The 57,671-nt window shown below is 66.7% G+C and carries 37 protein-coding genes, 1 tRNA gene and 4 pseudogenes (2 of these 42 only partly in view); 26 read left to right on the top strand and 16 right to left on the bottom strand.

Annotated elements, in window-relative coordinates; all coding sequences use genetic code 11:
• The 14 genes and pseudogenes from EL337_RS07670 to EL337_RS07600 form a co-directional block, all read left to right on the top strand.
• Positions 1 to 606 carry the 3' portion of a TetR/AcrR family transcriptional regulator gene (locus EL337_RS07670; protein ID WP_157866274.1) on the top strand. Its footprint begins 45 nt before the window's first position, so 606 of the gene's 651 nt are visible here — the last part of the coding sequence; its start codon lies off the left edge, out of view; it ends in the stop codon at positions 604 to 606.
• A 943-nt stretch (positions 607 to 1,549) separates the two neighbouring features.
• Complete coding sequence (locus EL337_RS07665) at positions 1,550 to 2,377, top strand: MlaE family ABC transporter permease (protein WP_048630407.1); 828 nt, start codon at positions 1,550 to 1,552, stop codon at positions 2,375 to 2,377.
• Positions 2,374 to 3,231 carry an ABC transporter permease gene (locus EL337_RS07660; RefSeq protein WP_048630406.1) on the top strand — a complete coding sequence of 286 codons (858 nt, stop codon included), beginning with the start codon at positions 2,374 to 2,376 and terminating at the stop codon, positions 3,229 to 3,231. The genes EL337_RS07665 and EL337_RS07660 overlap by 4 nt, the downstream gene beginning before the upstream one ends.
• Positions 3,228 to 4,619: an MCE family protein gene (locus EL337_RS07655; RefSeq protein WP_232786687.1), complete on the top strand. Its 1,392-nt coding sequence runs from the start codon at positions 3,228 to 3,230 to the stop codon at positions 4,617 to 4,619. The genes EL337_RS07660 and EL337_RS07655 overlap by 4 nt, the downstream gene beginning before the upstream one ends.
• A 56-nt stretch (positions 4,620 to 4,675) precedes the next feature.
• Positions 4,676 to 5,707 (top strand): MCE family protein, encoded by a 1,032-nt coding sequence (locus tag EL337_RS07650; RefSeq protein WP_126316521.1) that lies wholly within the window; start codon positions 4,676 to 4,678, stop codon positions 5,705 to 5,707.
• Positions 5,704 to 7,035 (top strand): MCE family protein, encoded by a 1,332-nt coding sequence (locus tag EL337_RS07645; protein ID WP_048630404.1) that lies wholly within the window; start codon positions 5,704 to 5,706, stop codon positions 7,033 to 7,035. Before EL337_RS07650 ends, EL337_RS07645 begins: the two co-directional genes overlap by 4 nt.
• Positions 7,032 to 8,378, top strand: coding sequence for an MCE family protein (locus EL337_RS07640; protein WP_048630403.1), 1,347 nt, complete (start codon positions 7,032 to 7,034; stop codon positions 8,376 to 8,378). Before EL337_RS07645 ends, EL337_RS07640 begins: the two co-directional genes overlap by 4 nt.
• On the top strand, positions 8,375 to 9,508 hold the full coding sequence (locus tag EL337_RS07635; RefSeq protein ID WP_048630402.1) for an MCE family protein: 1,134 nt from the start codon (positions 8,375 to 8,377) through the stop codon (positions 9,506 to 9,508). The genes EL337_RS07640 and EL337_RS07635 overlap by 4 nt, the downstream gene beginning before the upstream one ends.
• A 260-nt stretch (positions 9,509 to 9,768) precedes the next feature.
• Positions 9,769 to 11,208 carry an MCE family protein gene (locus EL337_RS07630; protein WP_048630401.1) on the top strand — a complete coding sequence of 480 codons (1,440 nt, stop codon included), beginning with the start codon at positions 9,769 to 9,771 and terminating at the stop codon, positions 11,206 to 11,208.
• Positions 11,205 to 11,960: an Rv1363c family protein gene (locus EL337_RS07625; RefSeq protein ID WP_053086804.1), complete on the top strand. Its 756-nt coding sequence runs from the start codon at positions 11,205 to 11,207 to the stop codon at positions 11,958 to 11,960. The genes EL337_RS07630 and EL337_RS07625 overlap by 4 nt, the downstream gene beginning before the upstream one ends.
• Positions 11,957 to 12,613, top strand: a complete 657-nt coding sequence (locus EL337_RS07620; RefSeq protein ID WP_053086803.1) for an Rv1363c family protein — start codon at positions 11,957 to 11,959, stop codon at positions 12,611 to 12,613. Before EL337_RS07625 ends, EL337_RS07620 begins: the two co-directional genes overlap by 4 nt.
• Positions 12,614 to 12,678: 65 nt before the next feature.
• Complete coding sequence (locus EL337_RS07615) at positions 12,679 to 13,074, top strand: DUF732 domain-containing protein (protein ID WP_083442926.1); 396 nt, start codon at positions 12,679 to 12,681, stop codon at positions 13,072 to 13,074.
• An 11-nt stretch (positions 13,075 to 13,085) separates the two neighbouring features.
• Positions 13,086 to 13,728: pseudogene (locus tag EL337_RS07610) on the top strand (CAP domain-containing protein).
• Between the two features lie 73 nt (positions 13,729 to 13,801).
• Positions 13,802 to 14,648 (top strand): annotated as a pseudogene (locus tag EL337_RS07600) (alpha/beta hydrolase-fold protein).
• A gap of 421 nt (positions 14,649 to 15,069) precedes the next feature.
• On the opposite strand, the gene EL337_RS07595 reads toward EL337_RS07600, so the two are convergent.
• Positions 15,070 to 15,984 (bottom strand): LysR family transcriptional regulator, encoded by a 915-nt coding sequence (locus tag EL337_RS07595; protein ID WP_170216911.1) that lies wholly within the window; start codon positions 15,982 to 15,984, stop codon positions 15,070 to 15,072.
• A 101-nt stretch (positions 15,985 to 16,085) separates the two neighbouring features.
• Between EL337_RS07595 and EL337_RS07590 the strand changes: the two genes are divergently transcribed.
• Together EL337_RS07590 and EL337_RS07585 are read left to right on the top strand one after the other, a co-directional pair.
• On the top strand, positions 16,086 to 17,588 hold the full coding sequence (locus EL337_RS07590; protein WP_048630399.1) for an aldehyde dehydrogenase family protein: 1,503 nt from the start codon (positions 16,086 to 16,088) through the stop codon (positions 17,586 to 17,588).
• A gap of 73 nt (positions 17,589 to 17,661) precedes the next feature.
• Complete coding sequence (locus EL337_RS07585) at positions 17,662 to 18,267, top strand: nuclear transport factor 2 family protein (protein WP_048630398.1); 606 nt, start codon at positions 17,662 to 17,664, stop codon at positions 18,265 to 18,267.
• Between the two features lie 101 nt (positions 18,268 to 18,368).
• Here the strand turns inward: EL337_RS07585 and EL337_RS07580 are convergent, their stop codons facing one another.
• Complete coding sequence (locus EL337_RS07580) at positions 18,369 to 19,595, bottom strand: RsbRD N-terminal domain-containing protein (RefSeq protein WP_126316519.1); 1,227 nt, start codon at positions 19,593 to 19,595, stop codon at positions 18,369 to 18,371.
• A 106-nt stretch (positions 19,596 to 19,701) separates the two neighbouring features.
• On the opposite strand from EL337_RS07580, the gene EL337_RS07575 reads away from it, so the two are divergent.
• The 3 genes and pseudogenes from EL337_RS07575 to EL337_RS29275 form a co-directional block, all read left to right on the top strand.
• Complete coding sequence (locus EL337_RS07575; RefSeq protein ID WP_048630396.1) at positions 19,702 to 23,202, top strand: indolepyruvate ferredoxin oxidoreductase family protein; 3,501 nt, start codon at positions 19,702 to 19,704, stop codon at positions 23,200 to 23,202.
• Between the two features lie 132 nt (positions 23,203 to 23,334).
• A complete protein-coding gene (locus EL337_RS07570) occupies positions 23,335 to 24,534 on the top strand; it encodes an acetyl-CoA C-acetyltransferase (RefSeq protein WP_048630395.1) in 1,200 nt (399 codons plus the stop codon).
• Between the two features lie 1,162 nt (positions 24,535 to 25,696).
• Positions 25,697 to 26,169: pseudogene (locus EL337_RS29275) on the top strand (hypothetical protein); the annotation flags it as partial.
• A gap of 288 nt (positions 26,170 to 26,457) precedes the next feature.
• Here the strand turns inward: EL337_RS29275 and EL337_RS29270 are convergent.
• From EL337_RS29270 to EL337_RS07530, 7 genes and pseudogenes are all read right to left on the bottom strand, one after another.
• A pseudogene (locus EL337_RS29270) lies at positions 26,458 to 27,522 on the bottom strand (AAA family ATPase); the annotation flags it as partial.
• A gap of 953 nt (positions 27,523 to 28,475) precedes the next feature.
• Positions 28,476 to 28,549, bottom strand: a tRNA-Met gene (locus tag EL337_RS07555).
• A 133-nt stretch (positions 28,550 to 28,682) separates the two neighbouring features.
• The gene (gene htpG, locus EL337_RS07550) at positions 28,683 to 30,638 is read right to left on the bottom strand and encodes a molecular chaperone HtpG (RefSeq protein WP_048630393.1); all 1,956 of its coding nucleotides are present in this window, start codon (positions 30,636 to 30,638) and stop codon (positions 28,683 to 28,685) included.
• Positions 30,639 to 30,721: 83 nt separating this feature from the next.
• Positions 30,722 to 32,110, bottom strand: a complete 1,389-nt coding sequence (locus EL337_RS07545; RefSeq protein WP_048630392.1) for an FAD-binding oxidoreductase — start codon at positions 32,108 to 32,110, stop codon at positions 30,722 to 30,724.
• A 205-nt stretch (positions 32,111 to 32,315) separates the two neighbouring features.
• On the bottom strand, positions 32,316 to 35,768 hold the full coding sequence (locus tag EL337_RS07540) for an ATP-binding protein (RefSeq protein WP_109519748.1): 3,453 nt from the start codon (positions 35,766 to 35,768) through the stop codon (positions 32,316 to 32,318).
• A gap of 12 nt (positions 35,769 to 35,780) precedes the next feature.
• A complete protein-coding gene (locus tag EL337_RS07535) occupies positions 35,781 to 38,798 on the bottom strand; it encodes a UPF0182 family protein (RefSeq protein WP_048630391.1) in 3,018 nt (1,005 codons plus the stop codon).
• Positions 38,799 to 38,875: 77 nt separating this feature from the next.
• Complete coding sequence (locus EL337_RS07530) at positions 38,876 to 39,898, bottom strand: YlbL family protein (RefSeq protein WP_048630390.1); 1,023 nt, start codon at positions 39,896 to 39,898, stop codon at positions 38,876 to 38,878.
• An 89-nt stretch (positions 39,899 to 39,987) separates the two neighbouring features.
• On the opposite strand from EL337_RS07530, the gene EL337_RS07525 reads away from it, so the two are divergent.
• The 3 genes from EL337_RS07525 to EL337_RS07515 are packed head-to-tail and all read left to right on the top strand — an operon-like array spanning position 39,988 to position 43,638.
• Positions 39,988 to 41,364 carry a zinc-dependent metalloprotease gene (locus EL337_RS07525; RefSeq protein ID WP_048630389.1) on the top strand — a complete coding sequence of 459 codons (1,377 nt, stop codon included), beginning with the start codon at positions 39,988 to 39,990 and terminating at the stop codon, positions 41,362 to 41,364.
• 59 nt (positions 41,365 to 41,423) lie between these two features.
• Positions 41,424 to 42,257: a bacteriocin biosynthesis cyclodehydratase domain-containing protein gene (locus tag EL337_RS07520; protein WP_048630388.1), complete on the top strand. Its 834-nt coding sequence runs from the start codon at positions 41,424 to 41,426 to the stop codon at positions 42,255 to 42,257.
• A gap of 49 nt (positions 42,258 to 42,306) precedes the next feature.
• Entirely contained in the window at positions 42,307 to 43,638 is a 1,332-nt protein-coding gene (locus EL337_RS07515) for a macrolide-binding ATPase MABP-1 (RefSeq protein WP_048630874.1), read from the top strand.
• A gap of 19 nt (positions 43,639 to 43,657) precedes the next feature.
• On the opposite strand, the gene EL337_RS07510 is transcribed toward EL337_RS07515, so the two are convergent.
• A complete protein-coding gene (locus EL337_RS07510; RefSeq protein WP_083442924.1) occupies positions 43,658 to 43,933 on the bottom strand; it encodes a WhiB family transcriptional regulator in 276 nt (91 codons plus the stop codon).
• Positions 43,934 to 44,379: 446 nt separating this feature from the next.
• Entirely contained in the window at positions 44,380 to 46,503 is a 2,124-nt protein-coding gene (locus tag EL337_RS07505; RefSeq protein WP_048630386.1) for an ATP-dependent DNA helicase UvrD2, read from the bottom strand.
• 70 nt (positions 46,504 to 46,573) lie between these two features.
• Between EL337_RS07505 and EL337_RS07500 the strand changes: the two genes are divergently transcribed.
• Positions 46,574 to 46,825, top strand: coding sequence for a mycoredoxin (locus EL337_RS07500; RefSeq protein WP_048630385.1), 252 nt, complete (start codon positions 46,574 to 46,576; stop codon positions 46,823 to 46,825).
• Between the two features lie 5 nt (positions 46,826 to 46,830).
• Here the strand turns inward: EL337_RS07500 and nudC are convergent, their stop codons facing one another.
• Both nudC and EL337_RS07490 read right to left on the bottom strand, forming a co-directional pair.
• Complete coding sequence (gene nudC, locus EL337_RS07495; protein WP_048630384.1) at positions 46,831 to 47,757, bottom strand: NAD(+) diphosphatase; 927 nt, start codon at positions 47,755 to 47,757, stop codon at positions 46,831 to 46,833.
• Complete coding sequence (locus tag EL337_RS07490; protein WP_048630383.1) at positions 47,754 to 48,848, bottom strand: potassium channel family protein; 1,095 nt, start codon at positions 48,846 to 48,848, stop codon at positions 47,754 to 47,756. The genes nudC and EL337_RS07490 overlap by 4 nt, the downstream gene beginning before the upstream one ends.
• A gap of 46 nt (positions 48,849 to 48,894) precedes the next feature.
• Between EL337_RS07490 and EL337_RS07485 the strand changes: the two genes are divergently transcribed.
• Positions 48,895 to 49,299, top strand: coding sequence for a DoxX family protein (locus tag EL337_RS07485; protein ID WP_197724199.1), 405 nt, complete (start codon positions 48,895 to 48,897; stop codon positions 49,297 to 49,299).
• Between the two features lie 12 nt (positions 49,300 to 49,311).
• On the opposite strand, the gene EL337_RS07480 is transcribed toward EL337_RS07485, so the two are convergent.
• Both EL337_RS07480 and EL337_RS07475 read right to left on the bottom strand, forming a co-directional pair.
• Positions 49,312 to 52,581, bottom strand: coding sequence for an ATP-dependent helicase (locus EL337_RS07480; RefSeq protein WP_048630873.1), 3,270 nt, complete (start codon positions 52,579 to 52,581; stop codon positions 49,312 to 49,314).
• The gene (locus EL337_RS07475; RefSeq protein ID WP_048630381.1) at positions 52,578 to 55,694 is read right to left on the bottom strand and encodes an ATP-dependent helicase; all 3,117 of its coding nucleotides are present in this window, start codon (positions 55,692 to 55,694) and stop codon (positions 52,578 to 52,580) included. Before EL337_RS07475 ends, EL337_RS07480 begins: the two co-directional genes overlap by 4 nt.
• Positions 55,695 to 55,772: 78 nt before the next feature.
• On the opposite strand from EL337_RS07475, the gene EL337_RS07470 reads away from it, so the two are divergent.
• A complete protein-coding gene (locus EL337_RS07470; RefSeq protein ID WP_048630380.1) occupies positions 55,773 to 56,555 on the top strand; it encodes an alpha/beta fold hydrolase in 783 nt (260 codons plus the stop codon).
• 2 nt (positions 56,556 to 56,557) lie between these two features.
• Positions 56,558 to 56,854 (top strand): MGMT family protein, encoded by a 297-nt coding sequence (locus EL337_RS07465; RefSeq protein ID WP_048630379.1) that lies wholly within the window; start codon positions 56,558 to 56,560, stop codon positions 56,852 to 56,854.
• 3 nt (positions 56,855 to 56,857) lie between these two features.
• Here the strand turns inward: EL337_RS07465 and EL337_RS07460 are convergent, their stop codons facing one another.
• Positions 56,858 to 57,671 carry the 3' portion of a TIGR02569 family protein gene (locus EL337_RS07460; RefSeq protein ID WP_048630872.1) on the bottom strand. 41 nt of this gene lie beyond the right edge of the window, so only the last 814 of its 855 coding nucleotides appear in the window; its start codon lies off the right edge, out of view — the gene reads right to left on this strand; it ends in the stop codon at positions 56,858 to 56,860.

Below are 57,671 nucleotides of genomic sequence, written 5' to 3'. Positions count from 1 at the left end.
GCTCGGACGCGCCAACGGCTGATCGACGCGGCCGTTCAGTTGTTTTCCGCGAACAACTACGACGACGTCGCTGTCGCCGACATCGCACGCGAGGCCAAAGTGGCCCATGGCTTGCTCTTTCACTACTTCGGAAGTAAGAGCCAGATCTACCTCGCAGCCATCCAGTTTGCCGCCGATGAGATCACCGGGTCGTTCACCGTGCAGGAAGGTCTCTCGCCGGGGCAACAGCTTCGCGAGGCTCTCGTGCGGCACTTCCGATACCTGGCGAGTCACCGCGGTTTAGCGCTTCGGCTGGCGCTTGCCGGACCAGGCGCAGGGCAATCTGCATGGGAAATCTTCGAGTCGACGCGGCTGCACGCAGTGCAGTGGATAGCCCTCATTCTCGACCTGCCGCCCCCGTCACCGGCAATGCAGATGATGTGGCGCGCGTGTATCGGTGCCATCGACGAGGCTGCCCTGTTCTGGCTGCGCCATGATGAGCCATTCGCAGTTGAGGACATTGTCGACAGTGTTGTCGACATCATGGCGACGGCGATGCGAGCCGCCGCGCGACTCGATCCGACACTGGACGTTGAGCCGGCCGTCGAAAAGATGCTGCATCCATAGCACAGCTGACACCGCCGCCGGGTCGCCGGATCGGCTCTGAAGGTGGCGACGATGACGCCGTCGACCGGTCAGCGGCGTAAGCGGACCGCTCCTGGGCGGTTGGTCGTATGGCAGGCGATCACCACGCCGCCGACATGCCGTTTCACCGACCACACACGGTGAATCAACGGTCGCAAGGGCACAAGGTTGAGGCGTTCTGGATACGGCAAGGCCGGTGATGGGGAACCCGAACGCCTGACTGGCAACCGTGCCCGTGCCTCAGAGAGCAGGCCGTGATACCCACCGAGGCGTGAAGTCGGCATATCGACCCTTGCGCGGCGCGCTCAAGTTGTTTGTCATTTGCTGTTGCTTGGGCGCAAGCGGAGGTGCACCTTCCCGCCCCAACGTTGTAGCAGCCCAAAAGTGTGGCCTGCGAACAAATGGGGGCCGGAAGGAATGCCATGAGCATCGCAGTTCAACTAGCCCATGCGCTGAATCAACGGCCATCGCCGCGTGCTCGCCGATTCGTGACCGAGCAACCGTCCCGCATCGATGGAACGCCGTGGCGCGACACGACCCACCCATACCGCCGGGTTCGCCCACGACCGCAACTAGCTAACTATCGCTTTGATTGACTTATAGTCATTGAAATCGAGTCAGCCAGTTGATAGCGTGTGTTCTCGCACACATCGCAGCCCTCGCTGTGGCGTGGATCAGCATTTCGAGGAGGTGGATTCGTGTGAGCACGAGAATCATTCGGTTGTGCGGTCCGCTCAGGCGGGCCGCTGGACGACGGCCACGCCTTCGGCACCCTGTCATCGAGGATCGAACCTGGCCGTGCGCGGTGTGATCACCGCACACACGCGACATGGCACGTCAGTAGAGCGGCGGCACTGCGAACGGCAATCACCAAGCCTTACTTGGCAATTCATCTGAAGACAACGACAGTCTAGGAACCCAGCACATGCCGATCTCCCAACACGCGGCCCGGCCGCCTGCCGATGCCTTGGAGGTCACCGCTCTCGGCCTGATCGGGTCGACCGCAGCCCGCCCGCTACGCGGAATCGGCGGATTTACCGTCCTGGCGCTGCAAACCGCGATCACCTCAGTAACCCGACGATTCGCGTGGCGCGAATTCCTCGAACAGATGTGGTTCCTGGCCAGGGTGTCCGCTGTGCCAGCACTGATGCTGTCGATCCCCTACGTCGTGATGGCGGCCTTCACCTTCAACATCCTGCTCATCGAATTCGGCGGGGCCGACTTTTCGGGAACCGGTGCCGCACTCAGCGCGGTCAACCAGATCGGGCCGTTGGTCACGGTGCTCGTCGTTACGGGCGCAGGAGCATCGGCAATGTGTGCCGACCTGGGTGCACGCACCATTCGCGAGGAAATCGACGCACTCAAGGTGATGGGCATTGACCCCATCCAGGCGTTGATCGTGCCGCGGGTCGCCGCGGCCACGGTCACCGCGCTGCTGTTATCGGCGGTCGTGACCCTGGTCGGCCTCATCGGCGCCTTCTTCTTCTCGGTGTTCTTCCAGCACGTCACGCCGGGGGCGTTCGTGGCGAGCATGACGTTGATCACCGGAACCAGTGACGTGATCGTCTCGACGGTCAAGGCGGCTTTGTTCGGGCTCACCGCCGGGCTCATCGCCTGCTATCAGGGGACCACGGTCAAGGGCGGTCCAGCCGGGGTCGGCAATGCCGTCAACGAGACCGTGGTGGTGTCGTTCGTCCTGCTGTTCGTCATCAACATCATCGTCACCGCAATTGGATTCAAGGTGACCGTGTGACCACGAACATCGCACTGCGACAACGCTATCCGCGCCTGACAGCACGCGCGGTCGAAGTTCGGACCTGGTGGCAGGCGCTGGGTGAACAGACCCGCTTCTACGGCCAGGCGCTGTACTCGGTGCTGTTCGCGCTCGGACGCTACCGAGGCGAGATGCTGCGCCAAATCGCCGCGATGAGTATGGGAACCGGGGCATTGGCCGTCGTCGGCGGGACCGTGACCGTGGTCGCGTTCTTAACCATGTCCACCGGCGGAGTCGTTGCGGCCCAGGGCTACAACCAGTTCAGCCAGATTGGGGTGGAGGCCTTGACCGGATTCGGTTCGGCATTCCTCAACCCACGCCTGATCACCCCTACCACCGCGGCGATCGCCCTCGCCGCCACCGTCGGCGCAGGTGCCACCGCCCAGCTGGGCGCCATGCGCATCAATGAAGAGATCGACGCGCTGGAGGTCATGGGGATCCGCGCGGTGGCCTACCTGGCGTCCACCCGCGTCGCTGCCGGGATCATCGTCGTCATCCCGCTGTACTGCGTGGCGATCGTCCTGGCGTTCCTGGCCGCCCGGTTAGGCACCACCGCTTTCTACGGCCAGTCCACCGGCGTCTACGACCACTACTTCCACACCTTCCTAGTCCCCGGCGACGTGCTGCGCTCCTTCGTCGTGACGATCGTGGTGGCCGCGGTCGTCATGCTGATTCACACCTATTACGGATTCAGCGCCCACGGCGGACCCGCCGGGGTCGGCGAGGCGGTCGGCCGCGCCACCCGCACATCGCTGGTCATCTCAGCCTTCGTCATCCTGCTGGTCACCATGGCCCTCTACGGCCAAACCGGAAACTTCAACTTCGCGGGATGAGGATGCGCAGCACACCCACCGGACACCACCGCGTCGCCTCAGAATGGCTGGCCGCCGGACTAGTCGCGGTCATCGCCATCGCCGTTTTCGTCAGCATCGGTGCGTTCAACCGCAGCTTCACTCCCGCCGTGCGGGTCACCGTCACCGCGGAGCGCGCCGGGTTGGTGATGGAACCCAACGCGAAGGTGAAGATGCGCGGCGTCCAGGTCGGCCGAGTCGCCGCTATACAGGGCGGGTCCGCCCCCGTGTCCTTGACACTGGACATCGATCCCGACCAAATCGTCCACATACCCGCCAACGTGGTGGCCCGCATCGACGCCACGTCGCTGTTCGGCGCCAAGTTTGTCGACCTGGTCTACCCGGCCCAGCCTGAGGCTGCGCGGCTTCGCGCCGGCGCGGTGGTGCCCACTGAAAACGTCACCGCCGAAGTCAACACCGTCTTCGAGAACCTCGTCGCGCTGATTCAACAGATCGACCCGGCGAAACTGAACGCGATCGTCACCGCCATGGCCGAAGCACTGCGCGGGCAGGGCCCCCGGATCGGTGAGGCCACCACCGCCGCCAACCAGGTCGTCACGGCGCTCAACGAGCGCACGGAAACGCTGCGCGAGGACTGGCAGGCAGTCACCAGCGCCGCCGACGTCTACAACGCGGCCGCCCACAACATCATCGACATCCTCGACGACGTCGCCACCACCAGTACCACCGTCACCAGCAACGCCACCCAGCTGGACGCCTTCCTCGTTTCTGCTATCGGACTCGGCGACAGCGGCGTGCAGCTGCTGGCACCCAGCCGCGACAACCTGATCGCAGCGGTGCACAAACTCGAACCCACCACCGAGCTGCTCCTCAAGTACAACCCGTCGCTGACCTGCATGCTCGTCGGTGCCCAGATCGCCCTCGACAGCGGTCTGCGCGACGCGATGGGGGGCGCCGACGGCAAATCAGTGATCATGGACTCCGCCCTACTGCTGGGCGCTGACCCCTACCGCTACCCCAGTAACCTGCCCATCAACGGCGCCAAAGGCGGCCCCGGCGGCAAACCGGGCTGCGGCTCACTTCCCGATGTCGCCAAGAACTGGCCCGTCCGCCAACTCATCGCCAACACCGGGTTCGGCACCGGGCTGGACTGGCGACCCAACCCCGGCATCGGGTTCCCCGGCTACGCCAACTACCTGCCCGTGACCCGTGCCGTGCCGGAACCCCCCAGCATCCGCTACCCGGGCGGCCCCGCACCAGGACCCATCCCCTACCCCGGAGCCCCGCCCTACGGCGCCCCGCAATACGGACCCGACGGCACCCCGCTCTACCCCGGCGTGCCGCCCGCACCGCCCCAATCCCCACCAGCGCCACCGCCACCCGACGGCGCACCGCCGCCAAGCCCCTGACCCACTCCCGCCACATCCTGACCAGTCAAAAACTTTTCGCAGAAGGGCCGCAAACCGTGCGAGGGAAGAAGCTGACACCGCTGCTACTGCGGCTGGCTGCGTTCGTCACCGTGTGCCTGGTCGGCACATTCGCCGTCATCGCCATCTTCTCTCAGCTGCGCTTTGAGAACTACGTCGCCTACCACGCGTTGTTCACCAACGGTTCGGGACTGCGGCCCGGCAACTTCGTGCGGATCGCGGGCGTGGAGGTCGGCAAGGTCAAAGATGTCACCGTCCAGCACGATGCCACCGTCGCGGTGTCATTCACCACCGACAACTCCGTGGTCCTCACCGGCGGCACCCGCGCGGTCATCCGCTACGACGACCTGATCGGCGGCCGATTCCTCGAACTGGTCGACGGCGCAGGCAATCCCCGCAAAGTCGCGCCCGGAGGAACCATCCCCCTCGACCGGACCGCGCCCGCGCTGGACCTCGACGCCCTTATCGGCGGCTTTCGGCCCCTCTTCCGCGCTCTTGATCCCGACCAGGTCAACGCGTTGAGCGGACAATTGATCGCCGCGCTGCAGGGCCAAGGACCCACCATCGGATCGATCTTGACCCAAACCGCGGCACTGACCACCACGCTCGCCGACCGCGACGAGCTCATCGGGCAGGTGATCACCAACCTCAACATCGTGCTGGGGTCACTGGCCGACCACAGCCACGAGTTCGGCCAAGCCGTCGACTCACTAGCCGAACTCACCGGTGCGCTCGCCGACCGCGATCAAGACCTGGTCAACGGCCTGGCCTACAGCAACGCCGCGGCCGAATCCATCACCGACCTGCTCGCGCAGGCCCGCCCGCCACTGCAGCAGGCACTGCCCCAGACTGACCGCGTCGCCACCAACGTGCTGGCCGACCACGACTATTTCGACAATCTGCTGGCCACCTTGCCCGACACCTACCGGATGCTGAACCGGCAGGCCCTCGGTGGCGACTTCTTCAGCTTCTACCTCTGCGATCTGGTCCTCAAAGTCAACGGCAAGGGTGGCCAACCCGTGTACGTCAAGGTCGCCGGCCAATCCTCAGGCAGGTGCACCCCCAAATGAAATCGCTGCAGGAACGCAACGTGGCCGTCATCGGCGGCCTCGGCGTCGTCGTCGTCGTCGCCATCACCGTCGCGGCCTACAACTTCAACAACCTGCCTGGAATCTCCTCGGCCGCCAGCTACTCGGCCATCTTCGACGAAGCCGGTGGGCTGGCCGCCGATGCTCCTGTCGAGGTGTCCGGCGTACGCGCCGGCCGCGTTGAGAGCATCAGCCTGCAACCCGAAGGCGTGCTTGTCACGTTCAGCGTCGATGAGGACATCCACCTCGGAGACCGCAGTGAGGCGGCCATCAAGACAGTCAGCCTCCTGGGCAACAAAATCCTCGAAGTCGCCCCACGCGGGGAGGAAAATCTGGCCGCCACCATCCCCCTGGACCGCACCACCTCGCCCTACCAACTACCCGATGCCGTCGGCGACCTGACCGCCACCATCAGCGGACTGCAGACCGACCAGCTGTCGGAATCACTGCGCACCCTCAGCCAGACGTTGCATGACACCCCACCACAATTGCGCGCCGCCGTCGACGGCGTCACCCGCTTCTCCGAAGCGATCAACCAACGTGACACCGAGCTGCGCTCGCTGCTGCAAAACGCCAGCCGCGCCACCACCGTCCTGGGTCAACGCACCACCGAAATCGTCGACCTGGTGCACGACACCAACACCGTCCTGGCCGCTCTGCAAGCCCAACGTGACGCCGTAGACCAGATCTCGGCCAACCTCACCGCGCTCACCCAGCAGCTACGCGGATTCGTCGCCGACAACCGCAGCGCCCTCAAACCCACCCTCGACAAACTCAACGGTGTCCTAGCCACACTGGACAACCGCAAAACCGAACTGCAGAAGTCGATCAAAGGATTCGGCGACTACGCCATGGGCCTCGGGGAGGCCCTCAGCTCGGGCCCATTCTTCAAGGCCTATCTGTCCAATCTGTTGCCCGGCCAATTCCTGCAACCCTTCGTCGACGCCGCATTCTCCGACCTGGGACTAGATCCCAATGTGTTGCTTCCCTCCCAACGCACCGACCCCCAGGTCGGCCAACCCGGCACCCCGGCGCTGCCGGTGCCCTATCCGCGAACCGGACAGGGCGGCGAACCGCGCCTCACTCTTCCCGAAGCCATCACCGGCAAACCCGGCGACACGGGCTGCGGACCAGCAGGCATCCCGCTGTCCGGCCCCACCGGTTGCTACCCCTACCGGGAGCCGGCGCCCGCCCCGCCCCCAGGTGGACCGCCACCGGGACCACCTGCGAACCCATCACCAAGCCCTCCACCAAGTCCTCCCATCGGGCCCATCGACGACCCGCTGACACCCCCGGGAGCGGGCCAATGAGCACCTTCACCGTGCGGCGCACCGTGCGCGCCGTCATAGCCACCCTTCTGGTCGCCGTCATCGCCGGCGCATCGTGGCAGTTGATGCGACACATGGACACCCAGCAACGAAGCTACGTCACGGCCTACTTCGACAACAGCAAAGGCATCTTCGCCGGCGACGACGTCCGCATCCGCGGCGTCAACGTCGGCAAGATCGACACCATCGAACCCCAAGGCACCCGGGTCAAAATCAGCTTCTGGTTCGACGCCCGCTACCCCGTGCCCGCCGACGCCAAAGCTGTCATCCTCTCGCCCACCCTGGTCACCTCTCGCGCCATTCAACTCACCCCGCCCTATCACGGCGGCGCCACCATGGCCACCGGTGCCGCCATCCCGCAAGCCCGCACCGCGGTGCCCGTGGAGTTCGACGATTTTCGAGTTCAACTTGAAAAGCTCACCGCTGCCCTGCAGCCCACCGAACCCGGAAACGTCAGCACGCTAGGCGCACTAGTCAACACCGCCGCCGACAACCTCCGCGGACAAGGCCCCGCCATCCGCAAGTCCATCATTGAACTCTCCCAAGCCCTTTCGGCACTCGGCGACAACAGCGGCGACGTCTTCGCCAGCGTCAAGAACCTCTCCGCCCTAGTCTCTGCGCTGCAAGGCAGCACCGACATCATCCGCTCACTGAACACCAACTTGGCCTCGGTCAGTTCCGAGCTGTCCAACTCCCCCGACGAAACCGGACAAGCAGTGCAGGCGCTCAGTGAGGCCGCCAACGACGTCCGCTCCTTCGTAGCCGACAACCGCGAATCCCTCGGCATCACCTCCGACAAGCTGACATCGCTGTCCCAAGCGCTCAACGACAGCATCGGCGACATCAAACAGTTACTGCATATCGGACCAACCACCCTGGAAAACTCCAACAACACCTACTTTCCCGCCCAGGGCACCGTCAGCGGCGTGCTGGCGGCCAACAACTTCAGCAACCCGATCACATTCCTGTGCGGCGCCATCCAGGCCGCGTCACGGCTCAACGCCGAACAGTCCTCGAAGCTCTGCGTCCAATACCTGGCCCCCATCATCAAGAACCGCCAATACAACTTCCCGCCACTGGGAATGAACCCGATCGTCGGCGCTACCGCGCGCCCCAACGAAGTCACCTACAGCGAAGACTGGATGCGACCTGACTACATCCCACCCCAGCCCCCCGCCGCAGCGGCATCCCCGCAGACCGGCGACCTGACGCCCGGCACTCTGCCTGCAGAAGCCCCGCTGCTCGCTACCCCACAACCTCAGCCCACCGACCCCAGCGCCGGGCTACCGGGCATGATGCTGCCTCCGCAGGGACCGCCACGATGAACCGTCGACCTCACACCGCGCTCATCGCCATCACCGTCGTGGCCCTCAGCCTGCTCACCGGCTGCGGATGGAAAGGCCTGAACTCACTTCCGCTTCCGGGCACCCAGGGCGACGGACCCGGATCGTTCACCATCGAGGCGCAGTTGCCCAACGTCAACAACCTGCAACCGAATTCGCGGGTGCGTGTCGGCGACGTCAACGTCGGCACCGTCACCAAGATCGAACGCCAGGACTGGCACGCCTTGTTGACCATTCGCCTCAACGGCGACGTGATCCTGCCGACCAACGCGACCGCCACTCTGGGGCAGACCAGCCTGCTGGGCTCGCAGCACATCGAACTGGCAGCACCCGCCGCTGACCCGTCGCAGTCCCGGCTGCACCAGGGTTCACTGATTCCGCTGGATCGCGGCGGTTCCTACCCCACTACCGAACAAACCCTGGCCGCGGTCTCCCTGCTGCTCAATGGTGGCGGACTCGGCCAAGTCCAGGACATCACCACCGCGCTAAGCACCGCGTTCGACGGCCGCGAAAACGACCTTCGCGACCTGCTATCCAACCTCGACGTGTTCATCGGCCGCGTCAATGACCAGACCGGCGACATCATCGCCGCCACCGACGCCGTCAATCGGGTCGCTGAACAGTTCGCCGCCCAGAAACCCATCGTCGACAAGGCGCTGCAGACCCTGCCGGCCGCGCTGGCCGTCCTCAACAACCAGCGCCAACATCTTCTCGACGCAGTCGACCAACTCGGAAAGTTCAGTGCATTGGCCGCCGACTCGGTTAACCAAACCAAGGGATCCCTGGTGCGCCAGCTCAAAGCCCTAGTGCCCGTGCTCACATCGCTGGCCGACGCCGGGCCCGCGCTGACACGTTCGTTGGGGCTGTTCACCACCTTCCCCTTCGCTAAAGACAACCTGGGGAAGGTTTTTCGCGGCGATTACGCCAACATCACCGCGATCATCGACCTGACTCTGAGCCGTCTCGACGCGGGCCTGTTCACCGGCACGCGCTTCGAAGGCAACCTCACCGAACTGGAGATGCAGTGGGGCCGCACCATCGGCACAATGCCCAGCCCCTACACCGCAGGCAACCCCTTGGTTGCGCCGTATCGCTTCGATCAGGGCCCCTAACCGATGCAGCCGACCACGCGTCGAGCCTCCACCTGCAAACGCCGACCGGACAGTGAACGCCCCGGGCCGGCCCATCAAGACATCGAAGACAAGGAGGTGACCGTGACTGCAATCGCCGCGGGCCTGGCGCACCCACGCACGGAAGCCACAGCGTTCTGGAATGACCTGGCGTCCCGAGCTTTATCGCCGTACCGAGGTACGCCGCTGATGCCACAGAGAAGCCGACACGGCAGCCGGGGTCCGTACCGGACGGCGATGCGATGAACTTGTCCAGACGAGTGCGAGTGCAGCTCGCGTTCTTCGTGACGATGTCGGTCATCGCCGCCAGCGCACTGGGGTTCGGCTTCCTCGATGTGCCAGGAACGTACTTCGGCGTCGGGCAGTACCGCGTTCTCATCGACCTGCCGCGCGCGGCGGGCCTGTACCCGAATGCCAACGTCACCTATCGAGGCACCGAAGTCGGTCGCGTCCAGGACATTTCGCTCACCGACGACGGGGTACGGGCAGTGCTGTCACTTCGCTCCGACGTCGCCGTCCCCGCTGACCTGCAGGCCCAGGTGCACAGCCAAACCGCCGTCGGCGAGCAGTTTGTCGAACTGGTTCCACGCACCGACAGCGGACCCCATCTCAGTGACGGCACCGTCATCGCCCGCGACCGCGTCCAAGTCCCCCCCGATGTCAACGCGCTACTGACAGCCACCAACGAAGGGCTGCAGGCCATCCCGCACGACAACCTCAAGACCGCTATCGACGAGGGCTTCACAGCGGTCGGCGGGCTGGGTCCCGAGCTGTCGCGGATCGTCAAAGGATCGACCACCCTGGCCATCGACGCACGCGCCAATCTCGACGCGCTGACCACGCTCATCGAGCAGACAAAACCGGTCCTGGACACCCAGACCGACACCTCCGACGCCATCCAGAACTGGGCAGCCAACATCGACGCGATCACATCCTCACTGCGCCAGCACGATCCCGCGCTGCAACGCGTGCTTCAGGACGGCCCACCCCTGTTCGATGAGCTGCATCAACTCAACGACCGGCTCCGCCCGACACTGCCGATCCTGCTGAGCAACCTGGTCAACCTCGCCGACGTCGGCATCGTCTACCAGCCCAATATTGAACAACTGCTCGTGCTGCTCCCCGAAGCCGTCGCCACTATCCAGGGCGCCACACTGGCCAACCGCGACACCAAACAGGACTACAAGGGTGTGTACCTGTCGTTCGCGCTCAACCTCAACGTGCCCCCGCCCTGTAACACCGGATACCTTCCCCCCCAACAACTACGACCTCCGAGCGAAGTCGATTTCCCGGACCGCCCCGCCGGCGACATGTACTGCCGGGTCCCGCAAGACTCGATGCTCAACGTCCGCGGGGCCCGCAACCTGCCCTGTGCAACCCGTCCCGGTAAACGCGCGCCCACCGTCGCGATGTGCGAGAGCGACGAGCAGTACGTGCCACTCAACGACGGCTACAACTGGAAGGGCGATGCGAACGCAACCACCACCGGCCAATCGGTTCCCCAACCGCGGGTCCAAGCCGCCGCGCCGTCTCCGGTCGCTGTCGCCCCATACAATCCCGCCACCGGCAGCTACCTCGGCCCTGACGGCCAGCGATACACCCAGACCAACATGGCAGACGGCCACACCGATCCGCCGAGCCTGCGCGACCTAATGGTGCCTCCAGGAGGACCGCAACCATGACCACCCACACCACCAATCGGTCTGCGCCGACACGCCACGGCGCGCAACGGGCGACCGACACAACGGAACCGCCCGCCGACATAACCGACAGTGAGGATGGCGCCACCACCAACAACGCCCCTGCTGACTGCGGCGATCATGTCCTCGACCCGGCCGTGGCGACCGCTGACCCACCGGAAGCGGCGACACCGCGCGGCGACGCCGAAACCACTGCTGAGGCCCACGATGTTGACACCACCGCGCGCGGCCGGCTACGGCTGCGATGGTCGATGCCACCGCACCGAGTCGCACTGCTCTTCGGCCTGGTCGCGCTAGCAGTTGTCGCCGCAGTGGGTGGATGGTTGACCAACGCCTATCACCATCAGCACGTCGCTGATCAGCAGTACGCCACTTACCTTCAAACCGCACGCCAGGGTGCGCTGAACCTGACCACCATCGACTGGCAGCACGCCGACACCGACATCGCGCGCATCCTCGACTCGTCCACCGGTCAGTTCCGCGACGACTTCTCCGCCCGCGCAGAAGACTTCACTACAGTGGTCAAACAAACCCAGTCCCGCACCGAAGGCACGATTGTCGATGCCGGCATCGAATCCGAAATGCCGTCCGGTGCAAAGGTTCTCGTCGCAGTCAACGTCAAGAGCACCCAAGGCAATCAGCCAGAACAGCGCAGCCGAGGATGGCGCATGCGGATCCTCGTCGAACGCGACGGTGACAGCGCCAAGGTCGCCAACGTGGAGTTCGTTCCATGAGCAACCCAGCCAGTGACGCGCCCGCACAGACCGCCGCCCTGGCCGACCCGCCCCCTCCCATCGAGACGGCGGTCGCCGAACAAAACTCGAGCGCTTCTGAGGACGCACCCGTAGACGAGCACTGCGCGAGCGCTGGCGACACGGACTCCACCGACAGCCATCCCGGCCCGGGCCGGATAACCCGCGTGGCAGTCTTTCTGGTGCTGCCGCTGCTCGTGTTCGCAGTAACCGGCGCCGCCGGCTGGATGAAGTACCTACAGCTGCGCGATCACGCGCTCGCCGCTGCCCGCACCGAATCGGTCAATGCCGCCAAAGACACCACGGTAGCCATGCTGTCCTACAACTCCGCCAGCGCCGCAGACACCCTCAACGCCGCCCGTGATCGACTCACCGGCGCGCTACGCGACTCCTACACCTCGCTGATCAATGATGTCGTCATCCCCGGGGCGCAACAGAAGCACATCTCGGCAGCCGCGAACGTCGCGGCCGCCGCCTCGGTCGACGCCTCCCCGCAACACGCCGTGGTACTGGTCTTCGTCAACCAGTCGATCACCCAGGGCCAAGACGCACCGAGCGGCACCGCCTCCGCTGTGCGAGTCACCCTTGACAAGGTCGGAACCCAGTGGCTCGTCAGCGGTTTCGACCCCATCTGATGCCACATGGGTCATCAGATCATCGCCGATACCCGTCCCGCGGCACAGGAGGACAAACCCCCACGATGACAGTACGACCCGCCCGAGCCGACACGGACCCGCGCTGCAGCCGACGCTGGCGAATCGCCCCCCTTGCCTGCTTAGCCATCACCGCGCTACCGGTCAGCGCCGTTGCCGCGGGCACCGCGCAGGCTGATGCGGTCGCCTACCTCGTCAACGTCACCGTGCGCCCGGGCTACCACTTCGCCAACGCCGACGCCGCGCTGGCCTACGGGCACAGTCTGTGCGACGCGATGGCCGACGGCGCTGGCTACCCGCAGCTGGTCTCCACCATCGAGCGTGACTTCGCCACCACCGACGAGTACCAGGCAACCTACCTGCTCGGTCAAGCCGCCAACGAACTGTGCCCCGGCCAGATCTGGCAGCTACGCCGATCCGCAGCCGACAGCCACATCTCATGACCGGAGCATCGATGGCCGCCCTGCGTCGCGCCGCCCGGATCCTCATTATATGTTGCATCGCAATACTGTTGGCGCCACCGGCAGCGCATGCGGACAACAGGCGGCTCAACGACAGCGTAGTGGCCAACGTCTACACCATCCAGCAACAGGCCGGCTGTTCCAATGACGTGCACATCAACCCGCAACTGCGGCTGGCCGCCCAATGGCACACCCACGACGTGCTCACCAACCGGGCTCTAGACGCTGATACCGGATCAGATGGCTCCACGGTGCAGGACCGCGCCAACGCCGCGGGGTTCCACGGTGTGGCCGCTGAAACCGTAGCCATCAATCCCGCGTTGGCCATCAACGGCATCGAAATACTCAACCAGTGGTACTACCGCCCCGACTACCTGCCCATCATGGCCGACTGCGCCAACTCTCAGATCGGCGTGTGGTCGGAGAACAGCCTCGACCGCAGCGTCGTCGTCGCCGTATATGGTCGCCCCGCCTAACCGACCCAGCCACGATCACCGTGCCACTTCGACACCAAGGGAGACATCGATGGACCCCAACCCCGATTACGACGTCAGCGATGAACTCGAATACGGCATGAACTGGTTCGCCTGGATCCTGCGCGGCGTCTACCCGCCTCCGGCCTACCCACCCGTGTAATTTACCCGGATCAACACGCTGCGACAGGGCAGCGCCCGGCGCGAGACCACCCGCGCAGATAGCCTCCGCCACAATGAAACTCAGCATCACCGTCCTGCGGGCCGCGCTGGCGGCAGTAGCCGTAGTGAGCTTATGGACTGCATCTCAGGGAAGGCTGATCCCGTCGAATATCTGCTCGTGCCCTCGGCGGCCATGGGCCGCGACATCGCCGTCGCCTTCCAAGGCGGCGGCCCGCACGCCGTTGTTCTGGTCGACGCGTTCAACGCCGCACCAGAGGTGAGCAACTGGGTCACTGCGGGCGACGCCATGGCAACCCTGGCCGGTCGCGGAATCTCGGTCATCGCCCCCGCCGGCGGCGCGTGGAGCCTTTACACCGACTGGGAACAAGACGGCAGCCGCCAATGGGAGACCTTCCTGTCCACTGAACTTCCCGATTGATTGGCCGTAAACAAGGGATTGGCGGCCACCGGACATGCCGTCGTTGGCGCGGCCCAAGGCGGCACCGCCGCGGTCACCCTCGCCGCCTTCCACCCCGACCGGTACCGGTGCGCCGGTTCCCTGTCAGGATCCTCCAACACCACCATCAACGGTGCGATCACCGCCGGGCTCAGTCGCTACAGCGGGGTTGACACCCGCAACATGTGGGCCTGCCCCAACTGGGTCGGTGGAAACGGCACGACCCCGACGTACACGTACAACTGCTCAGCGACAACAACACTCGGCTGTGGATCTACAGCCCCGCTGCCGTGACGTACTGCGACCAAATATAGGGCAGCAACCGCGCCTTCTACGCCGACTACCGGCGGGTCGGCGGCCACAACGCCCACGTCGACATTCCGATCAGCGGCCAACACGACTGGTCAAGCTGGAGAAAACAACTCGCCGCGATGGCCCCCGACATCGCCACGACCATTGCCTAAGGGAAATGTCCGAGAAGGGCGGCTCTTGGGTCCGAGATCCTGAGCCTGCGCCATCGACCCGATGACAGCCTCATGACCAAAGGCGCCAGCACTGCGATCGTCGCGGGTCAGGCACCAGCCCGGCCGCACCGGCGCTGCCGTCGACGGGACTCGTTTCGGCCCACCGACATCAGTCGCACTGCGGTTTGGACCAGCAATTGTCTGCGGCAGAGTCGGCTACGGGAACGTACCGCTCTATTGAGTTGAGTCCTCCGGCTTCCGCACCAGCTCGTCGCCGCTTCTTCAGGAGCACTGCCCCGCGACCCATTCGCGGATGCGCGCCGGCCTGCAGGAGCGACCAGCTTGGGGCGAGACTGCTCGGGGGTGAGGCCTCGGCACGGACGCGCTCCGTCGAGTGATGTCGTGACCATGCGGCGAGCTTTCACCCTCGTTCTGCACCCGGTAACGGACTAGGCGAAACTGACCGAAGCAGGGTCCGCAACCATCGATGCGCAGGGTCATTGGTCAACCGCGGATGCCACAACATGGCGTAGTCCAGCGAGGCGAATACTTCTGGGGGGCGGGCTATTCGGAGGTTCCCGGTGAGGTGTCTTAGGGCGTATCGCCGCGGTATCACCGCGATCAGCGTGGTGGACATCAATGCCGTGATAAGAGTGGAGAAGTAGGGCACTGTCACGGCGTGGCGGGGATGGACACCGAGCTCAGCCAACGTGGTGTCCACTAGCATCTGCTGGCCATGCAGCATCGCTACGCGTGCGTGCGGATACGCCCGTAGATGCTCCACTGTGAGCGCGTCGTCGGTGACAGGATGCCCGTCAGACATCAGACAGACGAGTTCGTCGGCGAACAGTGTCTCAGCGATCATCGGTTCCGGTGGAGCCAGAGGGCCCAGAACCAGATCGACGCGCCCTCGCTGCATGTCTTCGTAAGTCGACGGAACGACCTGGTCGATGGTCAACGACATGTTTGGCGCTTGTCGGAAGAACTCGCGGAACAGCCCGTCGGCGAGCACGTCGGTGGCGTAATCGCTTGCAGCCAAAAACATTGTGTTGCTGGCCAGTGCCGGGTTGAATGTGTCGGCGTCGATCAGCGCCCGCAGCTGCGGCATCACCTCGGCCATCTCGTTGCGCAGGATTCGGGCTCGGGGGGTCAGCTGGTAACCGGCCGGGGTTTGGACCAACAGTTCGTCGTCGAAGGTTCTGCGCAGACGGGCCAGCACGCGGCTCATCGCCGACTGACTCAAATTGCGTCGTTGCGCCGCGCGCGACACCTGCCGTTCTTCCAACAGAGCCTCCAAGGGGGGAAGCAGGTTCAGGTCCACGTTATCGAACTGCATGACATGCATACTACTGCTGATGAACATGCATTTGACGCATTGCCGTCGTCGTCGAAGGATCGGAATTGCACCTCATCCATCCGAACCTAGGAAGGCCTCTGATGACCAGTAGCGCCGCAGTTCTCGATTCCACGACCGACGAGTCGACACCCCCCACCTATCGCTGGTACGCCGCCGGACAATGGCGAGACGCTGCAGCCGGAACCTTCGAAGACCACAACCCCTACACCGGGGAAGTCCACGCCTACGTCGCCCGCTGCGGACGTGCTGAGGCCGCCGACGCGGTCGCCGCGGCCGAGCGCGCCTTCGGTGAGTGGTCCCAGATGTCACCCGGAGCCAAAGCGGAACTCTTCCGCCGAGCGGCCGCAGTCGTGCATCGACGCCGCGACGAACTGGTTGCCCAACTGGCCCGCGAAACCGGTGCGGCGGCCTTCAACGCGGGGTTTCAGGTCGATCTGCTCGGAACCCTTATGGAACAGGTCGCCAGCTGGGGGTACAACCCGACCGGCGAGAGTCTCCCGTCGGACCTGCCGGGCGCCCGGCACTACGTCGAGCGGCGCCCACTCGGCGTCGTGGTCAACTTCGTGCCGTGGAACGGCGCATCCTTGCTGAGCTGGCGTTCTGCGTTGGCCCCGTTGGTGTTCGGCAACACCGTCGTGATCAAACCGTCCGAATTGGCTCCATTGTCGGCAGGGCTTCTCATCGCCGAGGTGGCCCACGAAGCCGGCTTCCCACCCGGTGTGATCAATGTCGTGACCCATGCCCCTGGAGAGGCCGGACCAGTGGCCGACGAGTTCTTCGACAACCCCGCCGTGCGGTGCCTCAATTTCATCGGCAGCGTCGCCACCGGCCGCTACCTCGCCGAACGGGCCGGCAAAACCCTCAAACGCACGGTCATGGAGCTCGGCGGCTACAACCCCCTGCTCGTGATGGACGATGTCGACCTCGACTACGCCGTGCGAGTTGCCACGTTCAGCGCATTCTGGCATCAGGGCCAGGTGTGCATGAACGCCCGGAAGATCCTCGTCCACGAACGGATCTACGAGGAGTTCACCCAGCGACTGGTGACCGCGGCACAGAAGCTGCCGACCGGAGATCCCAGTGACCCAACGACGTTCATCGGACCACTGATCACCCCGGTCGCCGTGGAACAGGTCGACCGCCGCGTCCGCGAAGCGACGGCCCTCGGTGCACGGGCGCTCTGCGGGGCCACCTACGACGGGCAGATCTACTCCCCAACCGTACTTGTCGATGTTCCGGATTCCGCAACGATCAATCACGAGGAGACATTCGGTCCGGTGGTCGTCGTGCAACCAGTCCGCGACGAGGACGAAGCCATCGACATCGCCAACCGCCCGATGTACGGCCTGTGCGCCGGGGTGCTCTCCGACGATGAGTCGCGTGCGGTGAAGATCGCCGCACGCCTGCAGGCCGGAGCGATCCGCGTCAACATGGTCACCATCAGCGATGAGATCCACCTTCCGTTGGGCGGCGTCCGTGACAGCGGCTGGGGCCGCAGCGGCCCGACGGGCTATCGCGATGATTTCACCGACGTCATCGCCATCACCATTCAGTCCGGCCAGCAACAGCTTCCGATCAATTGACCCCTGCGCAGCACCTTCCATCCTCCGGGGTGGAAGGTGCTGCCAACCGCCGACCACACAGGAGTTTCGCCCCATGCTTACTCACGAGCAGCTCTCAGCACTCGATATCGTCACGATCAATCAGGTCCTGGTGCGGGAACGACAGGCGCGCGATCGGGGCTGGTGGTCGCAGATGCTGACCTTCTTTCACGACGACTCGCGCGTCACCATCAGCTGGTTCGATGGCAGCGGCGCCGATTTCGTCGCCCGTTCACGAGCACTGGCTGAACAAGGCGCTGTCGGATGCCACCGGCTGGGACCGCCATCGATTTACGTCCACCAGGATCGCGCCGTAGCGGTGATGCCTGCAGTGGTCGAGACCTACCCCACCATCGATGGCGTCGACTCGGTGCTGATCGGCTATGCGCGTCTGGTCTCCAAGCTGGAACGACGCTCCGGAACGTGGGGAATCGTTCGGATGCAAGCCATTTACGAGCGCGATGAACTGCATTCCGGTCCCACCGCCAAGACACCGGTGGTGCCGGCCGACGAGCTCAAAGCGTTCCGCCCAAGCTATGCCTTGCTGGCGTGGAGCCTGAACCGCCTCGGCGTGCAGGTCCCCTCCGATCTACCCGGCGACGACATGCCGCATCTGGCAGAAGCGGTGTACGACAACGCCTTCGCGTGGATGACCGAGTGACGACCACATCAGCTCAGGTGCTGCCAGCAGTGACCTTACCCCTGGGAGTCCAATCGACTTCCTGACGCCGCTCGCAAGGGAGTTCGGTTGGTCCACGATTCTCAATCGCGGCCGTCGTTGTCGACCTCCCGCTGCGCGCTGTGCGTCGGCCGGGGATGACCGCCGGCCAGGCGACAGGCAATGACGGACTGTGAGAGCCCAACGAACGAACGCGCCTCCAGCCCGGTGAGCCGTGACCAGCGCTCGAGTCGGTAGGTGACACTGTTGGCGTGCACGTGGACCGCCTGCGCCGCCGCCGCGATGGACATGTCAGCCGCCGCGAACGCCAGCACCGTCTCGGCCAGGTGGGGGTTGGCGTGAGCCACCTCGACCATGGGGGCCAACAGCACCTCGACTCGTGCCCGTTCAGCCAGCACCACGGCCTCGTGCCAGTCGCGTTCGAAAGTACGCACCGGATGGTCGATGGAGGTGCAGTTGAAGGCCAGGCGTGCGTCGCCGAGACTCTCGCGTGCGCCGGCCAATCCCGACCGCGCCAAGCCGATTCCCCAACGCCCCGCCAGCGATCCCTCGGCCAGGCCATGGGTCACGACCTCCGGCAATCGCGCGGCCTGAGTGATCATTTCCAGCTGACCGCCGGCCACTGCGCGACTGACCACATCGGTGGCCAGGTGCGGTGGCAACGTCGACACGGTCTGATGCGCCGAAAACTCCGTGACGCCCGGGGCGGGCAGCCAGACCAGTCCCACGAACTCCCCTCGCGGATCGAGCCGCAGCCGCGCGGCGATGACCGCGGCGGCCGACTGTTGCTCGGGGTCCTGCAGGCATTCCAAGAACTGGTGGGCCAGAGTGATCCTGTCCCCGTCGATCGCTCGAGCGACACTGCTGTGCGCTCCCGCCATCACGGTGGTGGTCTCGCGGATCGCCTCGAACATCAGGGTGCCGACGCGGGGTAGGAGATCAGTCATCGCGGGAGTCGACCGCTCGACCAGGATGCGCCAGATCTCGGCATCGGCTACCTGGTAGGCCGCGATCAACGCATCGATGGGAACCCCTCCAGCGGCGCGCTCGGCGGCCAGATCAGTGGCGGCGGTGAGTTCGGATGCGCTCAGACCGCGGTGCTCCGAGAGCGCGTGGAGTCGATTAAGCACCTGCAACGTGACGGCGGCACGGTGTTCGGGCTCCGGGATGACAGCGTAGACGGGTTGGGCGCTGCGGATGGACTTGGTGACGGTCTCACCGATGGCAGACACCTCGTCGACCATGCCGCTGAAGGTGCGCTGCACCGCCAGCCACCCTTCCACCTCTGATTCATGATTTTCACCAATCACTGCGGCTCCTCGACGCCAAAAACCGGGATATACCCGTAGATTCACATGCCCTCAATCACACATAGTAGGGATAAGCCCAATAACAGCCCTGCAAGGACCTCTTTTCATGACGACTTACGCCACCGCGGCCGATCGCCCTGTCACCGGCAGCAACCCCCTCGACGATCGCTACGATCTGCTCGACGGGGAAGTGCACCTGTCCGGGATCCAAGCTCTCGTTCGACTCCCCCTCGATCAGCGACGCCTGGATCAGCGCCACGGCCTCGACGTCGCGGTGTTCATCTCCGGATACGAAGGCTCGCCCCTGGGCGGGCTTGACCTTCAACTGTCGCGGCAGAAGAAGCGCCTTGTCGAGCACCGCGTGGTCTTTCAACCCGGCGTCAACGAGGAATTAGCAGCCAACGCGGTCCAAGGGACACAGATCGCCTGCTCATCGCCGGATCGCATCGGCGACGGGGTGGTCGGCATCTGGTACGGCAAGGCTCCCGGCCTCGATCGCGCCACCGACGCCATCCGGCACAGCAACCTGGGCGGAACGCATCGCCGCGGCGGCGTTCTCGCCCTGGTAGGCGACGACTCGATAGCGAAGTCCTCTACGGTGCCGAGCAGCTCAGAATCTGCCATCGCCGAACTCGGAATGCCGTGTGTGTCCCCTGCCGACCCACAGGACATCCTGGATCTCGGTTTGCACGGGATCGCCATGTCGAGGGCATCGGGACTGTGGGTGGCGATGAAGCTGGCGACCAACGTCGTCGACGGTTCCGGCACGGTCCGTCTCGACCCAGCCCGCGTCGCACCCGTCCTGCCTGACACCTCGTTCGACGGCAAGCAATTCGTGCACGAGCCGACCGGAAAGCTGCTGCAGCCCACCCTCAGCGCGCTGGAGGCGACTCAGGTTCGCCAACGGCTGGAACTCGCACGCCGCTACGCCGCTGCCAACAACCTCAACCACATCACCGGCGATACAGAAGCAACGCTGGGCATCGTCTGCGCCGGAGCCACCTATCTCGACGTCCGGCAGGCACTTTCCGACATCGGCATCACCGACGCCGACCTCACCGACAGCGGCGTGAAGGTTCTGAAGCTGGGAATGATCCATCCCCTCGAACCAGGCATCATCGACACGTTCAGCGCCGGACTGCGCGAGATCGTGGTGGTCGAGGAGAAGAAGGCGTTCATCGAGCTGGCCCTCAAAGACCTGCTCTACGGTCGGGCAGCGGCGCCACGCGTCGTGGGCAAGCGAGACGAGCAGGGCCGCGAACTCTTCCGAGCCGACGGCGATCTGCCCGCCGATTACATCGCGACGCGATTGGCTCCACGCATCCGCGACCACGGTGGACCCGAGTCGGTGACGAAATGGCTTGAGCAACAATCGTCGTCGCGGCGGATACCCACGCTGCTGCCGATCCTGCCGCGGCGCCCCGCCTTCTGTTCCGGCTGCCCGCACAACAGCTCGACCAAGGTGCCCGATGGCTCGCTCGTGGGTGCGGGCATCGGTTGCCACGCCCTGGTCGCCTTCATGCCCGACGAGCGGATAGGCGAGTCGATCGGGCACAGTCAGATGGGCGGCGAAGGCGCCACGTGGATCGGCATGGCTCCGTTCGTCACGCGGGATCACTTGTTCCAAAACCTCGGCGACGGCACTTACCACCACTCAGGCTCGCTGGCCATCCGCGCCGCCGTCGCCAGCGGAGCGCACATCACCTACAAGCTCCTCTACAACGACGCCGTCGCCATGACCGGCGGCCAGCAGGCGATCGGCAAGATGACCGTCCCCCAGATCGTCTCCGAACTGCTCGCCGAGGGTGTCGCTCGAATCGTGATCACCAGTGACCAACCCAAGCAGAGCCGTCGCGCGTTCGGGCGCCGCATGCCTGCACGAGTGTCGATCCGCCACCGGGACGACATGATCACGGTGCAGGAAGAACTGGCTCACACAGACGGTGTGACCGTACTGATCCACCAGCAGGAGTGCGCCACCGAGCTGCGCCGCAAGCGCAAGCGGGGGCTGGTGGAAACACCGAACCGTCGGATCTTCATCAACGAACGGGTCTGCGAGGGCTGCGGTGACTGCGGCGACAAGTCGGGATGTCTGTCGGTGCGCCCGACGGAGACCGAGTTCGGGCGCAAAACCGAAATCCACCAGGCGTCCTGCAATTTGGATTTCTCCTGCCTCAAGGGCGACTGTCCGTCGTTCGTCGAGGTCATTCCTCGTAAAACATCTAAGCGCCGCACCCAACCGCAGCCATCCACTGTGGTGACGCCTCGACCGAAGTCCTCGACGACGGAGCTGCCCGCCCCGAAACCGCTGGTGACCGCCGAGGACTTCTCGATGCGCATCACCGGTGTCGGCGGCACCGGCGTGGTGACCGTGGCGCAGGTCATTGCGGCCGCGGCATCTCATGCAGGTTTGCAGGTCAAGGGGCTCGACCAACTCGGTCTCGCCCAGAAGGGTGGGGCGGTCGTGTCCGATGTCCGCCTGTCCACGTCAAAGATTCACGGGACCAACAAGATTGGGCCCGGAGGATGCGATCTCTATCTTGGCTGCGACATCCTGGTCGCCGCGACCGAGACGAACCTGGGGGTGATGGCTCCTCAGCGCACCTACACCGTGGTCTCGACCTCCGTCACCCCGACCAGCCAGATGGTCACCGATACGACGACACACTTTCCGGAAATCAACGATCTGGTCGCTCGAATCGAGTGGTCCGGCGCGCGGCCCGAGAATGTCTTCGTCGACGCCCACGCTCTGACCGGGGCGGCGGCTCTGGAGGAAGACCAATTCGACAATATCTTCCTGCTGGGCGTCGCCGTGCAGTCAGGAGTCATCCCGCTCTCCCCCGAGAGCGTGGAATGGGCACTGGATCTCAACGGCGTCCAAGTCGAGCGAAACCTCGCCGCCTTCCAGCTCGGTCGTCAGCACGCCGTCGACAGCAGCTCCGCAGCCGACTCCTCCCCTGCCGGAACAACTCTGGATGCGCTCATTGAGCGCAGAGTCGATGAGCTGACGGCTTATCAGGACGACAAATGGGCCGCACGGTACTTACAGCAGGTAGAAGACATCCGCAGGTCGGAGGCAACAGCGATCGGCGAAAGCACAGCGATTACACAAGCTTTCGCACGTCATCTGTTCAAAGTCATGGCCTACAAAGACGAATACGAGGTGGCTCGACTCCACATCGACCCGGACCTCGAAAGTCAGATCCGCGACGAGTTCGGTGACGGCGCGCGCTACTCGATCCTGCTTCATCCGCCGCTCCTTCGCGCCATGGGATTGAAGAGGAAGATCCGCCTACAAGCCTGGTGGGCAAAGCCGATACTGCGGGTCCTGTACCGGTTACGCACGCTGCGCGGTACCCGCCTTGATCTCTTCGGATACGACAACGTCAGGCGCGAGGAGCGTCGACTTATCGAGGACTACATCGCGTCGATGGCCACCGCGATGACAGCGCTCTCGCCCGCGACGCAGGACGCCGTTCTCGAGCTGGCTAGCCTGCCCGATCTCGTCCGAGGCTACGAGAACATCAAACTGGCCTCGCTCGAGAAGTACCGGTCGCGTCGCACAGAGATTTTGCAGCAGTTGACCAATCAGCCTGTTCACACCTAGGGCGATCCACTTGAACCAAGTCGACTGCGCTGTGGCGGCGAGCCAACCACCGTGCCTCGGGACTAAACGATTTGGCTCTCAACACTAAGAGCGGCCACGGCTTCCACCAACACCCAACGACGAAGGACCCCCATGAGCAGACCCCCGGTCATTGCCTCCGGAGCGCGCACCCCCGTCGGCAAGCTGCAGGGCTCGCTGAAATCTCTCAGCGGAGCAGATCTCGGTGCCGTCGCCATCGCCGGTTCCCTGACAAAAGCAGGAATCACACCCGAACTCGTTGATTACGTCATCATGGGTCAGGTTCTCACCGCCGGCGCCGGACAGATCCCCGCCCGCCAAGCCGCAATCAAGGCAGGCATCCCGGCCACGGTGCCGGCCCTCACTGTCAACAAGGTCTGCCTGTCAGGTATCGACGCCATCGCGCTCGCCGGCCAGCTCATCCGGGCAGGAGAAGCCGACATCATCGTCGCCGGCGGACAAGAATCAATGTCGCAAGCCCCCCACCTCCTCCCGCGCAGTCGTGACGGCTTCAAGTACGGCGACGTGACCCTGCTCGACCACCTCGCTTACGACGGCCTCCACGACACCCTCACCGACCAACCCATGGGCAGACTCACCGACCATCAGAACGTCGACGAGTCCTGGCCAGTCACGCGGGCCGAACAAGACATTTTCGCAGCGGCTTCCCACCACCGCGCAGCCGCCGCGTGGAAGAACGGCCTGTTCGCCGACGAAGTGGTCAGCGTCACCGTCCCGCAGCGCCACGGCGACCCGCTGACCGTCGACGTCGACGAAGGGATCCGCGCCGACACCACTGCCGACTCGCTCGGCCGACTCAAACCCGCCTTCACCCGGACCGGAACCATCACTGCAGGAAACGCCTCACAAATTTCTGACGGCGCAGCCGCGGTCCTGGTAATGAGCGCCGACAAGGCCGACCAACTTGGAATCGACTCCTTGGCCCAGATCGGCGCCTTCGCCTCCGTCGCCGGCCCGGACTCAACCTTGCAGCACCAGCCCGCCCGAGCAATCGCCAAAGCCTGTGCACGCGAAGACATCAGCCCCCGCACCCTAGAGCTGGTCGAGATCAACGAAGCGTTCGCCGCCGTCGGCATCACCTCCGCCCGCGAAATCGGCATCGACGACTCCCAGGTCAACGTCAACGGCGGCGCCATCGCTATCGGCCACCCCCTCGGAATGTCCGGTGCACGACTGGCCCTGCACCTCGCCCATGAACTACGGCGCCGCGGCGGCGGTACTGGCGCAGCAGCACTCTGCGGCGGCGGCGGTCAAGGAAGCGCTCTCCTACTGCACGTTCCTGGCAAACGTTGACACCGCCACCACTCGTAAAAGCTGAAACGACCATCAACACATCAAAACCACCGCTCTCTAAGGCCACACCTAGACTGCCCAGCGTGGGGCTCCGCCACCGGTCCGATCGGCCGCTGAAAACGTCGTGTCGTTGCGGAAGTACCGGCACGCGGGACTGATTGAGGCAATGCTGCCGGCTGGTCGATACCGGAGGTAATAACCTGGCACTGGGAACTGGACCAGGGCCCTCAGTCCTGCACTGCCACTGCGTAACTCAGCAACAATAAGCCTGGGCGCTTCACTGAGAACACCTGCGCAGAAAGGTGCGGATCGGTCGCCGGCGGCGAGTTACGGTCGCCGACGGGGCGAAGTCCTCGATAGTGGCCTGCAACTGCTCGAAGGTCAGTGCCTGGCGAAGCGCCAGACGTACGTAATTGAGCCGAATCCCGTGTTCCATCAAGAGTTTTGCAACCTTGGCACGCCATAGCCCGACCTCATCGTAGACTTTGGCTTCGGCGCTGTACTGGACGCTTGCTGCAATTGTTGAAGCCCGCGGTATCAGCGCCGAGACGAGCGGCCTCGCCAGCCCAGATCGGTGGCCACCTGGTGCTCACTGAGCAGCTCCCCAGCACTAGTCGATGCCATGGCATCGACGGTAAACGTATGCAGCCCGGCGGTCCACCACCAGCGCCAAGTTGGGGCCTCACCGCCATCGCCGCCGCGAGGGCGAAACCTGTTGTCCGAGAGCGCCGAGCCGGGCCCCCGGGCGGAGACTTCGGGGTCACGGCGTGGTAGGCTCTCGCCAACGTCCCGTGGCGCGGTGCGGGCCGCCACGGCGAAGTCCGAGACCGCGCCTTGCGACGCGCCGCCTGTAACGCGGCCTGGCGCTTGCGCTGCAACTCAAGATCACGGACGCGCTGCCCATCCCCGACCCTAACCGCGAGACTGCAACTCCGAGTCAACCGAGAGCGAGGGCGTGCTACGCCCGCACCTCCTCGCTCTCGCAATCACAGAGCACCTGCGCCGAACGGCGGGCGCGACGGCCGTGCGCATTGCGCGCCTTTGACATTAACCTCACCCGTCCTGCAGGGGCACCGCCGTCGCCGTCGCCGCGGCACTGAACGCCGACGTCTGCGAGATCTACACCGATGTCCTGAACCACATGCTCCTGGAGACGGAGATGATCCGTCGGCACGCCCCCGCGATCGTGCGCGACGCCCGCAACGACCCGCCACGCAACATCCCGTGTGCGACAGTGCCGGGCAAGCGTGCCCCGACGGCCGCGATGTGCGAAAGCGGAGAAACCTACGTCTCCCGCTCAACGACGGATTCAACTGGAAGGGCGATCCGAACGCGACGACGTCGGGTCAGCCGGTCCCGCAACTGCCACCGGTGGCCACTGCCGAATACGATCCGGCCACCGGGACGTATGTCAGTCCCGACGGGCGTACGTACACACAGTCGGATCTGGTCGCGGGTGCGGCCCCCAGCCGGACGTGGCAGGGGATGCTGATGCCGCCGGGCAGCTGCGGCCATCCGAGTACACAGTTCGTGTCCTTGCGTACAGAGAAGTTCGACTGCCCACGAGCCTACCTTGGTCCCCATTGGGACAATGCTGAGCGCATCGACAAAAGCTCGCTTGTCGAAATCAGTTGATGCCCACACCCACCCGAACTCCCGTACTACTGCGGCATCCGTGACTCCTTCTACAAGAACTAGAGTTTCGGCGAACAACGCCGAGGATCGGCTCGCGTCGAGATGCAGGCGCGCCTTGCGAATGACACTGTCTCGGTTAGCTAAAGGAATGTGGGCGACGGCCGAAGCTCGGCGTTCTCCATCTGCAAGCTGGCGTAGGACGACAATCTCATCAGGATCGCATGAGGTTATTACATCTGTAGCGTGACTAGACAAGATCACTTGCAGCTCGGGTCGGGTGGCCACCGTACGTTTGAGGTGCCGAACGAGGGAATGCTGCAGCTGCGGATGTAGATGTGCCTCGGGCTCCTCGATCACGACGGTGGTGTGGAACGGCCCTGAGCCGAAGAAAGAGTCTTCGAGCGATTCGGCTTCCTCTTGGGCTTGGATTAATGCCTGTCGTGCTGCCTCAACATCGTTAGATCCTTCGCCGTTGTCTTCGCCACTCGGCGGCTCTGCTCCGTCAGCCGCGACTGCGTTTTCGCTCTCGGGAGGATTCGTGTCCGGAATGGCTGCAAGCGTGACCGCGATGTGCAGCAAGTTCACGTATCCAAGAGCCGAGACGTCAAGGGGCCGCGCGAAGTCACGCCCCTCAAGCACCGCAAGCATTAACTCAAGAACGCGGGCCAAATAAGCGTCATCAACCACCTGCCCTCGGACGTAGGGCCACTGGCGGCGAACGCCGGCAGTCAAGTTTGTTAGCGACTCGTGCATACGGGCCTCGACTGCGCTTATAAGACCATCGTTGGTGAGCGCCTCAAGAAAACCCCAAGCACGCTGGCGGAGTCCCATGAGGCTGCGAGATCCCGAAACGCGTTGCTGCTGGGCGCGAAGCAACTCGACCAGCACCCTGACTTCCCGGCGTGCTAGCTCTTCGGTCGGGTTTCGCCAGGCTGACAGGTAGACCAAGCTGACAGCATCACTGAGTTCCGTCTCACCCGTCCCAGCGTTCTGCGCACGCACGACGCCCAAGCTGCGAGATAGTTGGCGCTCCCAGCCCAAAGCCGGAGCATCTGCAACGCTGACACCAGCCTGAGCTTGCATCATTTGGCCAAGCGGTCCCTCTGTCTTGGACTCCTTCTCATACCAATACTCGACGTCGATGGACCGGTCGCCGGAACCGAGGGATGCTGAATTGATGGGTGGCACCCTTGGAAAGGTCTGTCGGTGACCCAGGTAAAGAGCTTCGGCTATGGTCGTCTTACCTGCGCCATTGCCGCCAATGAGGACGCTGAACCGTCCTGGGAATTGAACTTGGATCTCGCCTGCGCCACTTGCGCGAAATCCCTTAACTGTCAGCGTATGTAAGTACACGATCCCCCTCGCGCTTGCCGACGCGCCCCGCCATCCAGCCCTCTGCCGCAATACGTCTACGTCGGTAGCTGGTTGTCTCAGCCGCTTGCACCTTACGGTGACGTCGAGGCAGTAGTAGGCAGCCACTCCGCAACACCGCAAGTCCGTCCGATCCCTGCTCGCCGAGAAGGCCGGTTAAAGCTCGGAGAACCGCAGGTGTTACGTCATCGTGCATGACACCAGCAAGATGTCGGCGGAACGACGGATGCGTTGCGACACATATCAACTAGGAGATCAGATGCCACAGAATCCAGATTCCGTCCAGCGCAAACTTGTGGACTGGTTGTGGCTCTACCACAGCGGCGTATACCAAGGCGCCGGAGAGGCACCGGCCCGAGCTTTCCGAACTAGGACTCGAACAAGTTCGACTAATCTGTGGTCGGATGTAGGTATATAGTCGAGCAGATTCTGATCCGGATTCAGCCGAACGTGCGAGCAGCCAGTGGCGTGAGACCTGCGCACTTGGTGGAGCATCGGTGAAACCCTGATGTTGAGCGCTGCAACCTACCTCGAATGCATCTCGCATAGCAACGCCATAGTTGCCGGGACCGAATCGGCCGGCATGGCCATCGCCCAACGGTATCTCGCCGATGCCGCGGTGGAGGCCTCTATCGGCATCGGACGTCGACTCATCAACTTTGTGGCCAGGGTTGCCCGCGTGATTTGGCGTTCACCAACACTCGGGACCAGGCAAGGACCTCTATGACTACAAAGAAAACACACCGGGGTGGCGTTTAGCGCGCGGTCGCGCCCCCACACTGCGGGTGCGGGTCTAACGGAGCTCATTGCATGACAGGAAGCTCCGGCTGGCTGATCCGCGAAGTCACACACTGAATCGTTGGACGTTCACATATCCGTTCACAAACGCAATGAAAACGGCCCCCGGAGTAGTCTCCGAGGGCCGTTTTACCTAGTAGCGGGGACAGGATTCGAACCTGCGACCTCTGGGTTATGAGCCCAGCGAGCTACCGAGCTGCTCCACCCCGCGACGGGTGAACGTTAGGTTACCGGGGCGGCGGCACAGCCTCCAAATCGCCTGCTCAGATGGCACAACAGCAGGTCGGAGCCCACGGCTGCCTACTACCGATCACCTCTGTGAGGCACGTCACCCAGCGGTCCGTCTACGTCGCCTCCCCCACCGTCCGCGTCAGCCGGTCGGCGAGCAGACCGGCGAACTTGGCCGGATCCTCCAGCGCCCCGCCCTCGGCAAGAAGCGCGGTGCCGTAGAGCAGTTCGGCGGTGCCGGCCAGTTCGGCATCGGCACCGCGACTCCGATGCGCTTCCCGCAGACCCGTGATCAGGGGGTGGTCGGGATTGAGCTCCAGAATCCGCTTCTCGACCGGAACCGGTTGTCCGGACGCCCGGTACATGCGTGCCAGCGCTGGGGTGATGCCGAAGGTGTCGGTGATCAGGCACGCCGGCGAATCAGTCAGTCGGGTGGACAGTCGCACTTCCTTGACGTGATCACCCAGCGTGTCCTTCAGCCAGGCGATCAGGTCGGCGAATTCCTGCTCGCGCTCCTGGCGCTCGGCTTCCTGCTCGGCCTTGTCGGCCTCGGAGTCAAGGTCGACCTCCCCCTTGGCCACCGACTGCAGCGGCTTTCCGTCGAATTCGTGGATCGACTCCACCCACACTTCGTCCACGGGGTCGGTGAGCAACAGCACCTCGTACCCCTTGGCCTTGAACGCTTCCAGGTGTGGCGAGTTCAGCAGCTGTTGCCGCGATTCACCTGCGGCGTAGAAGATCTGGCTCTGCTCCTCCGGCATGCGCTCGACGTACTCGGCCAGCGTGGTCGGCTCGTCCTCGCTGCGCGTCGAGGCGAACGAGCAGACGCGCAGCAGCGTCTCCTGGTTGTCGGTATCGGTCAGCAGTCCCTCTTTGAGGACTCTGCCGAACTGGGTCCAGAGCGTGCGGTACTTCTCCGGCCGCTCGGTCTGCATCTCCGTGATGGTCGAGAGCACCTTCTTGGTGAGCCTGCGCCGGATCGCCCGGATCTGGCGGTCCTGCTGAAGAATCTCGCGGGACACGTTGAGCGACATGTCCTGTGCATCGACGACGCCCTTGATGAAACGCAGATACGGCGGCATCAGCTGGTCGCAGTCGCCCATGATGAAGACCCGCTTGACGTAGAGCTGCACCCCCACCGCGGCGTTCTGGTTGAACAGGTCGAACGGCGCATGTGACGGGATGAACAGCAGCGCCTGGTATTCGAACGTGCCTTCGGCTTTCATCGCGATGATGTCCAGCGGCTCGTCCCACGCGTGAGCGATGTGCTTGTAGAACTCGGTGTACTCCTCGTCGGAGACCTCGTCGCGGGGCCTCGCCCACAGGGCCTTCATCGAGTTCAGGGTCTGGGTCTCGACGGTGACCGACTCCTCGCCGCCGTCCTCCGACGCCGGCGTGCGGCGTTCGATGTCCATCCGGACGGGCCAGGCGATGAAGTCGGAGTACTGCTTGACGAGCTCCCGGATCTTCCACTCCGCGGTGTAGTCGTGTAGCTCGTCTTCGCGGTCCTCGGGTTTGAGGTGCAGCGTCACCGAAGTGCCCTGCGGCACTTCGGTGCCGGCCTGCTCGACTGTCTCGATGGTGTAGCTGCCCTCGCCGGTGGACTCCCACCGGGTCGCCTCGCTCTCGCCGGCCTTGCGGGTGAGAAGCTCGACGCGGTCGGCCACCATGAAGCTCGCGTAGAACCCGATGCCGAACTGGCCGATCAGCTCCTCGGAGTTGTCCTTGTCCTTGGCGTCGCGCAGCTGCTGGCGCAGCTCGGCCGTCCCCGACTTGGCGAGCGTCCCGATCAGGCGCACCACCTCGTCCCGCGACATGCCGATGCCGTTGTCGCGCACGGTCAGCGTGCGCGCCTGCTTGTCGACGTCGATCTCGATGTGCAGATCCGAGGTGTCGACCTTGAGCTCCTTGTTCCGGAACGCTTCGAGCCGCAGCTTGTCCAGCGCATCGGATGCGTTCGAGATGAGCTCGCGCAGGAACGAGTCCTTGTTGCTGTAGACGGAGTGGATCATCAGATCCAGCAGTTGACGTGCTTCCGCCTGGAACTCGAGCTGCTCGACGTGCGGTGCCATGTCCTCTCCCCTTCGACAAAGACGATCTCGGATGTCGGGAGAAAAATAGTAGCGAGCCTGATCGGGGCGCTGTACCGCGGCGGCTACACCACCGTCCTGATCACCTGGCCGGTCGCCAGCACCCGCGCCGGGTCGTACCGATCGGCGAGAGCGGCCAGCCAATGCAGCGTGTCGTCGGTGTAGACCCGCGACGGGCGGGCCGGGTCGTACGACGGGGCGAAGTTCGCCATCTGGCCGCCGGTGGCCCACGGCGCCACGGCCTGCGTCACCGCAGCGGCGTGCTGGATGACCCCGTCCGCGATCTCGGGCACCAGCACGCCGATGACCGCCAGCGAGAAAGCCGCGTCGCGCTGGCAGAACGCGCTGCGGTGCCTCGGCTGACGCGCCAGCGCTCCCCCGAGCAGGCGCAGCTCGACGATCACCTGCGGCGACCCCGCGTCCGGACCGGCGACGGCCAGCAGCGCATCGACGGCCTCGGCCGGGAGTTCCGACAGCAGCGCATGATCTTCGTTGACCGGCATCGGATCCACCGGATCGGCGTGCACCATCCCGATGGCGGCGTACGGCAGCACCCCGACCGTGTCCAGTACCGGCGTCGCGACGGCCCGCATGGGTGCCAGCAGCTGCTCAGCTGCCGCGAAATCGCCGACGGCCGTGTAGCGCACCGCCACGGTCATCCGGCCGGCCAGCGGCTCCGGCACGCCGGGCATCGGCGGCAACTGCTGGATCGCGATCGACGTATTCACCGTCTCCGGCAGACCCGCGCTCCAGCTCCGCCACGCGTGCAGCACTGCGGCGGCCTCGCTGCCATCGAAATACACTGCACCACCGTAGAATTCGGGGTACTCCAGCAGATCGATCTCCACGGCGGTGACGATGCCGAGCGTGGCCTTACCGCCGCGCAGACCCCAGAACAGATCGGCGTTCTCCTCGGGCGTCGCACGCACCAGCACACCCTCGCCGGTCACCACGTCGAACGCACGCACGTGATCGGCCGACACCCCGACGGTACGCACCAGCGGACCGATCCCGCCGCCGGTGAGATACCCCACGACGCCGACCCCCGGCGCCGAACCGCACAGCGGCGCAAGGCCGTGCGGGCAGGCCGCATCCAGCACGTCCTGCCACCGCGCGCCGGCCCCGACCCGGGCGGTGCGGCCCACGGGATCCACCTCGACATGCTTCATCGCCGCGGTCTGCACCAGGATCGTGCCGGCACCGATTCCGACAGCACCGTGGCCGGTGGCCTGGACGGTGACCGTCAAGCCATGGGCTGCAGCAAACCTCACCGTGCCCGCCACGTCCTCGGGCGACGTCGCCAACACCACCGCGGCAGGGGTGACAGTCGCCGCCACGTTCCACGGCACACTGCGTTCGTAACCGGGCTCACCCGGCAGCGCCACATGGGTGGCGACATGGTCGCGCAGGGTGCGCAGCGCCTCGTCGCGCGTCAGGTCGGTCGACATTGTCATGGAAGTCCTCTCTCGCAAGCCTTGAGTCGGGAAGAGCATCACCGAACAGGCTTGGTAGGCGCTTGGGCCCTCGATTTAAGAATTATCCAAGCGGAGGTGATTTCAGCAACCGGTGCCGGCTGCAGACCGGCCCGCGAGGGCGCGCAGAATGCCAGCCGCCGGCGGCGCGTCGGCGGGCAGACACGCGCGCTCGCGGGGCCGGGGCTCAGGTCAGGGCGCGGGCTGACTGGGCCACACCCGCCATGCCCACCGCGGTGGCCTCAGCAGCCAGCGCACGGGCCCCCGCCGTCCGGTCCGGCGACGGTGCCGCCAACTGGTACTCCAGCAGCCGGCACCGCAGCAGGGTGGGCACACCCGCGGCTCGCTCGGCGAGATCGCGGGCAGCAGCGACGTCCGCGAGCGCATTGGCGGCGTCGCCGCGCAGCACATGCAGCCGGGCGGTCGCCAACGCGACCGGGCCGGCCAGCCCGACCTGGCCGAGCACCGCGATGCGGTCGCGGAACGGATTCAGGTCGGCCAGCAGCAGGTCGGCGAACTCCGGCAGCTCGTGGTCGGCCGCCAGGTGCGCGAGCAGCGCATGGTGACCCAGCGTGGTCCAGATGTGGCTGCGGTCGACGTTGCCCGCCCACGTCCGCAACGTGCGCTCCGCCTCTGTACGAGCCTGTGGGCCTGAGGCCAGGGTGAGCAGCGCTGTCCGCACCACATCGACCATCCCCTGTCCCCCGGTCTCCCGGCTGGCATGCATCTCATACCAGCTCGGGTCGACAGGCCCGCCGCGTTCGCGCAGGAGCGTCGCAGTGGCCAGTAACCCGCTGCCTGCCTCGTACAGTTCGGTCTGCTCGTGCACATGCGCGGCGATCGCGTGATGACGTTCGGCTTCGGCGAAGTCGCCCAGCCACATCGCCAGCACGGCCTCCATCCAGCGCAACTGGGCACGCAACACCGGCAGCTGCAGTTCCTCGCTGCCGGCGATCCCCTCCTGGACATGCCTGCGGGTGGCCGCCACGTCGCCGAGGTTCATCGCCGCCATCGACGCCACGGAGTGCGCGATCACCGAGTCTTCACGAGACCTACTGTGCCGCAGCGTGTTCAGACGATCCACCCAGGTCAGCGTCTGATCGCTGAGCGTCGACACCCCGGAGAACGTGATCAGACGGCCCACCAGGACGTCAGCGATCACATCCGGGTTGCCGGTGGTTTCGGCCGCGCGCTCGGCCCGCTCCAACAACGCCGGGGTGATGGAGGGGTCGGGGTGGTAACAGTGACCCACGGCCAGCGCGGGCAGGACCCGCGCCACCGACGCCGGTTCGTCTTCGGCAAGTGTGGCGGCCCGGGCCAGAAGATCCAGCAACGCACCGGGGTCGTGTCCGGGCGCCAGCCAGGGCCATCCGCCGCTGGCCCGCAGCAGTGCGCTGGCCACCCGGCCGGCAGATGCCGCACGGCCGGTACGCAGTGCCTCCCCGAGATAGCGCTGCACGCTGTCCAGGACCAGCTGCCCGCGCCCCGCCCGCGAGTGGGCCTCCAGCAGCTCCACCGTCAGCGCGTCCCGCTCACCGTCGTCCCGCGCCGAGGCAGGCTGCGTGTCGTAGGCGTCCAGGGCAGCCTGCCACCACCGCGCGGCGATGTCCGAACTCCATTGCGCGGTCGCCTCTTCGGCCGCCAGCCGGCAAGCACGCACGACCACGGCCGGCTCGACCAGCGGCTGCGCCGCGACCAGGTGCTGGGCGCGCCGCGTCACCGCATCCTGGGCAGTGCTGTCGGCCAGCACCTCGGCAACCTTGGCGTGCATGCGCTGGCGCCGCAACGCCGGCATGCTCGCCAGCAGCTGGTCCCGCAGCAGCCCGTGCGCGAACGCATACCCGTCGCCGGCATGGGCGGCGACAACGATGCGCTCATCGGCGGCCTCGTCCAGGTAGTCGGCGAGCGTGTCCAGATCCAGCCGCGTGGCCTGAGCCAACACCGGGACTGCGCTCGCGTCGATGACGTCGCCGATCACCGCCGCCGCGCGCAGCATCTGCACCACCGCCGGATCCAAGGCCGCGAGCCGCCGATCGAGCACCGAACGCACCGCGCGCGGAATCTCGTGGCCGGCGCGCTCGGCACGCGGCAGACGGGCGTACTCGGAAACGAAGAACGGGTTTCCGCCTGTGCGATCGGCCAATTCGGCGGCCTCCGCGGCAGACACCGCCTCCTCGGCGACCTCGTTCGCCAGCGTCGCGACATCGGCGGAGGACAGAGCCGGCACCCCGATCAGTCGGTTGTCCTCGCCGCGGGCGACGGTGCTGAGCAACCGGGACACCTCCGGCGAGTGCTCGCCATCGCGCACCGTGACGATCACCAGCACCGGACGGTCACGCAACGCGCCCGCGATATAGGCCAGGCAACTGGCCGACGCGGTGTCGGCCCACTGCACGTCGTCGACGACCACCGCCAACAATCGCGGCGCGGCTTCGAGTAGTCGCTGAACACGTTCATAGACAAGGAATCTCGCGGTATCCGGGTCGGCGTGCGGTGGCACCTCCAGCACCTCGTCGGCGTCGGCGCCCAACGCTCGGACCAGATGGCGCATCGGCCACCACGGCGGGGTGGCGCGTTCGTCGGGGCAGTTCACCCAGACGACCTCACCACCCGCGACGTCGACCAGTCCGGTGATCTCCTCGGCCAACCGGGTCTTGCCGATACCCGCAGGCCCGGACAGCACCAGCCACTGCGCGTCACCAGCCGCGACCCGCGCGAGAACATCAGCAGCCCTTGCCAGTTCGCGAGTGCGACCCACCAGCGGCGCACGGTGCGACGTGGGCTCCACCGGCGCCGGCACGACCGCGGCAGCCTCCGGTGTGGCCACCGCTGCCGCACCCGTCCACTCCGGTGAGCGTGGCCACCCGGCGAGCTCGGGGTCCTGCCGCAGCATGGCGGTCTGCAGGTCGCGCAGGTCCGGTCCCGGGTCGAGCCCCAGTTCGGTGTCGAGCATCCGCGCATGCCGCGTATAGGTCTCCAGCGCCTCGGCAGCGCGGCCGGCGCGGTAGAGGGTGAGCATCTGCAGCCGGCATCCGCGGTCGGCCAGCGGATCCAGCACGCGTAGCCGCGACGCCTCCGTCATCGCCGTGGCGGTCTTACCGAGCGCCAGCAGCGACATCACCTTGTTGGCAAGGCATTCGGTGTGCATCTCGGCCACCTGGGCGGCGTCTTCGCGCGCCCAGTCGGCATCAGGCATGTCCTCCAGCAGATGCCCGCGCACCAGGCTCAACGCCGCGTCGGCCACGGCCAGCGCATCCTCCCACCGTTCGGCCTCGATCGCCGCGCCCGCCCTCGCGCACCCCGCCGCGAAGACCGTCACATCCACGTCGTCGGGACCGACGTCGAGGTAGTAGCCCGGTGGTTGGCGCACGATCGGCTGAGTCACCGAAGACGCCATCTGAGACTCCCCCGCGCCGACGCGCAACGCCCGGCGCAGATTCGAGATGTACACCTGCAGGCTGGCAGTCGCACTCGCCGGCACGTCGTCGCCCCACACGACATCGGTCAGCCGGTCGGTCGAGACGACCCGGCCCCGGGCCAGCAGCAACGCCGCCAACACCGCCCGCTGCTTACGCGGGCCGATGTCGACCGGGGTGTCCCCGTGGACCACCTGCAGCGGCCCGAGCAACCGATAGCGCACCGGCGGAAGTGGTCAGCTGGTGGACTGGTATTTAGACACCGCGTCGTCGAGGCGTTGCAGCGCCTCGCCGTATTGCGCGAAATCGCCACTTTCCTGAGCGCCCCGCAGTGCGTCCAGTGCCGCGTTGACATCCTGCAGCGCAGCGGCTTTCGCTGCCGACAGCTGGGTCGACCCGGTAGGCGGAACCGCCGCCGGAGGCTGCGGCGCCGCGGGAGCGGGCGCCTGTCCCTGCCGGTTCGGCGGCTGCGCCGCCGGTGGCTCGTCGCCGGCCGCCGGTCGCGACTGCGGCTGACCGGCCGGTGTGTCCGTGGGCGCCGGTCCTGTCGCCGTGGCGTCGGCACCGGGACCGAACAGGTCGGTCAGCGCATCGCGCACCGTCGGCCCGTACCCGATCTGGTCGTTGTACATCATCGCGACACGGATCAGGCGGGGATACGACGACGCCGCATCACTGGCACCCGGCGAGGCGTAGACCGGTGCGACGTACAGCAATCCGCCCTCGCCCAGCGGCAACGTCAGCAGGTTGCCCCACCGGATCCGGTTCTGGTTGTCGCGGCCGATCACGCCGAGGTCCTGGCTGACCGCGGTGTCGGTACTGATCGCGTTGAACGCGAGCTTCGGACCGTTGACCTGACCCGGAATCGTCAGCACCGTCAGGCGACCGTAGGTGTCCGGGTCCGAGCTGGCGCTGATATAGGCCGCCAGGAAGTCCCGTCGGAACCGGTTCATCGCACTCGTCAGCTGGAACGACGTCGAATTATTGTTCTCAGCAAGGTCTTTGGCGACGATGTAGTACGGCGGCTGATAGCTGCTGGCCGTCGGGTTCGGATCGAGGGGGACATCCCAGAAGTCGGACGTGGAGAAGAACGTCACCGGGTCGTCGACGTGGTACTTGGCCAACAGGGCGCGCTGCACCTTGAAGAGGTCCTCCGGGTAGCGCAGGTGGTCCTGCAGTTCCGGGGTGATGTCGCTCTTGGGCTTGACGGTGTCGGGAAACACCTTCATCCACGCCTGCAGCACCGGGTCCTGCTCGTCCTGTGCGTACAGCGTCACGGTGCCGTCGTAGGCATCTACGGTGGCCTTGACCGAGTTGCGGATGTAGGACACCTGCTTGTCGGGCTGCAACCGGTTGAGGGCCACCTCGTTGGAGTCGGTGGTCGCCGAGGACAGCGACATCAACTCCGAGTAGGGGTAGTTGTCGAGCGTCGTGTAGCCGTCGACGATCCACACGATCTTCTCGTTGACGATCGCCGGGTAGACCGCGGTGTCGGTGGTCAGCCACGGCGCCACCGCCTCCACCCGCTTGGCCGGGTCGCGGTTGAACAGGATCTTGCTGGTGTCGTTGATGACGTTGGAGAACAGGAAGTTCCGCTCGGCGTACTTGGCGGCGAAGATGCTGCGCGCCATCCAGTTGCCGATCGGCACGCCCCCGCTGCCCGTGTAGGTGTAGTTCCTGGTGTCGGTGTTGGTCTCGTAGTCGTACTCGCGAGGGACGCCGCTCTCGCCGACGATCGCGTAGTCGTCGGCCGCGCTCGCGATCACCGGACCGTAGTAGATGCGCGGCTGTGCCAGCGGTGCCGGCCCGGGGGACGTCACCTCGCCGTTGGCGCCGACCACGCTGGCCAGGAACTCCGGGTAGCCGCCGTTCTGGTTCGGGTCGTTGGCGATGCCGCGCACCGTGTTGGCCGGCGACGCGATGAACCCGTTGCCGTGCGTGTACACGGTGTGGCGGTTGATCCAGTCACGCTGGTTGTCGATCAAGCGGTCCGGGTTGAGCTCACGGGCGGCGACCACGTAGTCGCGCAGGCTGCCGGACTCGTCCCGGTAGCGGTCCATGTTCAGCTGGTCCGGGAAGTTGTAGAAGTTCTTGCCCTGCTGGAACTGGGTGAACGCCGGGCTGACGATGTTCGGGTCGAGCACCCGGATGTTCGAGGTGGTGGCGGTGTCGGCGGCCACCTGCTGCGCCGTCGCCGTCGCGTTCCCCGGATAGTCGCGGTAGGTGACCGTTTCCTCGGTGAGCCCGTAGGCCTGCCTGGTGGCGGTGATACTGCGGCTGATGTATTCGCTTTCCTTCTGCGCCGCGTTGGGCCGCACGCTGATCTGCTCGACCACCAGCGGCCACCCGGCGCCGACGATCAGCGACGACAGCAACAGCAGCACCACGCCGATCGCGGGAATCCGCAAGTCGCGCAGGAAAATCGCGGAGAACACCGCGACCGCGCAGATGACGGCGATCGCCATCAGGATCAGCTTGGCGGGCAGCACGGCGTTGATGTCGGTGTATCCCGCGCCGGTGAACGGCTTGCCGCCGCGGGTGTGGCTGAGCAGCTCGTAACGGTCGAACCAGTAGGCGACGGCCTTGAGCAGCATCAGCACGCCCACCAGCGTGATCAGCTGGATGCGCGCCGCGCGGCTGAGCGCGCCGCTGCGCCCGGCCAGCCGGATACCGCCGAACAGGTAGTGACCCAGCAGGTTGGCGATGAACGCCAGGAAGGCGCCGACGAACAGGTAAGACAGCACGAGCCGGTAGAACGGCAGATCGAAGGCGTAGAAACCGAGGTCGATACCGAACTGCGGGTCGGTCACCCCGAAGCTGCCACCGTGCAGGAACAGCTGCACCTGCTGCCAGTAGCTCTGCGCGACGAAACCGGCGAGCACGCCGATGAACGCCGGGACGCCGATCCCCACCAGACGCAGCCGCGTCATCACCGCGGTGCGGTACCGCGCGATCGGGTCATTGGGTCCGACCGTCGGCACGAACACCGGCCGGGTGCGGTAGGCCAGGGTCAGCGCGGCGAACACGATGGCGCCGAGCAGGATCGCGACGACGAAGAAGATGGCCACCCGGGTGACCAGCTGGGTGGTGAACACCGAGCGGTACCCGAGCTCGCCGAACCACAGCCAGTCGACGTAGGTGTCGATGAAACGTGGCCCCAACAGCAACAACAGCACAACGATCAGGGCGGCCCCGATCATGAATCTGCTCCGTCGCGTCAGGTTCGGCATTTTCGCCGCGGGCCGCATACCCACTCGTTTACTCCACTCTCGGAAATTCCCAGCAGATGTCCAGGTGCCATAACTCTACGCACCGACTCATGGCCGCCCGCTCAGCAGCGCGGAGGTTCGCCACCGGCGGAAAGCGTCCGCAAACCGTCGATCGCGTGCTCGAGGGTGTCGACCTTGAGCAGCTCGATGCCCTCGGCGTCGCCGGTCCTGGCTTCCGCACAGTTGTCTGCGGGCACCAGGAACACGGTGGCGCCGGCCTCGCGGGCTGCCACGATCTTATGGGTGATGCCGCCGATCGACCCGACCTCGCCGTCGCCGGTGATGGTGCCGGTGCCGGCGACGAACTTTCCGCCGTTGAGGTCCCCGGTGGTCAGCTTGTCGACGACGGCCAGGCTGAACATCAGGCCTGCCGACGGCCCGCCGATGTTGGCCAGGTTGAAGTCGATGGTGAACGGCGCCCACGGCGCGTCGAGCACATTGACCCCGAGGAACCCCTGCGGACGCTCCGGATGCGAGCCCATGGTGATCTCGACCGTGCCGGCCGGGGCACTCTTGCGCCGGTAGTCGATCATCACCTTGTCGCCCGGTTTGGTGTCCTTGAGCAACGCCTGGAACTGCTCAAGAGTCGCCACGGGCGTGTTGTTGACCCCGTCGATGGCATCCCCGGCCTGCAGCTTGCCCTTGGACGGGCCCTCCTCGTCGATGCTCTCCACGGTGACGGCCATCGGGTATTTGAGGTATTCGAGCGCGGCGTATTCGGCGCTGTTCTCCGACTGCCGGAAATCCTGGGTGTTGGCCTCGTCGACCTCTTCCCTGGTCTTGTTCGGCGGATAGACGAGGTCACGTGGTATCAGCTGATCGCGGCCGGACGCCCAGAACACCAGGGCCTGGCCCAGGGTCAGGCCGTCGCGCTGCGACACCGTCGTCATGTTGAGGTGTCCGGAGGTCGGGTGGAGGTCGGTGCCCTCGATGTCGACGACCTGCTTGCCGTCGACCTCGCCGAGCGTGTCGAACGTCGGGCCGGGCCCCAGCGCCACATAGGGCACTGTCACCACCGACAGCAGTATCCCGAAGATGAGGATTGGTACCAGCGCGACGACGAGGGTCGAAATCCGCCTGTTCACGCCGCCCACAGTAGAGGTCAACGCCGGGTTCACTCTCAGCGTGACCCGCGCAGCCGCACGACGCGACCATGGTGAGTACCGTTGACTGCATGCCTGACGTGCCTTTTGGCTTCTCCGCCGGGGACGACCCCGAGCGTGACAAACGCGACAAGGACCCCGCTTCGGGCTCCGGCTCCGGCGGTAACCCGTTCGGTGGCGCTTTTCCCGCCGGTGACTTCGACATGTCGCAGCTGGGCCAGATCTTCTCCAAGCTCGGCGAGATGTTCAGCGGGACAGGCTCATCCATGGGTGGTGGGCAGTCGGCCGGGCCGGTGAACTACGACCTTGCCCGCCAACTCGCGTCGAGCTCGATCGGCTTCGTCGCGCCGGTTCCCGAGCAGACCACCACAGCGATCGCGGATGCGGTGCGGCTGGCCGAGACCTGGCTGGACGGCGTGACCCCGCTGCCCGCGGGCACCACCAGGACGGTCGCCTGGACGGCGACGGACTGGATCGACAACACCATGGACACCTGGAAGCGGCTGTGCGATCCGGTGGCCGAGCAGATCTCCGCGGTGTGGGCCCAGGCCCTGCCCGCGGAGGCTCAGGCGATGGCCGGACCGCTGCTGGCGATGATGTCGCAGATGGGCGGCATGGCGTTCGGGTCGCAGCTGGGACAGGCACTGGGCAAGCTGTCCAAGGAAGTACTGACCTCGACCGACATCGGGCTCCCGCTGGGACCCAAGGGTGTCGCGGCGCTGATGCCCGAGGCCATCGAATCGCTGGCCGAGGGGCTCGAACAGCCGCGCAGCGAGATCGTGACGTTCCTGGCCGCCCGCGAGGCCGCACACCATCGCCTGTTCAGCCACGTGCCGTGGCTGTCCACCCAGCTGCTCAACGCCGTCGAGGCGTTCGCCAAGGGCACCAAGATCGACATGAGCGGCATCGAGGAGTTCGCCCGCGGCTTCAACCCGGCCGCGCTGACCGACCCGTCTGAGATGGAGCAACTGCTCAACCAGGGCATCTTCGAGCCGAAGGCCACCCCGGAGCAGACCGCCGCGCTGGAGCGGCTCGAGACGCTGCTGGCGCTGATCGAAGGCTGGGTGCAGACCGTCGTCTCCGATGCCCTGGGCGAGCGGATCCCCGGCACCACGGCGCTGAGCGAGATGCTGCGCAGGCGGCGCGCCACCGGCGGGCCCGCCGAGCAGACATTCGCAACCCTGGTGGGTCTGGAGTTGCGGCCCCGCAAGATGCGCGAGGCCGCCGACCTGTGGGAGAAGCTGACCCAGGCGGTCGGCGCCGACGCCCGCGACGGCGTCTGGCAGCACCCCGACCTGCTGCCCAGCGCCTCGGACCTCGATGAGCCCGCCGGGTTCATCGACCGGATCATCGGCGGCGACACCAGCGGCATCGACAGCGCCTTCGAGCAGGCCATCGCCGACCTGGAACGCGACGACGACGGAACGGACCGCCCTAAAGAGGCGTGACCGCGCAGCCCCTGTGGATAACTCGGCTGACCGGCGACACGCCGTGACAGGGTCGATCCATGACGCGGTATGCACTCAATCCCGCCACCCCGGTGCTGGCCCGACCCGACGGCACCGTCCAGGTCGGCTGGGATCCGCGGCGCGCCGTCGTCGTGCACCCGCCGCCAGGAATGTCGCCGACGGTCACCGCTGAGCTGCTGCGCACGCTGCAGGGCGCGGCGACGACACCCGACCTGCAACGCATCGCGGCGGGCCGCGGCGCCGACACCGCCGTCGTCCCTGACCTGATCAGCCACCTCGTCAGGTGCGGCGTCGTCACCAAGGCCCCGCGCGCCCACAGTCGCGCGCAGCGGATTCGGGTACACGGCGCCGGGCCGCTGTCCGATCTGCTCACTGCGTCGTTGCGCTGCTCGAACGTCCGGCTCAGCAACAGCACCAGGACCAATGCGTCCACCGGGCGAGCCGACCTCGTGGTGCTGACGGACTACCTGGTCGCCGACCCCAGGCTTGTGCGCGACCTCCACGACGCGGGCGTCGCCCATCTGCCCGTGCGGGTCCGCGACGGCACCGGGTTGGTGGGGCCACTGGTCATTCCCGGTACCACGAGCTGCCTACGCTGCGCTGACCTGCACCGCAGCGACCGCGACGCCGCCTGGCCGGCGCTGGCGGCCCAGCTGTGCCACACAGTCGGCAACGCGGACCGGGCCACGGTGCTCGCGACCGCGGCGTTGGCGCTCAACGAGATCGACCGCGTCACCCGCGCACTGCGGGGCGACGCCACGCAGGACCCGGCGTCGCTGCCGTCGACGCTGGACACCACGCTGGAATTCGACGTCGCACGCGGTGCGGTCCAAGCGCGCCGATGGTCTCGACATCCGGAATGTTCCTGCTGACGGCAAGGCTTTCCAACTGGTTGGTGGAAGTTCACCGCGTTCGTGGATGATGGATGACGTGAGCGAGATCAAGCGGGGGCGGGCGGCACGGAATGCCAAGTTGGCGTCACTGCCTGTCGGGATGGCGGGGCGCGCGGCACTCGGGTTCGGCAAACGTCTGACCGGCATGTCGAAAGACGAAGTCAACGCCGAGCTGATGGACAAGGCCGCTCAGCAACTGTTCACCGTGCTCGGCGAGCTCAAGGGCGGTGCCATGAAAGTGGGCCAGGCCCTGTCGGTCATGGAGGCCGCGATCCCCGAGCAGTACGGCAAGCCCTACCGCGAGGCATTGACCAAGCTGCAGCGCGAGGCCCCGCCGATGTCCGCGGACAAGGTGCACCGGGTGCTCAACCAGCAGCTGGGCACCAAGTGGCGGGAACGGTTCCAGTCGTTCGACGACAAGTCGGTGGCATCGGCCAGCATCGGCCAGGTGCACAAGGCCGTGTGGGCCGACGGCCGCGACGTCGCAGTCAAGATTCAGTACCCCGGCGCCGACGAAGCGCTGCGCGCCGACCTGAAAACGATGCAGCGGATGGTCAGCGTGCTCAAGCAGCTCTCCCCCGGCGCCGACGTGCAGGGTATCGTCAACGAGCTGATCGAACGCACCGAGATGGAACTGGACTACCGGCTGGAGGCCGACAACCAGCGCGCGTTCGCCAAGGCCTACGACGGTGACCCCCACTTCGTCGTGCCGCGCGTGGTGGCCAGCGCGCCCAAGGTGGTCATCCAGGAGTGGATCGAAGGCATTCCGCTGTCCCAGATCATCCGCGAGGGCACCCAGGAACAGCGTGACCTGATGGCCACCCGGCTGTTCGTCTTCTGCAACGACGCTCCGGGCCGGCTGGAGATGGTGCACGGCGACGCCCACCCCGGCAACTTCATGTTGATGCCCGACGACAAGATGGGTGTCATCGACTTCGGCGCGGTCGCACCGATGCCCGGCGGCTGGCCGATCGAGCTCGGCCAGACGCTTCGGTATGCGGTCGACAAGAACTACGACAAATTGTTACCCACCATGCAGAAGGCCGGCTTCATCCAGAAGGGCCAGCAGGTGTCCATCCGCGAAATCGACGACATGCTCAAGCAATACGTCGACCCGCTCGAAGTGCCGGTATTCCACTACACCCGTAAGTGGCTGCAGAGAATGACCACGCTGGAGCTCGACAAGGCTGCAGGGCAGATCAAAGCTGCCCGGCAGATGGACATCCCACCGAAGATGGCCATCCCGATGCGGGTGATCGCGTCGATCGTCGCCATCTCCTGTCAGCTCGACGCGCACGTCCCCACGCGGCAGATCGCCGAGGAGACAGTCCCAGGATTCGCCGACCCCGACGCGGTGTAGCGCCGGGGCCGGCCGAATGTCAGGCGGCGACAGTCTCTTCCGCGTCCTTGCGGGGGCGACCACGCGGTCGCTTGCGAGCGATCACCGAACCGCGGTCGAGGATCTCACCACCCCACACACCCCAAGGCTCCTGACGTTCCAGCGCCGCGTTGAGGCATTCCCGCCGGAGCGGGCACTCCGCACACAGCGCCTTGGCACGATCGAGGTCGCGGGGATCCTCCGCGAACCACAGATCGGGATCCTCGACATGACACGGCACCGCTAGCTTCGTCATCTCGCATGTCGGCGAAGACATGTCCGGTCCTCTGCTTCCTGGTCGTTACAACTTGTCTAACTGCTTCTGTCTGAACTCTTTTCGGGGGATCTGTAACCAGGTTCTCGGAAAAACAAGAAGGCCACGGATCCGTGGTTGCGGGTCCGTGGCCTGGGAGGCGGAGTGAGGCTTCAGCTAGGTGTTGAAGGTGAAGCCCCTCACGGACGCGACAGCCGTAGCGGCGGCGGCACGACGCTTACGCGGCGCGGCGGCGACAGCGGTGGCTGCGGCAATGGCGGGATGCGCCCCAATGGGGGCATGGAGGGCCCGCGACATGCCGACAGCGCTTACGCCGAAGACTGTGGAATTGCTGTTCATTGTCGTGACACCCTCCTCTCGCACATGGCACTCGTCTGTGTGTATCTGAGGCTAGAGGCTACCAGCCAATCTCGACAACTCATTTTTGACCAGCGGTTTTGGCGGAATCTTTATGAACTTTGGCGGCCCTTGACCAACGCGAGGACATCGGGGCCGAACTGCTCGAGCTTGCGGGCACCGATGCCCGGGATCGCCACCAGCGCGGCATCGTCGGCCGGCAGCGCCTCGGCGATCGCGATCAGAGTGTTGTCGGTGAAGATCACATAGGCAGGAACGCTCGTCTCCTTGGAGATCCGCAGCCGCCAGTCCTTCAGGTTGGCGAGCAGCTCTTCGTCCAGGTCGGACGGGCAGGTCTCGCATCGGCGCAACATGATGGCCGGCGGTGACGTCAACACCGCGTTGCAGACCCGGCAGCGGGGCGCGGGCCCGCGTTGCCTGCGCGGTTTACTCGGGCCGTCGTCACGCTGCGATTGGGGCGCGACGCCGTTGAGGAACCGCGACGGGCGGCGCCCCTGCCTGCCACCCGGGTTGCGGGCCAGTGCCCAGCTGAGCGTCAAATGCACTCGCGCGCGGGTGATTCCGACGTAGAACAGGCGCCGCTCCTCCTCGACCTGCTCGCTGTCGGGGCCGTGGGCCAGTGCGTGCGAGATCGGCAATGTGTTGTCGGCGACCCCGACGAGGAACACCGCGTCCCACTCCAGACCCTTCGCCGCATGCAGTGAGGCGAGCGTGACGCCCTGCACGATGGGTGGGTGCCGCGAATCGGCGCGCTGACGCAACTCGGCGAGCAAGGAGCGCAGATCCAGCTGCGGACGCTGCGCCACTTCGTCGTCGACGAGTTCGGCGAGCGCGACGAGCGCCTCCCAGCGATCCCGGGCGCGGGTGCCCGCCGGCGGTTCGGCGGTCAGACCCAGCGGTTCGAGCGTCGAGCGCACGACCTCCGGCAACGGGCCCGCACCGTCCTCGGGCCCACGCTCGGCAACGCGCTGCAGCGCCAGCAGAGCCTGCCGGACCTCCTGACGGCTGAAGAATCCTTCACCGCCGCGCACCTGGAACGGGATGCCCGCCTCGGTGAGGGCCTCCTCGTAAACCTCGGATTGCGCGTTGATGCGGTAGAGGACCGCGACTTCGGAAGCCGCCGTGCCCGATTCGATGAGCTTCTTGATACTGCAGGCCACCGCCGTGGCTTCGGCGACCTCGTCGGGATACTCCTTGAACAGTGGCTCCGGACCCGGGGGGCGTTGGCCGACCAGGTGCAGCTTGCTGCCGGCCATCCTGCCGCGCGCAGCGGCGATGACACGGTTGGCCAGCGACACCACCTGCGGCGTGGAACGGTAGTCGCGTTCCAGGCGCACCACCGCGGCGTCGGGGAAGCGTCGCGAGAAGTCCAGAAGATAACGCGGGGAGGCCCCCGTGAACGAATAGATGGTCTGGTTGGCATCGCCGACGACGGTCAGGTCATCACGGCCGCCGAGCCAGGCGTCGAGCACCCGCTGCTGCAGCGGAGTCACATCCTGGTATTCGTCGACCACGAAGCAGCGGTACCGGTCACGGAACTCCTGGGCGACCGCGGCGTCGTTCTCGATGGCGGCCGCGGTGTGCAGCAGCAGGTCGTCGAAATCGAGGAGCACGAGATCGTCGCGGCGGGTCTTCAGTGACTCGTAGTTGGCGTAGACCGAGGCGACCTTGGCCGCATCGAAGGGAATGTCGCGGCCGATCTCGGCCACGGATCGGGCGTAGTCCTCCGGGCTGATCAACGAGGCCTTGGCCCACTCGATTTCACCGGCCAGGTCGCGGACGTTGTCGGTGCCTGTGGGCAACGCGGCACGGTTGGCGGCCTGCGCGACGATGGCGAACTTGCTGTCCATCAACTGCCAGTCGGTGGTGCCCACGACCCGCGGCCAGAAATAGGCCAGCTGGCGGCGTGCCGCGGCGTGAAACGTCTGCGCCTGCACGGCGCCGGTACCCGCGCCCTCGTCCAGCGCGCGCAACCGGCTCCGCATCTCCCCGGCAGCACGCTGAGTGAACGTCACGGCCAACACCTGGCCCGGCGCGACATGCCCGGCAGTCACCAGGTGCGCGATCCGGCGGGTGATGGTGCGGGTCTTACCGGTGCCTGCGCCCGCGAGGACGCAGACGGGACCGCGGGGCGCGAGCACGGCCTCACGCTGTTCGTCGTCGAGGTCGCCCAGCAGCCGTTCACTCGAGGCCGTTGGGGACATGCCGACCATCATGTCAGCGTCGCCCGACAAACGCGGGCCGCGGATCGGGCATGTTGGCAGCATCGGCTACGTTGAACGACTTATGAGCACAGATGCACCTGCAGTGACGATGTACACCACGTCGTGGTGTGGCTACTGCGTACGGCTGAAGAAAGTCCTGAAGAACGAGGGGATCACCTTCGCCGAGGTCAACATCGAAGAAGACCCCGCCGCGGCGGAATTCGTCGGATCGGTCAACGGCGGCAACCACGTCGTCCCGACGCTGAAGTTCGCCGACGGGTCGACGCTGACGAATCCGAGCGGGGCGCAGGTCAAGGCCAAACTGGCCGGCTAGCTCGATCAGTCCAGCGCGGCCCAGGACTCGATGATCTCCCTGGCGATCGAGATCGACCCGGGGAGCAGGAGCCGCGAGCTGCTGCCCGAACCCCAGTCTCCCTGCCCGAGGGCCTCGCGGATTTCCGCGCGGGTGAACCACGCGGCCTCGGCGATCTCCCCGTCGTTGAAGGCGAACGGCTGATCCGGGTCGCCGAGCGCATGGAACCCGATCATCAACGACCGAGGGAACGGCCACGGCTGCGACCCCAGGTATTCGACGTCGGTGACGTGCAGACCGACCTCCTCGGCGATCTCGCGGACCACACAGGACTCGAACGACTCACCCGCCTCCACGAAGCCGGCCAGGATCGAGAACAGCCGCGGCGGCCACACCGTCTGGCGGGCCAGCACGGCGCGGTCGTGCCCGTCGTGCACCAGGCAGATCACCGCCGGGTCGATACGCGGAAACTCCTCATGACCCGTCACCGGGTTGATGCGACCCCAACCACTTTTGATCGGCCTGGTCGGTGCACCGTCGACCGGGCTGAACCGGGCATTGTCGTGCCAATTCAGTAGCGCCGTCGCGGTGGCGACGAGCTGCGCGCTGACATCGTCGAAGACGTCACCGGTGCGGCGCAGGTCGAGCACCTCGGTGGCGGCGTCGGGGTCCTCCGGAGGCTCGAGGTCGGAGCGCAGCGCCCACACGTGGCGGCCGTCGCCGAGGCGGCCGAGGAACACGGCGTCCTCCGGCGGCGCATCTCCGGCCGAGGCGGCCCTGTTGAGCACCGCGCGGCCATCGGAGATCAGCACCTGGTTGCGGCGGTCCACCCGGAGCAGCAGAGCCTCGCTCCAGCCGGCGACCGCGGCGTCGATGTCTGTGCGCAGCGTGTCGGCGCGGTCGGCGCCCACCCGGGACAGCAGGGGAACATTGCGGAGACGGAACGCGCTCATCGCTCCTCGTCCGCGCTTCGGATGTACAGCAGCCGATCCCCCAGCTCGAGCGAGTCGACCTCGGGGTCGTCGACCCGAATCAGTTTGTTGGCGCGCACGACTCCGAGCACGATGTCGCTCGAGTGCCTCGGCGACCCACCGGCCTCTTTCGGGCTGACTTCGCGCTCGCCGATGGCGAAGCCGCGGTCCGGCGTCAGCAGGTCCTCCATCATCTCGACCACGCTGGGCGTCTGCACCGCGATGCCGAGGAGGCGGCCCGCAGTCTCCGACGTCACGACGGTGGAATCCGCCCCGGACTGTTGGAGCAGATGCTGATTCTCGGCCTCGCGGACCGCGGCGATGATCTTGGCGTTGGGCGCAAGCTCGCGGGCGGTCAGCGTCACCAGGACGGCGGTGTCGTCGCGGTTGGTGGCGACGATGATCGATTTGGCATGCTGTGCGCCGGCCAGACGGAGCACCTCGGAGTCGGTGGCGCTGCCGCGCACGGTGACGAGCCCGGCGCTCTTGGCCCGTTCCAGCGCGGCGGTGTCCTCGTCCACCACGACGATGTCGCCGGGAGCGACCTCGTCGCCGACCATCGCCGCGGCGGCGGTCCGGCCCTTGGTGCCGTAGCCGACGATGATGATGTGGTTACGCAATCTGCTCCTCCAGCGCTGGATTTGATAGACCTGCCGCGACTGCGTGGTGAGCGTCTCCACGGTGGTACCGATCAGGACGATCAGGAATGCCACCCGCAACGGCGTGATCACCAGGACATTGATCAGTCGCGCGGATGGCGTGACCGGCGTGATGTCGCCGTAGCCGGTCGTCGACAGCGACACCGTCGCGTAGTACACGCAGTCCAGGAACGACAGCGGGTCGTCGGCGTTGGGAGCGCTCTCGATGTCGCGGTAGCCGTGCCGGTCCAGGTACACGATGATCACCGCGGCGAACAGCGCGGTCATCGCGTAGATGACCCGGACGGTGATGCGCCGCGCCGGACTGACAGCGGTCGTCGGGATCTGCACGCGGTCGGTGAGCGCGTGGTCCGGCATGTCGGCCAGCGACTGGTCGAACCGGCGCAGCCGCCGGCGCAGGCGTCCTTCAGCCACGAGGGTCGGTAAAGGGGTGGGTCAGCCGCACCCGCACAATGTAATCATGACCTCTTCCTCGCCGGCACTGCGGCAGATATCCCAGTCCTCGCGTGGCGCCAAAATCGGTGCCTGGCTGATCGGAATGGGGATCCTGCACTTCGCGGCTCCCAAGCCGTTCGACACCATCATTCCGGAGGAACTGCCGGGATCCCCGCGGTTCTACACCTACGCCTCGGGTGTGGCAGAGATCGGCACCGGCGCTCTGCTGCTGGCGCCCAAGACGCGCCGCATCGGTGCGCTGTCGGCGATCGCGTTGTACATCGGAGTGTTCCCGGGCAATGCCAACATGGTCCGGATGTGGTTCAACGATCCCAGCAAGTCGCTGCCCATGCGCATCGCTGCGATCGCCCGCCTGCCACTGCAGGTGCCGATGATCACGCAGGCGTGGAAGGTCTACAAGGAGAGCTAGCGTCGGGCGCGCTCACGCGGCGTCCTCTCCCACCTGCTCGGCCAGCAGCGCGGTCAGCGCGTCCTCGTCGGGCAACACGTCCGGGACGACGGTGCGTCCGGACCGGACGTAGTGAAACACCGCCCGCACCGACGACACCGGGCGGCCGTGCAGTCGCGCCCAGGCAAGTCGATAGACGGCGAGCTGGATTGCATTGCGCTGCAAGTCCTCCTGGGTTGATGGCGGTTCACCGGTCTTCCAGTCCACGACGGTGACACCGCCGTCGTCGTCGGCGAAGATCGCATCGATCCGACCGCGTACGACATGACCGGCGATCATCATGTCGAACGGCACTTCCACGTCGATCGGTGTGCGCGCCGCCCACGGCGACAGCGCGAAGGCCGTCTCGAGTTCCTCGAGCTCACCCCGATCCTGGCGGTCCGCGTCAACGGCACCGGGCAGGTCGTCGAGGTCGAAGAGCTTCTCCGCCTGGAAGTACCGCTGCACCCATTCGTGAAACGCGGTGCCCAGCAACGCCTGCGCGTCGGGACGGCGCGGCAACCGCCTCTGCAGCCGTTGCGCGACCGCCTCAGGATCGCGTCCGAGTTCCACCAGCGAGCTCACCGACAGCTGAGGCGGCAGCGGGGGTACAGGCCGCCGGGCGGCCAGTTCACGCTCGGCCAGCAGGGCATCGACGTCGGTGGTCCAGCCAAACGGGTCGGGTCGGCCCTCCTCGATCTCCGATGTCATCGCGGTGGCCACCAGTTGCGCGCCGTGGTCGGTGGGTGCGCGGCGCGCCGCGATCGGATCGACCGGCCATGTCGCCTCGATGACCCGATCGCGCAGCGGGTTGGGCTCACCGTCGGCGGGGGCTTCGGCCCATGCGTCGACGACTCCGCACGGCGCGCCGGCGTCGACCGATGCGTCGATGACGGCCTTAAGTTCGCACAGGAACGCCGACGGGCCGCGCGGCTTGGATTCGGTGGCCCCCCAGTGATGTCCGGACACCAGCAGGGTGTGCTCCGCACGGGTGATCGCGACGTACAGCAGTCGGCGTTCCTCGTCGGTGCGCCGTTGATCCAGACTCCGCTTGTGATCCGAGATCTTGTCCGACAGCCCTTTTCGATCGCTGACATCCGAGCAGTCCAATACCGGCACCCCGTGCTCGGACACCGTCGCGCAGTCCCCGCGCAGCAGCGGCGGGAGGTCGGCAGCATCGGTGAGCCACGTACGAGGGGACGCGGTGGACGGAAACACCCGCCCCGACAGATGCGGCACGGCGACGATCTGCCACTCCAGGCCTTTCGCCGCATGCACCGTCAGGATCTGCACCCGGTCGGCGGACACGTTCACCTCCGCGGGCGCGAGACCGTTCTCGACCTGCTCGGCGATGTCCAGGTACGCCAGAAGGGCCGACACCGTCGACTGCCCCCGTGTCGCGAAGTCCGCCACCACATCACCGAACGCATCGAGGTGCTCCGTGCCCGACCATCCCGCCGAGACAGGCTGGGCCGCGCGGACTTCCGCGTCGACCCCGAGGATGCGGCGCACCTCGGCGACAAGGTCCGGCAGCGGGCTGGAAAGGTGGCCACGCAGCGACGTCAGCTCCCGCCCCAGTGCGACGATCCGCGCGTAGCCCGGTTCGGAGTACGCCGCCGCGGATCCCGGATCGCAAATCGCGTCAGCCAGGCAAGCCGCATCCGCGTCGGGGCCGAGCTGCGCGATGATCTCGGCCGTCGCCGAGGTGGCCTCCGCGGACGGGACGGCTTTGACGAGGTCCACCGCCCGCCGCCACAGCGCTGCGACATCCCGGGCGCCGAGCCGCCACCGCGGACCCGTCAGCACCCGCACCGCAGCTGCCCCTGCCGTCGGGTCGGCGGACAACCTCAGCATCGCGACGACGTCGGCCACCTCAGGGACGGCCAGCAGGCCGGCCAGACCGACTACTTCCACCGCCACGCCGCGCCGATTCAGTGCCGCTGCCATCGGCGCCGCGTCGGCGTTGCGGCGCACCAGAACCGCGGCGGTCGGGGCGGCGCCGGTCTCGGCGAGACCGCCGTGCCACCGCCGTGCGACATGATCGGCGACCCACTCGCGTTCGGCCTCGACGTCGGACATCAACGCGCACACCACGTTGCCCGGTTCGGCGCCGGGCCGGGGCTGCAGCGCACGGACGGCCACCGACCGGCGCCGGGCGTCGACAGACACCTCGTTGGCCAGGTGCAGCACCTCGGGCGGATTACGCCAACTGGTGCGCAGTTCCAGGGTGGGGGCCGGCGTTCCGTCGGCCAGCGGGAAGTCGGTGGTGAACCGCGGCAGATTGGTGGCCGATGCACCGCGCCAGCCGTAGATCGACTGGATCGGATCTCCGACGGCGGTGAGCGCCAGCCCGTCGTCGGCACCCGCACCGAACAGCGACGACAGCGCCACCCGCTGAGCGTGCCCGGTGTCCTGGTACTCGTCGAGGAGGACCACCCGGTAGCGCTGCCGCAGCTGCTCCCCGACCTGCGGGAACTGGGATGCCAGCCGCGCAGCCGAGGCCATCTGCATGCCGAAATCCATGACGCGTTCCTCACGCATCCGACGGTGCACCGCATCGATCAGCGGCACCAGCGTGGTGCGCTCGGTCTGCGTGGCCAGCATGCGCAGCAGCCACTGGCTGGGCCCGCGGTCACGCTGGTACCTGCCTGCGGGCAGCGCGTGGACAAGCCGGTCGAGCTCGACATGGGTATCGCGCAGTTGCGCGGTGTCGACGAGATGTTCGGAGAGTTGACCGGCCAGCCGCAGCACCATGTCGGTGATGGTTGCCGGTGACTTGTCGGTGTCCAACGCCTCGGGATGCTCGCACACCACGCGAAACGCCAGCTGCCACAGCTCGGTCTCACTGAGGAGCCGGGTGTCCGGCTCGATGGGCAGCAGCAGACCGAACTCGCGGAGCAGGTTGCCCGCGAAGGCGTGGTAGGTGCCGATCGTGACCGGATCGTCGACGAAATCCGCACCGGCAGAGGTGATCATCAACCCCGCCCCGGCCAGCCGCGCCAGGCGGGCCCGCACCCGGCGCAGCAGCTGGCCCGCGGCCTTGCGGGTGAAGGTCAGCCCGAGCACCTCCCCGGGACGGGCATAACCGTTGGCCACCAGCCACACCACCCGCGCCGCCATGGTCTCGGTCTTGCCCGCACCGGCACCGGCGATGACCACCAGCGGGCCCGGCGGCGCGGAGATGACCGCGGCCTGCTCGTCGGTGGGTTCGAAAAGGCCCAACGCCCTGGACAGTTCGGCGGGGCTGAACCGGGGGGTCGTCATGCGTCGCTCCTGCTGTTCTGTGCGGGGCACATCGCGCGTACCGGACAGTGCGCGCATCCGTCGTTGACCCGGGCGATGAACTCCGGCCCCCGGGTGGCTGCGGCGGCCTGGTGCACCTGGGCCTGCCACTCGGCACGGCGCTCCGCGGTCAGCGGGTCCTGGTGACGTTCGGTCGCTCCGCCGGCGCTGGTCTTCCCGAGGTAGACCAGCCGGCCGCCTCCGGGTGTGTCGCCCTCGGCGAGCAGACCCGCCGCGACGGCCAGCTGATACATCGCCAGCTGCGCGTGGTTCTGTGCGTCGTCCTTGGTGACCGGACTCTTGGACGTCTTGATGTCGACGACGACGAGGCGGTCCTCGGCGTCGCGCTCGAGGCGGTCGAGTCGACCTCGGACGCGCACCCCGGGCCCCTCCCCGTCAGGCTCGCCGACGAGGCCGTCGACGTCGACCTCGGTGCCGATCTCGGTGAGCTGCGCGCGGGTGTTGGTGCGCCACCGCAGGAACGTCGCCAGCATCTCCAGATGCCGCACCTGCTCGTTGTCGGAGTACCACTGCGCATCGAACGGGATCTGGTCCCAGACTTTTTCCAGTGCGTCGAGCACCTGCGACTCGGACTTCTCCGATTCGGAGACCAGAGCGTGGACCAACGATCCCAGCGTGGAACGCACATCACGACCGCGGGAGCCGCCATGGCGTTCCAGCAGCCAGCGCAGTGGACAGTCCGCGAGCATCTGCAGGGTCGACGGCGACAGGGTCACGACGTGTTCGCCGGCCTCCCAGAGAGGGTCGTCGCTGGACAGGCCGCGCGCGGCGTACCACGACGCGGGGTCCGCGCCATGCACGCCGGCTGCCGCCAGTCGCGCCAACTGGGCTGCTGCGCACGCTCGTTCGGCGTCGTCGACCGCGCCGGGCGCGGCACACACCACCGAACGCAGCCGGCCGACGACGGCGGAGGGGGCGAGCACCCGGGGCGCACGGATCGGCTCTGCGGGCTCGGGGCCCGATTCGGTGGCCAGCGCGGCGAGCTCGTGGCAGAACGACGACGGGAGCATCGCCTCGTCGCCGCAGTCGCTGTCGACGGCGGTCACCAGCAGCCGACTGCGGGCACGTCCCATGGCGGCGATCAGCAACCGACGTTCCTCCGCGAGCAGCGGCGCCCGTCCGGGAAGTCCACGCTGGCCGGGATCGGTGACGCCGTCGATCACGTCGATCAGCTGCTGCGTGGCCAGGACCCCGCCGCGGGGAGAGACGTTGGGCCACAGTCCCTCCTGGACACCGGCGATCACCACGACATCCCATTCGCGGTTGAGGGCGGAGTGCGCGCTGACCAGGGCGACCGCCTCGCCGCTCGCGTCGACGTGCCGGGTGGGAGGAAGCGCCAACCCGGTGATGTGATCGACCAGGCCGCGCAGCGACGCCCCCGCCGTGCGATCCACGTACTGTTCGGCGACGTCGAACAGCGCGGTGACGGCATCCAGGTCGCGGTCGGCCTGCGCCGCTGCCGGCCCGCCCCGTTCGCTGGCGGCCAGCCAGCGCCGCTGCAACCCGGAACGGTGCCACGCCTGCCAGAGCGTGTCCCGGGGATCACGTCCCTCGTCGGCACTGCGGCGGGCGGCGGCCAGAACCGTGCGCACGCGGCGCACCGCCCGCGCCTGCTCCTCGGGTAGCCCGGCGGCGTCACGCTGCAGCGCGCCGACCAGGAGGTCGCCGAAACTGTCTGTGGTCTGCCCGGCCCGACGCAGTGTGCGCCGCATCTGCCGGAGCGACACCGGGTCGACCCGGCCGATCGGCCCGGTGATCAGCGCGAGCGCGCGTTCGCCGTCGAGGGTGTCCGCGGTGGCCTCCAGCACTGTCAGCAATGCCTGCACCGCCGGCTGATCGGCAAGGGGCGCATCGGATTGCGGCTCTTCCACCGGCACTCCCGCCGCGGCGAGGGCCCGGCCGAGCCCGGCGCCCATCCGGGGCACCGACCGAACGATGACCGCCATCTGCGACCACGGCACGCCGTCGATGAGATGCGCGCGCCGCAGTGCGTCGGCGATCAGTGCCGACTCCGCGTGCGGCGTCGCGGCGATCCGCACCGCCAGCGACCCCGGCGCATCGCTGCCGGTGAACTCCCGCGAGGAATCGGACCCGGGCAGCCGCCGGGCGACAGCCCCGATCGCGTCGGCGACCGGCCCCGCGCACCGACGCGAACGGGTGAGGGTCAGCGCGAGGCCGTCACCGCGCAGAAGCGCCGGGTCGGCGCCCCGGTAGCCGAACACCGTCTGCTGCGGATCGCCGGCGATCACCGTGAGCTCCGCGCCTGCCGCCACCACCTCGACAAGGCGCGCGGCCTGCGGGTCGAGGTGCTGGGCGTCATCGACCAGCAGCACCCGCACACGGGCCCGTTCGGCAGCCAGCAGGTCGGGGTCGGTGGCGAAGGCCTCCAGTGCGGCACCGACGAGCTCGGCGGCGCCCAGCGCAGGAACCGTGGCCTGCGGCGCGGCCATGCCGACCGCCGACCGCAGCAACATGATCTGTTCGTGGGCCTGGGCGAACCGTCCTGCCGCCTGCCATTCCGGCCGTCCGGACGCGCGACCGATGCGTTGCAGCGCAAGCGGATCGACGCCGCGCTCGCTGCACCGGGCCATCAGGTCGCGCAGCTCGGTGGCGAAGCCGACGGTGCTCAGGGCAGGCCGGAGCCGTTCGGGCCACCGCACCGGCGATGCGTCGCCGTCCTCGACGTCACCGGCGAGGAGCTCGCGGATGATGCCGTCCTGCTCGGCACTGGTGATCAGCCGGGGAGGCGGGCTGCCGTTGCGCTGGGCGGCGAGACGCAACACCGCGAAGGCATACGAGTGGACCGTGCGGACCAGCGGCTCGCGTACCGCGGCCCGCCCGCCCGCACCCAGCAGCGTCGTGGTGATCGTGGCCCTGGCATGCGCACTCAGCCGTGCCGAACCCGTCAGCAACAGAATCGATTCCGGGTCACACCCCGCCCCGATGTGAGCCACGGCCGTATCGACGAGCAGGCTGCTCTTCCCGGTACCCGGGCCACCCAGCACGCGCACGGTGCCGCGCATGTCCGGCCGACCCAGGGCCTCGGGTGTGAGTTCAGTGTGCGGCGCGGACATGCAGGCATGACATCACGCGGGTCCGACAAGTCGGCCTTGTGTGGCCCCGGCCCGGGGCGCCTGGCAGCATCGCAACCTGTGACCGACCTGTTGTGCACCTACCGCTTCGGACCGGCCGGCCCTGCGCGGGTCCTGGCGATCCACGGGCTGACCGGCCACGGCATGCGCTGGGAATCGCTGTTCACCCGGCACCTGCCCGACGTCTCGGCCGTCGCCCCCGACCTTGTCGGCCATGGTCGCTCCACCTGGGATGCGCCGTGGACGATCGACGCCAACGTCGCGGCGCTGACCGCCGTGATCGAGGCCGAGGCCGACGGCCCCGTGGTCGTGGTCGGTCACTCGTTCGGCGGGGCGATCGCACTGAACCTGGCTGTGGCACGGCCGGATCTGATCGCCGGCCTGGTCCTGCTGGACCCCGCGGTGGGGCTGGACGGGCGGTGGATGCGGGAAGTCGCCGACAGTATGTACGCCTCACCCGACTACACCAGTCGCGAGGAGGCTCGCCAGGAGAAGCTCGGTGGGTCGTGGGGCGAGGTTGCCGACGACGAACTGGAACGCGAGCTCGACGAGCACCTCGTGGATCAGGCGGACGGACGGGTGGGCTGGCGGATCAGCATCCCGGCGATGCTCAGTTACTGGAGCGAGTTGACCCGCCCCGTTGCGGTGCCACGCGACGGCACCCCGACCGTGCTGGTGCGGGCCACCTACACGGACCCGCCGTATGCCGGCGCCGAGCTGCTGACCGCCCTGGACGCCGGCCTCGGGTCGGATTTCACGCTGCTGGACTGGGAGTGCGACCACATGGTTCCGCTCGCCAAGCCTGCGGAGACGGCTGCGCTGATCCGGGAACAACTGGGCTGACCGTGGCGGCGATCACCGACGAGCAGGTCGAGACGGTGCGTGGTCTCGTCGCGTCGATTCCGTCGGGCCAGGTGTCCACCTACGGCGACATCGCCGATGCCGCAGGGCTTTCCAGCCCGCGCATCGTCGCGTGGATCATGCGGACGGATTCGTCGGACCTGCCCTGGCACCGTGTGATCCGGGCGTCGGGACGCCCTGCCCCGCACCTGGAGACCCGGCAGTTGGAGCGGCTGCGCGCCGAAGGCGTCCTGGCCGTGGACGGTCGGATCCCGTTGCGGGACCACCGCCACACGTTCTGAGGCTCAGAGCGCGAGTCGTACCAGCGCCGCAGTGCGGGCCAGCCCCGGGAACGCCGCTGCCGTCGACCTCGGGTGCAGGGCGTGGACAGCCAACCGGAAGATCAAGGCGCGCAACAACATCTGCGACCATTCGGGCAGCTGCGACCAACGCTCGATGAGCGCGTCGTCGGCCTCGCCCCAGGACAGCGCGTCCACCACCACGACCCCGGCCGCCCAGGCAGGCGGCCGCCAGTAGGGCGTGATATCGGTGATGCCAGGTGCCGCGGTGCCCGCGAAAAGCACTGTGCCGTAGAGATCTCCGTGTACCAACTGACTGGGACCCTTGGTGGGGCGGCGCAGCGACGCCAGCTGGTTGATCAGCTCGACGGACTTCTGTCCGTCCGCCGTTCCCGGCGCCACCCGGGCACCCTGGGGCAGCGAATGCAGCGGGCGCTCTTCCCACGCGGCGCGATCGGCGGCGATGAACACGTCGACGTCACCCCACGGCGCGATCGGCGGCTGCGTGAGGAAGCGTGGCCGTTCCAGTTTGGCGGTGGCCTCGTGCAGCCGAACCGCGGCCGAGACGACTTCGTCATGGCGAGGCTCCGGTGTGCCCGCCACGTAGGTGTCGGCACGCCAGCCCGCGACCACGTAGCGTCCGTCGGTCGACCGCACGGGCCGCGCCAGCCGCACCCCGTCGACGAACAGCGTCTCCCGGACCTTCGCCGACCAGGCCGCGCGCGCGTGATCGGCGACCATGGACAACACCACCTCGCCGCACCGCCAGCCACCCTCCCAGGTGGATCCCAACGGCGCCGGCTGCACCCCGGACAGCCCG

Source organism: Mycolicibacterium aurum (assembly GCF_900637195.1).
GTDB lineage: Bacteria > Actinomycetota > Actinomycetes > Mycobacteriales > Mycobacteriaceae > Mycobacterium > Mycobacterium aurum.
This window is presented reverse-complemented; position numbering and strand designations above follow the sequence as displayed.

Excerpts from the sequence above, each read along its gene's own strand:
- EL337_RS07665 (WP_048630407.1), top strand. The coding sequence starts at position 1,550 with ATGCCGATCTCCCAACACGCGGCCCGGCCGCCTGCCGATGCCTTGGAG.
- EL337_RS07655 (WP_232786687.1), top strand. The coding sequence starts at position 3,228 with ATGAGGATGCGCAGCACACCCACCGGACACCACCGCGTCGCCTCAGAA.
- EL337_RS07645 (WP_048630404.1), top strand. The coding sequence starts at position 5,704 with ATGAAATCGCTGCAGGAACGCAACGTGGCCGTCATCGGCGGCCTCGGC.
- EL337_RS07640 (WP_048630403.1), top strand. The coding sequence starts at position 7,032 with ATGAGCACCTTCACCGTGCGGCGCACCGTGCGCGCCGTCATAGCCACC.
- EL337_RS07635 (WP_048630402.1), top strand. The coding sequence starts at position 8,375 with ATGAACCGTCGACCTCACACCGCGCTCATCGCCATCACCGTCGTGGCC.
- EL337_RS07630 (WP_048630401.1), top strand. The coding sequence starts at position 9,769 with ATGAACTTGTCCAGACGAGTGCGAGTGCAGCTCGCGTTCTTCGTGACG.
- EL337_RS07625 (WP_053086804.1), top strand. The coding sequence starts at position 11,205 with ATGACCACCCACACCACCAATCGGTCTGCGCCGACACGCCACGGCGCG.
- EL337_RS07620 (WP_053086803.1), top strand. The coding sequence starts at position 11,957 with ATGAGCAACCCAGCCAGTGACGCGCCCGCACAGACCGCCGCCCTGGCC.
- EL337_RS07615 (WP_083442926.1), top strand. The coding sequence starts at position 12,679 with ATGACAGTACGACCCGCCCGAGCCGACACGGACCCGCGCTGCAGCCGA.
- EL337_RS07595 (WP_170216911.1), bottom strand. The coding sequence starts at position 15,984 with ATGCAGTTCGATAACGTGGACCTGAACCTGCTTCCCCCCTTGGAGGCT.
- EL337_RS07590 (WP_048630399.1), top strand. The coding sequence starts at position 16,086 with ATGACCAGTAGCGCCGCAGTTCTCGATTCCACGACCGACGAGTCGACA.
- EL337_RS07585 (WP_048630398.1), top strand. The coding sequence starts at position 17,662 with ATGCTTACTCACGAGCAGCTCTCAGCACTCGATATCGTCACGATCAAT.
- EL337_RS07575 (WP_048630396.1), top strand. The coding sequence starts at position 19,702 with ATGACGACTTACGCCACCGCGGCCGATCGCCCTGTCACCGGCAGCAAC.
- EL337_RS07570 (WP_048630395.1), top strand. The coding sequence starts at position 23,335 with ATGAGCAGACCCCCGGTCATTGCCTCCGGAGCGCGCACCCCCGTCGGC.
- htpG (WP_048630393.1), bottom strand. The coding sequence starts at position 30,638 with ATGGCACCGCACGTCGAGCAGCTCGAGTTCCAGGCGGAAGCACGTCAA.
- EL337_RS07545 (WP_048630392.1), bottom strand. The coding sequence starts at position 32,110 with ATGACAATGTCGACCGACCTGACGCGCGACGAGGCGCTGCGCACCCTG.
- EL337_RS07525 (WP_048630389.1), top strand. The coding sequence starts at position 39,988 with ATGCCTGACGTGCCTTTTGGCTTCTCCGCCGGGGACGACCCCGAGCGT.
- EL337_RS07520 (WP_048630388.1), top strand. The coding sequence starts at position 41,424 with ATGACGCGGTATGCACTCAATCCCGCCACCCCGGTGCTGGCCCGACCC.
- EL337_RS07515 (WP_048630874.1), top strand. The coding sequence starts at position 42,307 with ATGGATGACGTGAGCGAGATCAAGCGGGGGCGGGCGGCACGGAATGCC.
- EL337_RS07510 (WP_083442924.1), bottom strand. The coding sequence starts at position 43,933 with ATGTCTTCGCCGACATGCGAGATGACGAAGCTAGCGGTGCCGTGTCAT.
- EL337_RS07505 (WP_048630386.1), bottom strand. The coding sequence starts at position 46,503 with ATGATGGTCGGCATGTCCCCAACGGCCTCGAGTGAACGGCTGCTGGGC.
- EL337_RS07500 (WP_048630385.1), top strand. The coding sequence starts at position 46,574 with ATGAGCACAGATGCACCTGCAGTGACGATGTACACCACGTCGTGGTGT.
- nudC (WP_048630384.1), bottom strand. The coding sequence starts at position 47,757 with ATGAGCGCGTTCCGTCTCCGCAATGTTCCCCTGCTGTCCCGGGTGGGC.
- EL337_RS07485 (WP_197724199.1), top strand. The coding sequence starts at position 48,895 with ATGACCTCTTCCTCGCCGGCACTGCGGCAGATATCCCAGTCCTCGCGT.
- EL337_RS07480 (WP_048630873.1), bottom strand. The coding sequence starts at position 52,581 with ATGACGACCCCCCGGTTCAGCCCCGCCGAACTGTCCAGGGCGTTGGGC.
- EL337_RS07475 (WP_048630381.1), bottom strand. The coding sequence starts at position 55,694 with ATGTCCGCGCCGCACACTGAACTCACACCCGAGGCCCTGGGTCGGCCG.